The 57,671-nt window shown below is 39.8% G+C and carries 43 protein-coding genes and 1 other RNA gene (2 of these 44 only partly in view); 9 read left to right on the forward strand and 35 right to left on the reverse strand.

The window, feature by feature from the left end; genetic code table 11:
* The 3 genes from IPM34_09420 to IPM34_09430 form a co-directional block, all read right to left on the reverse strand.
* Positions 1-543 carry the beginning of an OmpA family protein gene (locus IPM34_09420; GenBank protein ID MBK8955764.1) on the reverse strand. The gene continues 1,410 nt to the left of window position 1, outside the view, so only the first 543 of its 1,953 coding nucleotides appear in the window; the start codon lies at positions 541-543; its stop codon lies beyond the left edge, outside the window.
* A gap of 141 nt (positions 544-684) precedes the next feature.
* Positions 685-3,765 carry a protein translocase subunit SecDF gene (secDF, locus tag IPM34_09425; GenBank protein MBK8955765.1) on the reverse strand — a complete coding sequence of 1,027 codons (3,081 nt, stop codon included), beginning with the start codon at positions 3,763-3,765 and terminating at the stop codon, positions 685-687.
* 142 nt (positions 3,766-3,907) lie between these two features.
* The gene (locus IPM34_09430; protein MBK8955766.1) at positions 3,908-6,205 is read right to left on the reverse strand and encodes a TonB-dependent receptor; all 2,298 of its coding nucleotides are present in this window, start codon (positions 6,203-6,205) and stop codon (positions 3,908-3,910) included.
* Between the two features lie 36 nt (positions 6,206-6,241).
* Here IPM34_09430 and IPM34_09435 point away from each other — a divergent pair, with 36 nt between their 5' ends.
* Complete coding sequence (locus IPM34_09435) at positions 6,242-7,021, forward strand: T9SS type A sorting domain-containing protein (protein ID MBK8955767.1); 780 nt, start codon at positions 6,242-6,244, stop codon at positions 7,019-7,021.
* A 201-nt stretch (positions 7,022-7,222) separates the two neighbouring features.
* Here IPM34_09435 and IPM34_09440 read toward each other — a convergent pair whose 3' ends face one another.
* Entirely contained in the window at positions 7,223-7,711 is a 489-nt protein-coding gene (locus IPM34_09440; GenBank protein ID MBK8955768.1) for a hypothetical protein, read from the reverse strand.
* Positions 7,712-7,825: 114 nt separating this feature from the next.
* On the opposite strand from IPM34_09440, the gene mutS reads away from it, so the two are divergent.
* Positions 7,826-10,444 (forward strand): DNA mismatch repair protein MutS, encoded by a 2,619-nt coding sequence (gene mutS, locus IPM34_09445; protein ID MBK8955769.1) that lies wholly within the window; start codon positions 7,826-7,828, stop codon positions 10,442-10,444.
* An 84-nt stretch (positions 10,445-10,528) separates the two neighbouring features.
* Here mutS and IPM34_09450 read toward each other — a convergent pair whose 3' ends face one another.
* The 3 genes from IPM34_09450 to IPM34_09460 form a co-directional block, all read right to left on the reverse strand.
* Entirely contained in the window at positions 10,529-13,435 is a 2,907-nt protein-coding gene (locus IPM34_09450) for a T9SS type A sorting domain-containing protein (GenBank protein ID MBK8955770.1), read from the reverse strand.
* Between the two features lie 67 nt (positions 13,436-13,502).
* Positions 13,503-14,840 carry a signal recognition particle protein gene (gene ffh, locus IPM34_09455; protein ID MBK8955771.1) on the reverse strand — a complete coding sequence of 446 codons (1,338 nt, stop codon included), beginning with the start codon at positions 14,838-14,840 and terminating at the stop codon, positions 13,503-13,505.
* A gap of 64 nt (positions 14,841-14,904) precedes the next feature.
* Positions 14,905-15,579, reverse strand: a complete 675-nt coding sequence (locus IPM34_09460) for an ATP-binding cassette domain-containing protein (GenBank protein MBK8955772.1) — start codon at positions 15,577-15,579, stop codon at positions 14,905-14,907.
* 121 nt (positions 15,580-15,700) lie between these two features.
* On the opposite strand from IPM34_09460, the gene IPM34_09465 reads away from it, so the two are divergent.
* From IPM34_09465 to IPM34_09480, 4 genes are read left to right on the forward strand one after another with little or no spacing between them, the layout of a single operon-like run.
* Positions 15,701-16,099, forward strand: coding sequence for a cytochrome c maturation protein CcmE (locus IPM34_09465; protein ID MBK8955773.1), 399 nt, complete (start codon positions 15,701-15,703; stop codon positions 16,097-16,099).
* On the forward strand, positions 16,096-18,924 hold the full coding sequence (gene ccsA / locus IPM34_09470) for a cytochrome c biogenesis protein CcsA (protein ID MBK8955774.1): 2,829 nt from the start codon (positions 16,096-16,098) through the stop codon (positions 18,922-18,924). Before IPM34_09465 ends, ccsA begins: the two co-directional genes overlap by 4 nt.
* Positions 18,914-19,744 (forward strand): DUF2520 domain-containing protein, encoded by an 831-nt coding sequence (locus IPM34_09475; GenBank protein ID MBK8955775.1) that lies wholly within the window; start codon positions 18,914-18,916, stop codon positions 19,742-19,744. The genes ccsA and IPM34_09475 overlap by 11 nt, the downstream gene beginning before the upstream one ends.
* The gene (locus tag IPM34_09480) at positions 19,692-19,931 is read left to right on the forward strand and encodes a hypothetical protein (protein ID MBK8955776.1); all 240 of its coding nucleotides are present in this window, start codon (positions 19,692-19,694) and stop codon (positions 19,929-19,931) included. The genes IPM34_09475 and IPM34_09480 overlap by 53 nt, the downstream gene beginning before the upstream one ends.
* A 1,159-nt stretch (positions 19,932-21,090) precedes the next feature.
* Here the strand turns inward: IPM34_09480 and ssrA are convergent.
* From ssrA to IPM34_09535, 11 genes are all read right to left on the reverse strand, one after another.
* Positions 21,091-21,457, reverse strand: a transfer-messenger RNA (tmRNA) gene (ssrA, locus tag IPM34_09485).
* A 118-nt stretch (positions 21,458-21,575) separates the two neighbouring features.
* Positions 21,576-22,535, reverse strand: coding sequence for a phosphoribosylaminoimidazolesuccinocarboxamide synthase (locus IPM34_09490; GenBank protein MBK8955777.1), 960 nt, complete (start codon positions 22,533-22,535; stop codon positions 21,576-21,578).
* A gap of 28 nt (positions 22,536-22,563) precedes the next feature.
* Positions 22,564-22,989, reverse strand: a complete 426-nt coding sequence (locus IPM34_09495; protein MBK8955778.1) for a hypothetical protein — start codon at positions 22,987-22,989, stop codon at positions 22,564-22,566.
* Between the two features lie 69 nt (positions 22,990-23,058).
* The gene (locus IPM34_09500) at positions 23,059-23,925 is read right to left on the reverse strand and encodes a sigma-70 family RNA polymerase sigma factor (GenBank protein ID MBK8955779.1); all 867 of its coding nucleotides are present in this window, start codon (positions 23,923-23,925) and stop codon (positions 23,059-23,061) included.
* Positions 23,926-24,016: 91 nt separating this feature from the next.
* Positions 24,017-26,164 carry a polyribonucleotide nucleotidyltransferase gene (pnp, locus tag IPM34_09505; GenBank protein ID MBK8955780.1) on the reverse strand — a complete coding sequence of 716 codons (2,148 nt, stop codon included), beginning with the start codon at positions 26,162-26,164 and terminating at the stop codon, positions 24,017-24,019.
* A 94-nt stretch (positions 26,165-26,258) separates the two neighbouring features.
* On the reverse strand, positions 26,259-26,534 hold the full coding sequence (gene rpsO / locus IPM34_09510; GenBank protein ID MBK8955781.1) for a 30S ribosomal protein S15: 276 nt from the start codon (positions 26,532-26,534) through the stop codon (positions 26,259-26,261).
* Between the two features lie 163 nt (positions 26,535-26,697).
* A complete protein-coding gene (gene mazG, locus IPM34_09515; protein MBK8955782.1) occupies positions 26,698-27,471 on the reverse strand; it encodes a nucleoside triphosphate pyrophosphohydrolase in 774 nt (257 codons plus the stop codon).
* Positions 27,472-28,071, reverse strand: a complete 600-nt coding sequence (gene ribA / locus IPM34_09520; protein MBK8955783.1) for a GTP cyclohydrolase II — start codon at positions 28,069-28,071, stop codon at positions 27,472-27,474.
* Positions 28,072-28,404: 333 nt separating this feature from the next.
* On the reverse strand, positions 28,405-31,959 hold the full coding sequence (gene smc / locus IPM34_09525; GenBank protein ID MBK8955784.1) for a chromosome segregation protein SMC: 3,555 nt from the start codon (positions 31,957-31,959) through the stop codon (positions 28,405-28,407).
* Positions 31,960-32,117: 158 nt separating this feature from the next.
* Complete coding sequence (locus tag IPM34_09530; GenBank protein ID MBK8955785.1) at positions 32,118-33,458, reverse strand: MATE family efflux transporter; 1,341 nt, start codon at positions 33,456-33,458, stop codon at positions 32,118-32,120.
* A 77-nt stretch (positions 33,459-33,535) separates the two neighbouring features.
* Positions 33,536-34,687, reverse strand: a complete 1,152-nt coding sequence (locus tag IPM34_09535) for a metallophosphoesterase (protein ID MBK8955786.1) — start codon at positions 34,685-34,687, stop codon at positions 33,536-33,538.
* Between the two features lie 202 nt (positions 34,688-34,889).
* Here IPM34_09535 and IPM34_09540 point away from each other — a divergent pair, with 202 nt between their 5' ends.
* Positions 34,890-35,351, forward strand: a complete 462-nt coding sequence (locus tag IPM34_09540) for an acyl-CoA thioesterase (protein ID MBK8955787.1) — start codon at positions 34,890-34,892, stop codon at positions 35,349-35,351.
* A 383-nt stretch (positions 35,352-35,734) separates the two neighbouring features.
* Here the strand turns inward: IPM34_09540 and IPM34_09545 are convergent, their stop codons facing one another.
* The 5 genes from IPM34_09545 to IPM34_09565 all read right to left on the reverse strand — a co-directional run bounded on the left by IPM34_09545 (position 35,735) and on the right by IPM34_09565 (position 41,233).
* On the reverse strand, positions 35,735-36,079 hold the full coding sequence (locus IPM34_09545; protein ID MBK8955788.1) for a GIY-YIG nuclease family protein: 345 nt from the start codon (positions 36,077-36,079) through the stop codon (positions 35,735-35,737).
* Positions 36,080-36,381: 302 nt separating this feature from the next.
* Entirely contained in the window at positions 36,382-39,708 is a 3,327-nt protein-coding gene (locus IPM34_09550; GenBank protein ID MBK8955789.1) for a T9SS type A sorting domain-containing protein, read from the reverse strand.
* Positions 39,709-39,997: 289 nt separating this feature from the next.
* The gene (locus IPM34_09555; GenBank protein MBK8955790.1) at positions 39,998-40,414 is read right to left on the reverse strand and encodes a hypothetical protein; all 417 of its coding nucleotides are present in this window, start codon (positions 40,412-40,414) and stop codon (positions 39,998-40,000) included.
* Positions 40,415-40,539: 125 nt separating this feature from the next.
* Positions 40,540-40,749: a hypothetical protein gene (locus tag IPM34_09560; protein MBK8955791.1), complete on the reverse strand. Its 210-nt coding sequence runs from the start codon at positions 40,747-40,749 to the stop codon at positions 40,540-40,542.
* Positions 40,750-40,951: 202 nt separating this feature from the next.
* Positions 40,952-41,233: a hypothetical protein gene (locus IPM34_09565; GenBank protein MBK8955792.1), complete on the reverse strand. Its 282-nt coding sequence runs from the start codon at positions 41,231-41,233 to the stop codon at positions 40,952-40,954.
* Positions 41,234-41,760: 527 nt separating this feature from the next.
* On the opposite strand from IPM34_09565, the gene IPM34_09570 reads away from it, so the two are divergent.
* Entirely contained in the window at positions 41,761-41,928 is a 168-nt protein-coding gene (locus IPM34_09570) for a hypothetical protein (protein ID MBK8955793.1), read from the forward strand.
* A 133-nt stretch (positions 41,929-42,061) separates the two neighbouring features.
* Here the strand turns inward: IPM34_09570 and IPM34_09575 are convergent, their stop codons facing one another.
* From IPM34_09575 to erm, 12 genes are all read right to left on the reverse strand, one after another.
* On the reverse strand, positions 42,062-43,435 hold the full coding sequence (locus IPM34_09575; protein ID MBK8955794.1) for a hypothetical protein: 1,374 nt from the start codon (positions 43,433-43,435) through the stop codon (positions 42,062-42,064).
* A 62-nt stretch (positions 43,436-43,497) separates the two neighbouring features.
* Complete coding sequence (locus IPM34_09580) at positions 43,498-44,832, reverse strand: TIR domain-containing protein (protein ID MBK8955795.1); 1,335 nt, start codon at positions 44,830-44,832, stop codon at positions 43,498-43,500.
* 31 nt (positions 44,833-44,863) lie between these two features.
* Entirely contained in the window at positions 44,864-45,679 is an 816-nt protein-coding gene (locus IPM34_09585; GenBank protein MBK8955796.1) for a glycosyltransferase family 2 protein, read from the reverse strand.
* 5 nt (positions 45,680-45,684) lie between these two features.
* On the reverse strand, positions 45,685-46,377 hold the full coding sequence (locus IPM34_09590) for a hypothetical protein (GenBank protein MBK8955797.1): 693 nt from the start codon (positions 46,375-46,377) through the stop codon (positions 45,685-45,687).
* 14 nt (positions 46,378-46,391) lie between these two features.
* The gene (locus IPM34_09595; GenBank protein ID MBK8955798.1) at positions 46,392-47,105 is read right to left on the reverse strand and encodes an HAD-IA family hydrolase; all 714 of its coding nucleotides are present in this window, start codon (positions 47,103-47,105) and stop codon (positions 46,392-46,394) included.
* A 42-nt stretch (positions 47,106-47,147) separates the two neighbouring features.
* The gene (locus tag IPM34_09600; protein MBK8955799.1) at positions 47,148-48,056 is read right to left on the reverse strand and encodes a phytanoyl-CoA dioxygenase family protein; all 909 of its coding nucleotides are present in this window, start codon (positions 48,054-48,056) and stop codon (positions 47,148-47,150) included.
* Between the two features lie 35 nt (positions 48,057-48,091).
* Positions 48,092-48,856, reverse strand: coding sequence for a hypothetical protein (locus tag IPM34_09605; protein ID MBK8955800.1), 765 nt, complete (start codon positions 48,854-48,856; stop codon positions 48,092-48,094).
* A 16-nt stretch (positions 48,857-48,872) separates the two neighbouring features.
* Positions 48,873-50,102, reverse strand: a complete 1,230-nt coding sequence (locus tag IPM34_09610; GenBank protein MBK8955801.1) for an aminotransferase class III-fold pyridoxal phosphate-dependent enzyme — start codon at positions 50,100-50,102, stop codon at positions 48,873-48,875.
* 36 nt (positions 50,103-50,138) lie between these two features.
* Entirely contained in the window at positions 50,139-51,212 is a 1,074-nt protein-coding gene (locus IPM34_09615; protein ID MBK8955802.1) for an inositol-3-phosphate synthase, read from the reverse strand.
* 35 nt (positions 51,213-51,247) lie between these two features.
* Positions 51,248-52,288: a Gfo/Idh/MocA family oxidoreductase gene (locus IPM34_09620; GenBank protein MBK8955803.1), complete on the reverse strand. Its 1,041-nt coding sequence runs from the start codon at positions 52,286-52,288 to the stop codon at positions 51,248-51,250.
* Complete coding sequence (locus IPM34_09625; GenBank protein MBK8955804.1) at positions 52,285-53,205, reverse strand: hypothetical protein; 921 nt, start codon at positions 53,203-53,205, stop codon at positions 52,285-52,287. Before IPM34_09625 ends, IPM34_09620 begins: the two co-directional genes overlap by 4 nt.
* Positions 53,206-53,210: 5 nt before the next feature.
* On the reverse strand, positions 53,211-54,134 hold the full coding sequence (gene erm / locus IPM34_09630) for a 23S ribosomal RNA methyltransferase Erm (protein ID MBK8955805.1): 924 nt from the start codon (positions 54,132-54,134) through the stop codon (positions 53,211-53,213).
* An 835-nt stretch (positions 54,135-54,969) separates the two neighbouring features.
* On the opposite strand from erm, the gene IPM34_09635 reads away from it, so the two are divergent.
* Positions 54,970-57,671: the 5' portion of a leucine--tRNA ligase gene (locus IPM34_09635; GenBank protein ID MBK8955806.1), read on the forward strand. 145 nt of this gene lie beyond the right edge of the window; 2,702 of the gene's 2,847 nt are visible here — the first part of the coding sequence; it begins with the start codon at positions 54,970-54,972; its stop codon lies beyond the right edge, outside the window.

The raw sequence follows: 57,671 nt of genomic DNA on the forward strand, positions 1-57,671 counted from the left end.
TTCTTTCCATTTTTCAGCAACAAACAACCATTCATCACCTGAAAATTTTTGATAACCGTAAGCGCTTCCATCAAAATTTAAACCACGAACTTCAGAAACCTGGTAGCTGTAATTGGTGGGAGTTTGAGACCATTGCTGCATGAGCTTGCAAATCTGAATGTCTTTTCTAACTTCAGAGGGTCTCTTAATTTCATCGCCGTACAGTCCAAAAGCATTAGCCGCAGCTTCATACTCTCCATTAAATTTGAGCGCAACGGCATATTCCCTCAAGGCATCCGGTCCGAAATTCAGATCATACGCCGTCCTGAACCAATACAAAGCCTGGGTATAATCGGAAGCGAATTTGGCACATAAACCCAATTTATATGCTTTCTCAGCTTTTTCAGCTTCGCTAGGGGACTGTGTATACTCTGATTTATAAAACGATGCTGCTTTGGCATACTGTTTTACACTAAATGCCTGATCACCAGTTCGGATCTTGTATTGATAACTACAAGAGTACAAACAAACTATAAAAAACACTATGAATATCCTTGAATTCATCAGATCCATTCGACATTATTCAAACAAGGATAACGAAAATTCGTTCGAAGATTTTATGATTGTATATAAAATACTGAGTCCGGTAAAACAATTTAACAAATAAGCCCCTTGAAATTCAAGAGGCTTTCGTGTATTGCGTTTTTATACTTTTGACAACTGCCGGGTTGTTTTTGCCTTAATTTTTTTGGCCGTGTATTTCAGATTCGTTTTCAAGTCAACGATAATTGGCGTTGCTACAAAGATGGAAGAATAAGTTCCAACGATGATACCAACAACCAATGCAAAACAAAAGCCTTTGGTACTTGCTCCTCCGAATAAGAACAATATAATAATGGTCAATAATGTGGCTAAAGATGTATTAATTGTTCTTGACAAGGTTAAAGATACCGCCTCATTAATCAATTCCCTATCCGTTTTTTGCGATTCAAATCCAAGATGTTCTTTGATCCGGTCGAACACGATAACGGTATCATTTATAGAATACCCTATAACAGTCAAAATTGCAGCTATCAAAGCCTGATCTACTTCCATAGAGAAATTTAAAATCCCATGCAGCAAAGAAAATGCACCCAAAGTTATGATCGTATCGTGTGCAAGCGCAATGATGGCTCCTGCACTATACTGCCATTTGTAGAACCTGAAAAGGATATAAATAAATATGACGATAAGAGCAATTATGATGGCTTTTATAGCAGAACTTTTAATATCGTCAGCAATGATGGGACCCACCTGACTGAATGAAACAATATGAGTACCTGAAGATTCATTATTGATAAAATCTTCGTATTTCATATTACCGCCACTCATTTCATTGATGCCTTCAAATAATTTCTGGTTAACGCGTTCTGCAACATCCGGAGCATTTTCGTTTATTAAATACGAAGTTGTAATGTTAAATGTATTTTTGGTATCCACACTTTTTACTACAGGATTAGTACCAAATGATTTTGTCAATGCCTGGCGTATGGTTTCTGCCTCAACATCAGATGAAAAAGTAACATTATAGGAATATCCTCCTTTAAACTCCACACCCAGCTCAAATCCTCTGGTGAAGAACGAAACAAAACTCACGATGATCAGCAGGCCGGAAAACATATATGCATATTTTCTGGAACCCACCCAGTCAAAATTCACATTCTTAAATGCTCTAGCTGTTAAATTACTTGCGAAAGAAATAGAATTTCCTTTTACGCCTACCCACCAATCCAGTACCAAACGGGAAACCAACACAGCTGTGAACAGGGAGAAAATAATACCAATGATCAGTACAATTCCAAACCCTTTAATCGGTCCAAGACCATAAACAAATAAAACAATGGATGTTAGTATTGTCGTTACGTTGGAGTCAATAATAGCCGAATAAGAATGTGCAAATCCTTCTTTAATCGCATCCAACATGGTCCTTCCCGAAGCAAGTTCTTCCTTGATCCTTTCGAAGATAACCACATTCGCATCGACAGCCATACCCATAGTTAATACCAAACCGGCAATACCTGGAAGGGTCAGAACGGTACCAAACGAAGCCAGGGTTCCCAATATAAAAAGGACGTTAAGCAACAAACAAAGAATTGCAACAAAACCACTCGTTGTATAATAGACAACCATAAACAGCATGACCAGCAAAAAGCCTCCGATAATTGACCAAAGGGATTTGCTGATATTTTCTTTACCAAGAGAAGGCCCAACCAAAGACTCCTGAACAATCAAAGCTTTGGCAGGAAGTTTACCAACCTGCAGAATATTGGCCAAATCTTTCGCCTCGTCGATGGTGAAATTTCCGGAAATTTGAGAGTTACCACCTAAAATTGGCTCGCGAACGCTTGGACATGATACCACTTCATCGTCCAGCACAATCGCGATTTCGCGTTTGTTGTCATTGGCCGCACGAGTAGTCATTTCTCCCCAGGTCTTTGCGCCTTTATTGTCCATGGTTAGGGAAACTACGACCTCCCCTGTAAGATTATCCGGATTTGCAGAAGCTCTTGCTATCCTTTCGCCATCCAATGGTGCCGCAGACAATCCTGGTTTCTTTTTAATGGCGTATACATTGTATTTATTAGACGGTTGTGTTTCTCCCTGAACTTTATAGGGTTTGGCTTCAATTCTGAATTCGAGATCCGAAGGAAAAATAGCCTGTATTTCGGGCATACTTACCAATTCTAAAAATCGCTTCCTGTTGGATTTTTCTACCGAACCAATGATGGCTGTATAACCCGCTGCCGGACTGGTTGGAGAAAGCACAGAAAGCAGAGGACCTTTATCTGCAAGCAAATCATTTTTTATGGTGTCCGTTCCAACCTTTACAGAATCAATTACATTCCCAAGAGAATCTCTGGTATAATCATAACGATCGACTAACTTGAAATCATCCTCAACGGAAGACGTATCTCCTTTATCAAGAGCTGATAATTTCTTATCTGCATTGACTATGCCGTCAAATACACCTGGATCTGTATTTCGGTAAACATCCCAAAACTCGAGTTTAGCACTGGCCTGCAAGTATTTTCTGGCTCTTTCGGGATTATCAATACCCGGGAGTTCGACAACGATCATGTCCCTGGTTTTATCGAGGGATACGTTGGGCTGAGTTACACCCAGTTTATCGATCCTGTCTTTCAAACGTTTAAAAGTGAGGTCTACCGTTTCATTGGCTACTTCTCTTAATATTCTTGCGACATCGAGATCGGATGTTTCAAAATTGATGCGATCTTTCAGGGAAGCACCTCTTGAAAAAACAGAGGCCAAACTTCTCCCGTTAGATTCTTTCTTAAATTCTTCTACGAACAAAGTGATAAAGTCCTGCTGACTGCTTCGCATCCGTTCATTTGCATTCGAGATTGCTTTTCGGAAAGCCGGATCCTGCGAATTCCCTGCCAATGATATGATCAAATCAGTCAGATCAATCTGGAGAATGGTGCTCATTCCTCCTTTTAGATCCAGACCCAAAGCCAACTGTTGTTTCTTAAGATCGTGGTATGTGAATTCCTTAATAAGAGGAATACTGAAGATTTTTTCACTGGAAATGGAATCCAGGTATTTCACTCTGGCAACCTTCTGAGCCGCCTGACGACTTGTTTCATCTTCAATCCCTTGAACAGCATTCAATGCATACTCATTTGCCTTGCGCTCCACTTTATTGGTTGGCAAATAATAGACGAACTGCAATAAACAAACGAGAACGATTGCAATGAGCAGCCATTTAACTATACCTTTTTCGAACATATCGTTATTTACTTTACTTTTCTGAAAAACTCCGCAAATATAGTGCTACAAATGGAGAATTAGAGGATAATGTAAAATAATAACTAGGCTGTTAATCTAATGTAAACGGTATAACTATATGTTTATAAACAAATTACATATATTATAAAGTATAAACTATTTTAAGGCTCATATTTCTGGGTGCTTCCATCAAGCCTGGTCTGGTTGTATAAATTTCATTTGTCAGATTGTTGACATTCAGCTGCAAATTCCATGGCCCCCAATTTGTTCCCACTCTAAAGTCGTGAATTCGGTAACCGTGATCGTGAATTTGCCGGAAATCATTTATTCCCTTTATGAAAAGTGTGACCTGAAAAAGCCAATCGATCGCCTCTACATGCGACACATATTGAAATGCATAGCCCATATAAAATCCCGAAAAATCCAGTTGAAAATCCATTCGGAGTAAATCTTTCGAACGGTATTTCAGGATATTTTCAAATGAACTTGAATTGGCGGCATTTTGCTGTCCAATGGTGCCAAATTCTCTTTCATTAATGGCCAATTGCTTTCCGGAAAGGTCAAATTCGCGATATTTCGGATCAATCCGGGTGTAACCACCACTGAGTGTCCAATTGAAATTTAAAAGAGACTGATTTATGTAAAATTCCACTTCGAATCCGCTAATTTGGGTGTTGCCAATATTCCTGGATTGAAATTGTAGTTGATTATTTAAAACAAATTCCATCATATCGTAATAACGCGAATCGAAATAAGCCAGATCGATCATGCCTTTGATATTTCCTATAAGCCATCCCTGACGGAGACCCAGTTCGTAATTCCAGCCGTGTTCTGATTCCAATTTAGTATTGGGGACGATGCGCAATCCTCCGGCGGTGGTTTCGATATATTTTTCCGCAAGTGAAGGAAACCGGAATCCCTCTCCTACTGACATTCGGAGATATCCTGCATTCCAGATATTATAGTTCAGTCCTGCCCTGTATATAAATCGATCATCATCCGTTTTTCGGGCAACTTCCTCGCCACCCAACAAGCCAGGACCATTCGATTCATATCTTTCATAACGAATGCCGGCATTTAAAATAAATCGCTTGCCAAATCGTCTTTCCAATTGTAAAAACAAAGATTGGTTTCCCAGGCTAAAACTGGTATCGCTGTATAATTGAGCCTTTGTCCACGTAGCATTCCATACAGCACCGGCTTGTAAATCTATTTTTAAAACTTTCAGGTTTTTTCTCAATTGGTATTCCAAATAAGCATGATGACTTTTATTTTCCTGGTTGTTGTCAGCTCCATTAAATATGTTGTAATACCTTCCAAGCAACTTATGATGAAATCCTTTTCGATCGTGATAACTAAGCTTTGGGTCAATCGTGAAGCGCAGTTTATCGCTTCGGGTAGCAGCAGATTCTGCACCCTGATACAATCCATTATCAAGCCAGTAAAAAAAATCACTGCTGGAGCCTCCATTGGCATTGAGCCCGAGAGACAACAACAAACTATCCGTTAAACGGTACCTAAAAATGCCATTCAGTCTGAAATTTTCCGAGTTGTTGTCCTTGTTAAATCCTTTCTTGTGATCAAAACTCGAATTAAGGGAATAGTCCCAACGGGCTTTTTTTCTCCTATGAACAATGGCATAGTAGTTTTCAAAAGGAAGTGACAGCTCTCCATTTTTTCCCCACCATTCTTTTCCATTGCCAGGCTTCAGATAAATACCTGATGTCGCTGTAATCGAAGTATAGGGTTCGAGTCCGGGAGTAACAGAACGGAAATGCACCACCCCATTCATTGCAGAGCTTCCATACAATGCAGAAGCTGCTCCCTTAATGACTTCAATTTGACCGATAGATTCAAATGGCAGGTCATTCCAATAGGGATTTGCTGCATCCTGTTGCATCATCGGCAGGTCATCCATGAGCAACATCACTCTGCTTCCTGCACCATAACTGTATCCAGACCCCCCTCTGATGTTGGCTTGTCCGTCGATAATCTGTACCCCACTGATCCTGTCCAATGCTTTTTCACCACTCAGCGAATTTAACCGGTTGGGCAGTTCTTTTCCTACAACACTCATGGAAACCGTGGATTCAGCTATAGGTCTTTCGTATTTAGAGGCACTCACCACAGTGGTTGATAACAATAAAAACTTTTCAGTGAGCAGCACCGGGCCTTTCGAAATTTCAGAAAGATTTATAGCATATTCTTCATAGCCCACTAAATTAAACCTGATGATGGAGTCTTGTAATCTTTCAATCAAATGAAACATGCCTTCCTGATTGGTATGGGTTAGGAATGCTCCGCAACTGACGAGCACATCGGAAACTGGCTTCTTACTCCGCGAATCCAGAACGACTCCCTGAAGCACCCCTGGCTGCACCTGTGCAGCTAAAATCGAAAACTGCAATAAAAAAAATACAAGATTGAGTCTTTGATTCATCTAAATCAGTACTTTAGAGTCGCAAAATAATTCGCTATGATGAAACAATATACAATTTCTATCCTATTAAGCTTATTTACTATTTCCATAGATGCTCAGGCATGCCTGCCAGACAGCACTTTAAAAGATTCTTCTGCTGGTGTTTTTCCCAGGCCGATCACCCCAGAAAATCCCAATGGCGGAATCACGAAAAAAGCTTGTATCAATAAACCCTACGAATTCACACTAACCGTAGTCGTTCCGGATACCGTTCAAATACCTATTTTACCCGCTCCTCTCCCCCTGGAAAAAGTGGCGATAGATACAGCAAATGCCATTTCCAATTTACCGGTTGGAATTTCCTACAGTTGCAATCCTCCCAATTGCATTTTCAAAAAGAATGAACTGGGATGTTTAATCCTCAATGGAACGCCCACGGATGTTAATACACCGGGAGATTACAAACCCATAATCAAGTTAAAACTCACAGTCAACGTCGGGGTACCATTTGACTACACCACCGAATATCCGGGTCCTGCATTTCCGGGTGAATACATTCTTCAATTGCAAGCCGAAAATGATTGTGCATCTGCTGCTAAAAATTTTAGCCAATTTAAAAATTCATGGTATCCAAACCCGCTGACGGGAAATATTTTATACTCCGATTCACATGCTGAGTCTGTTAAAGTCTACAACAGTCAGATGCAGCTCCTTAAAAATACAAGTTCGTTAAAATCAAATTTAATCGAGTTAGACCAGGATTTAGAGTCTGGAATTTATTTTATTTTCTGGTCAGAAAAAGAGAGATATTACTATCAGAAGATCATTGTGCTTTGATGGCAATTCATCTGTTTTGATATCTGCTTTTAGCCAAATTAATTAGGGGGACCTCTAAAAAACCTCTCAGACGAGGCGTGTGAATTTTTTAACTCTGGGTTTACTGCTGTAAATAAGGAGTTTAAAAATTTGCACAACGAAGTATCAGGGATTTTTATAATTGCCCTTAAGCAGTTGCTAATAGTTTAGTTAATATCCTTTTTATTCTTCTTCATCTTCGAATTCATCGTAAAAGATCGGGTCGATCATTGGCAAGCCTATCCATACAGTTTCTTCTTTGCTAACTGACATCATTCTGAGTACACCGCCACTAGACCTTGCAATTTGTTCGGCATATGCTAAAAAAGAAGAATACAATTGACTGGCAGTCCGCATAGGCAGTTTGCGCAAAATCGGATTGATTGCCGACAATCTCTTACTGATTTCTGAACAACGTGCATCAACCTCAGCTGGCAATACGGCCAACCAATTTTCAAACTGTGCACTAAAGTGCGCATCGACATCCTTGTAATAAGGTTTGAGATCATAGTGGTTGTGGTAGCTCCGGATTTTGACAATCTTTTCGGCCCAGGTCTTTTCTTTTAGGTCGATTTCATCATCAGCACCGGCAATTAAAATTGCTATCAGCGGCACAGCATCTACGAGCAGCTGGTAATCTTCTCTTGAAATGTCTTTAAACTGCATGTTCATAAACCAGTTCTTTTGGAATGAAAAACAATCAAATTTACTATGTTTTAAATACCAAACAAATATATCAATAGTTTCTGCTTATAATTCGCATCTTGCTTCTTTATATTTGTCGCTATGAAAGGCCAGCAGCTGCTCTTTGAAGTAAATACCATGACTCCCTTGATGGAGCAATATTATGCCATGAAGGCCAAGCACCCCGATGCGCTATTGCTCTATCGCGTTGGTGATTTTTACGAGACCTTTGGAGAAGATGCCATTACGAGCTCAAAAGTATTGGGTATTGTGCTGACCAAAAGAAATAACGGGGGTTCTGATATTGAGCTTGCCGGCTTCCCGCATCACTCTCTGGATGTTTACCTGCCGAAACTTGTTCGTGCCGGGTTCCGGGTAGCTCTTTGCGAGCAATTGGAGAAACCTTCTAAAGGTAAAAAGGTGGTCAAACGAGGGATAACGGATGTGATCACTCCGGGAGTTACGACAGACGACAAATTGCTCGACACGCGAAAAAATAATTTTCTTGCATCTCTGAATATTTCCTCAGCAATTATTGGCATCGCACTTGCCGATGTTTCTACCGGCGAATTCTTTTTATCCGAAGGTGACGTTCCCTACATTAAAAAATTACTGGAAAGCTTTAATCCGTCTGAAATCATTATTTCCAAATACAGAATTGCCGAATTTGAAAAAATATTTGGAGATCAATTCTACACTTACGGTTTAGAGGATTGGATCTTCCAGGGTGATTTTGGAAAAAATAAATTACTGGACCATTTTAAAGTTGGTAGTCTCAAAGGATTTGGTATTGAAGGTTACAACAGTGGTCAGATAGCAGCTGGTGTTATTTTACATTATCTGGATTCCACCGAAACTAAAAATCCATCGCATCTGTCAAGCATCAGCAGATTATCGAATGATGAGTTCGTATGGATGGATCGTTTTACGATCCGCAACCTGGAATTGGTTGAACCCATTCACCCGGAAGGCAATACTTTATTGTCTATCATCGATCGCACACAAACCCCCATGGGATCGAGGATGCTGAGAAAATGGATCGTATTACCACTGATCGATGCCGGAAAGATCCAATCCAGACTCGACATGGTCGAAAGCGTTTTAGTTGATGCGAAACTCATGGAGGAATTATCGTCGCTGCTTCATCAATTTGGCGATCTGGAAAGATTGGTCTCGAAAATTCCGTTGCGTAGAATTTCGCCCAGGGAAATCAACCATATTAAAAAATGCCTGCTTATTTTAAAACCATTAAAATCCTTATTGGAAAAACAGGAAAACCCTGGTCTCCGATCGCTTGGACTTCATTTTCAGAATTGCGATGAGTTATGTGAAGTCATTCAAAAGCAATTATCAGAAAATGCGCCAAACACCAGCAACAAAGGAGGAATTTTTACTTCTGGTTTTTCTCCGGAGTTGGATGAACTAAAATATGTACTCACCAATTCAAAAGATCTACTGGTAGAAATACAGGTTAAAGAAGCTGTATCTACGGGGATCAATAATTTGAAAGTTGGTTACAATTCTGTCTTTGGTTACTATCTGGAGGTGACCAATAAATTTAAGAATCAGGGGCTCGTTCCGGATCATTGGATTCGCAAACAAACCATGTCGACGGGTGAAAGATATGTGACTGAAGAACTCAAAACTTTGGAAGTAAAAATTCTTGGTGCAGAAGAGCGCATCATTCAAATCGAGGAAGAGTTGTTTGAAAAACTCCTGGATTTGATCCAGGAATATGTCTTACCACTCCAGCAAAATGCAAAAAACATTGCAAGCATTGATGTTATCCATTCCTTTGCAAAAACTGCGCAGGAATTGAATTTTACCAAACCCTTTATGGACGACAGTAAAATTATCGACATCCGCGAAGGAAGGCATCCCGTTATTGAAAATCAATTGGCCGATGGAGAACATTACATCCCCAACGATATCTATTTAGATTCGGATGACCAGCAAATACTCATGATCACCGGACCAAACATGTCCGGAAAATCTGCATTATTGCGTCAAACCGCACTCATTTGTCTGCTTGCACAAATTGGATCTTATGTTCCTGCAAAAGAAGCCAGATTGGGTGTGATCGACAGAATTTTTACAAGAGTTGGAGCCAGCGACAACATCTCATCGGGCGAGTCGACATTTATGGTAGAGATGAATGAAACATCATCCATACTCAACAATTTGTCTGATCGATCCCTTATTTTACTCGATGAAATCGGACGTGGGACCAGCACTTACGATGGCATTTCCATTGCCTGGTCCATCGCCGAATTTCTTCACAACCTAACTGATAAAAGACCCAAGACTTTGTTTGCTACACATTATCACGAGCTCAACGAACTGGCGGAATACCTTCCGCGTATTCATAACTTCCATGTAGCGACCCAAGAGTTAAATAATAAAGTCATCTTCTTAAGAAAACTTATTCAAGGAGGGAGCGAACACTCTTTTGGAATTCACGTTGCTCAGATGGCCGGTATGCCTCGCGTTGTGGTTAACCGGGCAAACCAAATTTTGGAAAGTCTGGAAGAAAAAAGATCAACCGGACCCAATATTTCAAATATTCAAAAAAATCATGAAATCATTCCAACAGATGATTCATCTGCAGAAAAACAAAAACTCATCCAAGAAATTTTCAATCTAGATCTCAACACTTTGTCACCAATTGAATGCATGATGAAACTGGCGGAGATACAAAAACAACTGTCCTCAATAACATAATTTCAGTTATTGCAACTTCCAACTTATTTAAATCCAAACTTATGAATTTATAAGCCGGCTTGAATTAAATTTCATCAATACCCTTTACTTTACACGGATCCAACGAATCATTTGCTGTTTAGAACCCTGTTGCAATCTGATAAAATAAATTCCGGATTCAATCTCCTCCGAACCCAACTCAAATTCACGGTCCGAAACTTTTTTCAACAATTTATAATCTTGGATACTTCGGCCATAAATATCTGAAACCGACAGCGCATAAGGCAAATTGTTTTTTAATTCTATAAACAGCCTTGATTGGTTACCAGGATTGGGTTGAATATAAAATTTCTTTATCCAATCCACATCAGAAGCGGCAACAAGTTCCTTAACTTCATAAGGACCAAAAACGATTTCGCAGTTATTCGCATCGGTAACCGTGCACATATAAGTGCCTGCAGATAAATTGATCGCGGGATTATCCAAGTTTCCATTGCTCCATTGATAGCGATAAGGCAATATACCCCCAAATAATTCAAGTTCAATACGCCCATTGTTCGCACCGGCATTGGAATGCGTTATTTTAACATCCTGAGTTTTAATCTGAAGTGGTTCTTTAATCACAAAGCTTTTCAATATTTTAGTACCCTGATTATCCGCAATTTCAACTTCATACTGACCAGCTTTCAAATTCTTGACATTTTGACTGGTTTCAGATGTACTCCAAACAAATGTATATGGTGGCACACCCCCCTGAACATTTAAATTTATATATCCATCATTTCCATCAAAGCAACTTACATTTCCTTGTTCGTAATTCACCAGCGTCAAGGCCGATGCAATTTCAATCAGTATTTTTTTACAAAGCTGATGAGTTCCGCAATCATTTTCAGTCGTTAAACAAACCTCGTATTCGCCATCTGCACTGTAGTCATGAACAGGATTTTGCAACAGACTGGTTTTACCATCTCCAAAATCCCAAGCCCATTTCACAGGGAGTCCATTTGTTAAGTCTTGAAAAGACACAAGGCGTTTGTCGATGGTTTGATTAAATTCGGATGTCAATTGGGTTTGTTCAAATACTTCGGTTGTAGCCGAACTGAAACAGAAATTTCTGGAATTGCTTACAAGAAGCTCATAAGTTCCTTTTTTATCGACATTCGGATAAAGCGTATTTGCTCCACTTTTTATATTTCCATCAAGAGTGCTCCATGCATAAGAAAATTCAGGACCCGACGATGAAGCACTTCCATCCAAACCAACTTCTGAATAAATGCAACTTAAATCGCGCTCTGTTTGTGCGGTGGCCACTGGCACTTCCAAATCTTTAGAAACTTGAACAGTATCCTTACTCACACAAAGATTAACAGTATCCTTTACATGTAAAATATAATCTCCTGTTTCGGTTGATTTTAATTCTTGAGATTTTTCAATAAACAGTGAATCGTCCTTTTTTGTCCAGAAGAATACAACTTGCGGGTCTTTACTGGAGCCCGTCAATTTGACTTCTGAAATTTTACAATTGATGACTGAATCCCCAACCATGCTGATATCCGGATATTCCCGCACGTCGATGATTTCCATAGAATCGTATGCAACGCAACTGTTTACAACATTTCTTACTTTTATGTAATATTTTCCAGGTAAATCCGCTTCGGCTATTTTTTCATCAGCTCCTTTAATTATTCTACCATTCGTAGTAGTCCATTCGTATAATATTTCAGGACCATCATCAGATAAAGATCCATCTATCAATACAAATTCGCTTTTACATTCCAGATCTTTGTCACTGCCGGCACTTGCCTCTGGTTTAATGGTAACACCTACATAGACACTCGACACTTCGTCGCAGCCCTTGGTATCGGTTATCGTTACATAGTAGTCTTTACCGCCAATCAAGCCTTCGAAATAGGGACTGCCTTGTATTCCTTCTCCTATGTCATAATTATAGGGTGGCACACCTCCTGTTCCTTTGGCAAGAATACTGCCATTCATTCCGCTGCATACTTCCATTTTGGAACTCGTTGTGAGTTTCAATAAAGATGGTTGTGTTAAGGTAAAGGCTTTTGTAGTTGTACAATTATTATCATCCGTAACCGTCACAGCATAATTACCGGCGATGACATCTTCGATATCTTTTGTATTTTTTCCATTCGACCAATTGTACCTATACGGTGGCGTACCAAAATCAGACTCAACTTCAATTTTACCGGTTGCATCTCCAAAGCAATTGATATGCGTTAAATTGGATTGAGTCAATTCAACCCGTTTAGATGGACCATTCACGGTCCAGGGCCCGAACTCTTTAAAATAACCATTCAGATCCGTTACGGTTACTCCATAAGTACCTCCGGGCATGTTGTTTAAATCTTTGGTGGTGGCTCCATTGCTCCATTTGTATTTCAGCACACTGTGACCACCTGTTGTTGCAAGCGTGACCTTACCATTATCGCCACAAGTCGAATGTGTCACTGAAGCTGTAGCATTTAATTTAAAGCTTTTTTGTATCCAATTGACATATTCCTGATAGGTTCTGCTCTTGTTCATCCAGGCTCTTTTATCCGGAGATATAATATAAAGCGTCGGATAAAAAGCAATCTGGTAATCACTCATCACCGAAGGACCGTTGGTCGACGATAAATCAGTTATGGGATAAGGTGTACCTGCTACCCAATTGCCTTGCGTGGAATTGTTGCAACCGGATGGACCATACAAACAATTGGTGTTCGTATTCCAGTCCCCTTCAATCATGATCACCGTAGTTTCTGAACCTAAATTATTGTAAACCTGTTCCAATACCCCACTGGATTTGAAAGTCCAGCAAGGTCCGCACCAGGTAGCCATAAAGTCCAGACAAGCAGCCTTGTTGGGTTCCATCATGTCGTACAGACTGTAACTATTTCCATTGATATCCTGCACAGAAAAATCAGGAGCGGTTGCTCCTTCTGCAAGTTGTCCATTGGATCTTAAACTAAAAACCATTAAAATCAGGAACAGGTAAAATCCTTTCATAGCTATGAATTTTCAGTAAAAATAGAGAAGAAATTGGAGATTAACCAAATAAAATAATGCCATGCGTTTACCTGCGCATATTTCTCATTTGTTGCATCATATTTCCCATACCCTGCCCTTTAGACATCATAAACATCATTTTTCGCATTTCTTCGAATTGTTTGATGAATGCATTCACTTCGTGAAGATTCCTTCCACAACCCTTTGAAATTCGCGTTTTACGGGACATGTTGAGCAATTCGGGATTTGCTCTTTCTTGTGGCGTCATGGACTGTATGATGGCCTCCACTTTGGAGAAGGCATTGTTGTCAATCTGCACATCTTTGGTCATTTTGCCCATGCCGGGAATCATGCCGAGTAATTGATTGACGTCTCCCATTTTCTTGATTTGTTGTACCTGACCCAGAAAATCGTTAAAATCAAATTTATTTTGCCGGATCTTTTTTTCCATTTTCTTGGCCTCCGCCTCATCAAATTGCTCCTGGGCCTTTTCTACAAGGCTCACGATATCACCCATGCCGAGTATGCGTTGAGCCATACGATCCGGGTAGAATACATCCAGCGCATCGAGTTTCTCGCCAGTGGATACAAACTTGATCGGCTTACCAACGGTATATTTAACCGATAAGGCAGCCCCACCTCTCGTGTCGCCATCCAGTTTGGTTAGCACAACTCCATCGAACTGGATCCTGTGATGAAAAGCCAAAGCTGTATTGACGGCATCCTGACCGGTCATGGAATCCACAACAAAAAGGGTTTCAGCAGGCTGCAAAGCGAGTTTCAATCCCTCAATTTCGTCCATCATTTCCTCATCAACCGAGGTCCGGCCTGCAGTATCGACGATCACCACATCAATTCCCTGTTCTTTGGCATACTGGACAGCCTGGTTTGCAATCGCAATCGGATCTTTAATTTCCGGGTTTTTGAATACCTCAACCTCTATACTTTCTCCAAGGACAGTCAATTGATCGATCGCAGCCGGCCTGTAAACATCACAGGCGGTTAGCAATACTTTTTTAGTCTTTTTTGACTTCAGAAACAAAGCCAGTTTCCCGGAAAAAGTCGTTTTACCGGAACCCTGTAAACCTGCGATAAGGATGACGCAAGGCTTTCCCGTCAAATTCAATCCTTCGGCCTGGCTTCCCATCAACTCGACGAGCTCATCGAGTACGATCTTCACCATCAATTCCCCGGGTTTGACGGATTTCAAAATATTCTCAGTCCCTAAAGCTTTGTCTTTAACCTTATCTGTGAATTCTTTAGCTATTTTATAGTTTACATCAGCTTCTACCAATGCGCGGCGGATGTCTTTTACCGATTCAGCGATGTTCAGCTCCGTCAGCCTCGCACTTCCCTTCAGCACCTTAAAGGCCTGCTCCAGGCGTTCATTTAGATTTTCAAACATGGATCAATTTTCCTGCAAATATAAACTGGCTCAAATGGATCTGCACCCTACCCGGAAGCTATTGTTACTTTATGGAAAGCAATTTGCCCGATTCCAATTTAAATTTAATGGTATCAAAGGGAAGGTCTGGTAATGCATTATAGGAAGTGCTCAACACACAGATCTTATCTTTATTCATGGCGTCATGTATCATGGCCACTATTTTCGACCTGTAATCTGATGCCAAATACTCCAGTACCTGGTCAATAATTAACAATTTTGGCTTTATCATCAGGCTTCTTAGCACATTAATGATCGTTATTTCAGTAAATGATAAATCCTGAATTGGAGTTATTAATTTCTCCGCGAGGCCTACTTCTTTCAACATTTGAATAATGATCTGATCATCGGGCTCGCTGCTAACCCGCTCTGCAGCCTGTAAAGCCATGTTGAGATTAACGCGAATGGTCTTGTCCATCAGCAACATGGGCAATTGGTGAACAAAACCTATCTTTCTTCGTAAAATCCTGGCATCCTCGCGATTTAAAGGAAACAGGGAATAACCCAAAACTTTCAAATGACCTGTACATTGATAGTACTGGCCCATAAAAGATTTCAAAATGGTCGATTTACCTGCGTTGGGTTTGCCTGTAATTTCGTGCCACTGTCCTTCATGCAATTTAAATTCAGCATCTTCCAAAACAGCCACATCATTCAATAACAAACCGAAATTAGATGCCTCAACAACAGGGAAAACCATAGTGCCTAGAATTTTGCTCAAAAATATAATGAGCCGGTTTTAGTTTTCATGATTTGTCAATATATTTTAAATAGAAGGGTTACTGAAAATCCTGTAAGAATCTTTCGTTAAATTTGTCCCAATGAAAAGAGTCTACATTCTTTCTTTTGCTCTCATTGCAATAGCAATCGTAATACTTATAGCCGCATCTAAAGATTTTTCTACCTATTCGGGATTTGATGAAGCAGCCAGATCCGGCGAATTAGTTAAGATTGTCGGACAGTTGGCCAAAGAACAGGAGATTTATTACGACCCGGAAAAGGATGCCAATTTTTTCAGCTTTTACATGACCGACAAAAATGGCTTAACAAAAAAAGTCATCTTAAGAGCTCCCAAACCTCAGGATTTTGAATTATCAGAACAGATTGTTTTAACCGGAACGATGGATACTGATCATTTCGAAGCCAAAAACATGCTTCTGAAATGTCCATCTAAATATAAAGACGAAGAAATATTTATCAAGTCTACGGCTGAATTATGAGTCCGGTCAATTATCTAAATGAGCATCTCTGGATTCACTATACCGGACATTTTCTCGTTTTGCTCGCCTTTTTTAGTGCTGCTTATGTAGTCGCCATAGGATTGCTTAATAAGTTTGATCTCACTCCTTCGTGGATACGGGCTGTAAAAATTGCATTCCTCATTCATATCGCATCGGTATTTTCAGTCATCGGGCTGATCCTCTACATGATGCGCAACCATTACTATGAATTTGAATATGTGTGGGCGCATGTATCCGATGAATTGCCCATGAAATATATTCTCTCGGCATTTTGGGAAGGACAGGAGGGAAGTTTTTTATTATGGATGTTCTGGAATTGCATCCTGGGAATATATTTTTTCAGACAGGTCAAATCCATCCCGATCACGGTGCTGGTTATATTAATCGGCGTGAATGCCATACTCACTTCTATGTTACTTGGCATTCATATCGGCGAAACAAAAATTGGAAGCAGTCCATTTAATTTATTGAGATATACGATGGACATTCCGCTATTCGCCAATGCAGATTATGTAAGTCTGTTGAAAGGCAACGGACTTAATCCCTTACTTCAAAATTATTGGATGATTATTCATCCACCCACTTTGTTTTTAGGATTTGCTTCGACGGTGATTCCTTATGCTTATGCTTGCGCGGCATTGATACACAGAAATTCAGGATCCTGGCTAAGCGAAACGCTGCCCTGGAGTCTGATTTCGGGCTTTGTGTTAGGTACGGGGATTCTCATGGGTGGAGCCTGGGCATATGAAGCGCTGAGTTTTGGAGGATACTGGGCCTGGGATCCTGTTGAAAACATGTCATTGGTTCCCTGGCTGATTTTAGTTGCAGCAATTCATACAAATCTCATTGCTAAAGCAACAGGACATTCCATCAAGCCAACCCTGATTCTATACAGCCTTAGCTTTATTTTTGTATGCTATTCGTCATTCCTTACGCGAAGTGGAATTCTGGGCGACAGCTCTGCACATGCATTTACACAAATGGGCCTTGAATGGCAGTTGGTAGCACTTTGTGTTGCATGCACACTTTTTCCTTTCTACTTGTTTTTTAAAAATCATAAATTTATAGAAGTTCCTGCCAAGGAAGAGGAGATTCAATCCCGCGAATTTTGGATGTTCATTGGAAGTCTGGTATTGCTCTTTAGTGCACTCTTGATTTCATTTACAACATCGATCCCGGTGTATAACAAATTGCTGGATTTAGCAGCTTCTATTCTTGGCACCGATTTTACCAGTTTACACAGAAGTATCCCTTTGGATCCCGTTGCACATCACAATCAATTTCAATTGTGGTGCGCTGTATTTATTTCAATAATTTCCGGCATCGCTTTATTTCTGAGATACAATCCAAAAGATCAAAACGGCCGTTTGAAATTATTTTTTATTCGCATTTCAAAAGCACTTCTGTTGAGCGGGCTCATTGCATTTGCTGTTCAGCTGTTTTCTTTCCAAAAATTACACTGGAGCCATTACTTGTTTCTATTTGCTGCCTGGTTTTCGATCATTGCTTCGGCATGGTATTTTATTTCTTTAGCAAAAGGAAATTTCAGCTTAGCAGCTTCAGTCATTTCTCACGGTGGTTTTGGTCTCTTACTTCTGGGAATTCTGTTTACCGGAATAAATAAGCAAATTCTCTCAACCAACATATTTGCTCAGGAAGGACTTCTGGATAGCCCGGAAGCAGAGGAACTGTCTAAACATTTAACACTGATCCGCAATGAACCGATGTTCATGAACGGTTATTGGGTAGAATACAGTACTGATACATTCCTGCATAAGGTCAGAAAGTACACCCTTAAATTCTGGCACGAAGACAGTCTGGGCCATCGCAAAGATTCATTTTTGCTTTATCCGGAAATTCAGTACGACAATAAGCTTACAAAAGTTGCAGCATCGAATCCCAGCATTCTCAGGAATGTTCATGAAGATATTTTTTCATTGGTTGCACAAATTCCCCAATCCCAGGTGGATGTAGAATCTGCCAAACAAGCAGAAGACAGTCTCCGCTTCAGTCTGCATTTTCTTCAATTGAATGATTCCCTGGAAAGTGAAGATTATGTGTTTACATTGAAAAATCTGAAATCCCAATTCTATCCGGTGGATTTTGAATTAAAGCCCATGGACCAATTACTCCAAATGGAACTCGATGTCAAAAGGAAATCAGACGGTAAGATTGTGCAAAGTACTCCTGCCATTTTATTCAGAGAAAATCTCATTTACAAATTTCCATCAAAACTGGAATCGTTTGGAGTAAGAACAAACATACCAGATACCTTGTATTCTACACTTGTTCCTGCATACACTGATCTAAGAAAAAACAACATTCAGTTAAAGTCGGGAGGTGAAATAACGATTGAAAACGGCATAAGGATCAAACTTGTGAAACTGAACAGAAATGTTCCCGAAGAATTAATGAAAGCATCCGGAGCAGACGTTGGAGTATCAGCTTTACTGGAACTTCATTCTGTAAAAGACACGCAGCAAATTGAATGTTTCTTCTTTATTCGCGGCAACCAGATCATTTCATTGCCTGTTAGTAATTTATTTCCGGGGATCAGCTTAAGATTTATGAAAATAAATCCCCAAACCGAAGAAATGTCATTTGAATACGGACTACACCCGGATCCAGTTTCCGTAAAATTACCCTTGGAAATTTCAGAAAATGACGTGCGCACAGATTTTATTGTAATTCAAGTGATCAGATTTCCCTGGATCAATTTAGTTTGGCTGGGCAGTATATTTATGGTTCTTGGAATGTTGATTGGCGCTTATCAAAGAAGAAAGGTTTTGACACATGTCGTTTAAAATCGCGTTGATCGGTTCTGGAAATGTGGCCAGCCATTTGGCAAAGATATTGATAGCTAAAGGACACAACATTGTTCAGGTCTATTCAAGAGAATTAACACACGCACAAGCTCTCGCTTCGAAAATAAACTCGACAGCTGTTGATCAGATTGCACAACTGGACCCGCATGCAGATTTTTATCTGATCTGTATCAAAGATGATGCTATTGCAGGGATTAGCGAACAATGTTCTCGTGTATTGCCTCCAGAAAGCATCATTGCTCATACCAGCGGAGTCAACAGCCCCTTGCTTATCAACGATTATTTCGTCAATCGAGGATTATTTTATCCTTTGCAAAGCTTCAGCACCAACAGCCAACCAGATTGGGATGCCATCCCGGTTTTTGTCGAAGGGTCAGCATATTCAAGTTTAAAATTGAAAGAACTTGCTCATTGCATAAACAGCAATATATATTCAATGGACGATTCCATTCGCACCCATTTACATCTGGCTTCTGTATTTGCAAATAATTTTACCAATTTCAATTTGATCATTGCTAAACAGATTCTCGAAAAATGCGATGTGCCTTTCGAGGTTTTGTTACCCTTAATGACTGAAACGATCACTAAAGCATTTAAGCTTGGACCGATGCAGACTCAAACCGGACCAGCAAAGAGAATGGATACGGGCACCATTGAAAAACACATTCGATTATTGGTCAGCGAGTATCCCGAGTACCGCTCGATTTATAAAAAATATGCCCTCCTTATCATGCAAACTTTCAAACATGCGAATTCTAGGACAGATCCCACACCCGCAGATCCTGATCAGCGTATTTAAATCAAATAATAAATTTATTTTAAAATTTGAGGTCGGGCCGTTTGAGCAGGTCTATAAATTTTTGGAATCTCCGGAATTGACTTCTTTCGAGGATGTGGCGGCTTTGGTGTCGGAAGATTTTCTAAAGGATGTGTTTCACTTTTTTGATCAGATGAATGTCAGATACAGATCTTGTATTTCTGGCTGAAGGATTTTTGAAGTATACTATTGTTATTTTATGTTTCTTATTCGTCCGACCTTTCCAAGGTCGGTTTTTCCGTAGTTGTTCGCGTTAACGGGGTGTGATCCCTCCGGGATCATTTAAGATCTGTCTGTGATCATTTAAGATCTGTCTGGGATCATTCAAGATCCCTCTGGGAGCATTCAAGATTGCTCTGGGAGCAAACATGATTGATCTTGAGCCTATGCAATATTTGATTCGAAATTACTTGAAATTTTTAGCTATTAGGCTGATCGCCTTCTTTGTTCCCGATACGAATGTGGCGGGTTGAGCTGAAGAATGTAAATGGTGGAGTTGGCGGCTTTGGTTTCGGAAGATTTTCTAAAGGATGTGTTTCACTTTATTGATCAGATGAATGTCAGATACAGATCTTGTATTTCTGGCTGATGGATTTTTGAAGTATACTATTGTTATTTTATGTTTCGTATTCGTCCGACCTTTCCAAGGTCGGTTTTTCCGTAGTTGTTCGCGTTAACGGGGTGTGATCCCTCCGGGATCATGTAAGATCTATCTGGGATCATTCAAGATTGCTCTGGACGCATTCAAGATTGCTCTGGGATCATTTAAGATTGGTCTGGGAGCAAACATAAATGATCTTGAGCATAAGCAATATTTGATTCGAAATTACTTGAAATTTTTAGCTATTAGGCTGATCGCCTTCTTTGTTCCCGATACGAATGTGGCGGGTTGAGCTGAAAAATGTAAATGGTGGATGTGGCTGCTTTGGTGTCGGAAGATTTTCTAAAGGATGTGTTTCACTTTTTTGATCAGATGAATGTCAGATACAGATCTAGTATTTCTGGCTGATGGATTTTTGAAGTATACTATTGTTATTTTATGTTTCGTATTCGTCCGACCTTTCCAAGGTCGGTTTTTCCGTAGTTGTTCGCGTTAACGGGGTGTGATCCCTCCGGGATCATTTAAGATCTATCTGGGATCATTTAAGATTGGTCTGGGATCATTCAAGATTGCTCTGGGATCATTCAAGATTGCTCTGGGAGCAAACATGAATGATCTTGAGCATAAGCAATATTTGATTCGTAATTACTTGAAATTTTTAGCTATTAGGCTGATCGCCTTCTTTGTTCCCGATACGAATGTGGCGGGTTGAGCTGAAAAATGTAAATGGTGGAGTTGGCGGGAGTCGAACCCGCGTCCAGAGAAAGAAAAAACAAGTTTTCTACATGCTTAGTTTCTTATTTAGTTGTCAGAATTGAGTGAGCTTAAGAAACGAGCTAATCAACCCTTATTCCCTTAATCTCGTATTTCAACCGGGACATTTGAAATGACCAGCCTGAAGTTTTGATGTGCCGATGTAATTCTGTCAGGCTGAGAACTACGGGCACAGATGCATTCTAACTCTCTGAATTAGGCTGCAACAGCAAAAGAAGTATTGCCATTTAAAATCCGATAATCGTTTTTTACGTAGCGTACTATCATCCTACGGCATGCTTGCCGGCCTTTTACATTTCCTGTCGATTCCATACAACCCCATATAAAAGTTCCTTTTAACAAAGGTTAAAATCTAAAGTAGCAAAAGTGTAACAAGACAGATCTTCCTGCATTCAGGTCTGAGCAATAACAGTCACAGACTTAAAATCGTTCCGTTAACTATAAATATTTTTTGAGATTATTATGAAGCCGCTCCTCTATTTTCACAGAAGGGTCCATTTTGATAAAATCGCTACCGGTAATCCGCTCGTACAGTTCTATGTATCTGTCGGAGGTGTTCCAGACAAAGGCATCTGACATTTCGGGCATCAGTTGCCCTTCCATTCCCTGAAATCCGTGAGCAATCAACCACTCGCGTACAAACTCTTTTGACAACTGTCGTTGAGGCTTTCCTTTTTGAAGTAGTTCATCGTAGGCATCTTTTTCAAAATAACGCGAACTATCGGGAGTATGGATTTCATCCATGAGGTAAAGTTGGTTATCCTTTAATCCAAATTCGTATTTGGTATCGACGAGAATTAAACCTCGCTGTGCTGCCATCTGTGTGCCCCTCTCAAAAAGTTTCAGGGCGACATCGCACATGTTGTCGAGCAGATCGCCGGAGATCAGTCCGGCAGCTTTCAAATCCGCAAGAGAAATATCCTGATCATGTCCTTCTGAAACTTTAGTTGTTGGTGTTATGATAAAGTTTTCAAAAGCCTGATTCTGAACCATGCCACCTGGCAAATTCACACCACAGATCGATCGTTCACCCTTTTCGTAAAGCCTCCAGGCATGGCCTGCGAGGTAGCCTCTGACGACCATTTCAATTTTTACAGGCGTGCATTTCCAACCCACGGTAACATTTGGATCGGGTGTTTCTATAAGCCAAGTGGGAACAATATCGTTTACCTGCCTCAAAAAATATGCGGCGATCTGGTTAAGCACCTGACCTTTATATGGAATTGGCCGTGGCAATATGTGATCAAAAGCTGAAATGCGATCTGTTGTAACGACTAACAGTTGTTCGCCCAGATCGTAAACATCCCGAACTTTACCGGTATATTTTCTGGTTTGATTTCTAAACTGAAAATCTGTATAATGCAGGCTCAGGTTTTCGGGTAGTAAATCTATGTTCATACCTGTCGGCAAGCTAATAATTCCGGCTTCAAATATTTTCTACAGAATTCCGATCTAAAATGACCTCCTTCAATTCTTTGATCCATTCGTATTCCTGGGGCATCATTTTTTTTATGGCTTCTTTGAAGACCACATAAGCAGAATTTTCAAGGTCCGGTATTTTAGAAGCAATGGCTACGGTAACAAAACTCAGATCACTGAGCAGCAGGTTCCTGACTTTAGGTAAATCGTGCCAGTCGGCCTCAATGGCCAGTGCTCTTGTCCCGGATTCGTGTGCAGAGTCCAGTTCGATAAATGCATGTTTTTCAATCGGATCCGTGGTCAGCTGATCTGAAGCCTGGGCATTGTATAAAGCCCAGAATCCCTCCCGGTCGGAAGGCTTGGTCAATAAAATCTCCAGTCCCTTTTCGTGAATTCTATAAACGATCAACCGAATCTGATTTCGTACAGTCATAATGCTAAGGTAAGTACTTTATTGGATAATACGCGGTCAAGGGAAAAAACAGGCAATCAAAATTATTGTTCACAGCACTCCAGGCTGAATTCCAAATTTGAGAAAATACCTCCGCAATCTTCTAACCGCCAGTTCTCTGATCTGCCTGAGGCGCTCAACCGAAATATCCATTTCTTCAGCCAGTTCCTCGTACGACATAACGGATGAACCATCAAGGCCATAGATCCTGGATAGCACCTCCCGTTCTCTGGGGGACAAATGTTTCATCCCTGCTCTCAGCTCTATCTGAATCGAGTCTTTGAGCAAGGCCAAATCAGGAGCATGGATGCTCTCATCTCCCAGCAAACTCAACATGCTGAGTTCACCATCATCTCCCCCTACCGGCGCATCCAGCGAAACATGTTTATTATTGGATTGGATCAGCAGGTAAACATCTTCAGGTTTGAGTCCAAAAATTTCAGAAATTTCTTCAGGGCTGGGTTCTCTTTCGTTTTGCTGTAAAAATGACTGATACAGATCAACAATTTGTTTTTGGGAGTGAAATTTATTGTAGGGCAGCCTGATCATTCTGGAATTTTCGATGATCGCCGAAAGTATGGACTGACGAATCCACCACACCGCAAAAGTGATGAACTTAAACCCACGGGTCTCGTCAAAACGCCTTGCTGCCTTAAGCAATCCGACATTTCCTTCATTGATCAAATCGTTTAAGGAGAGTCCGTTGTTGACGTATTGCTTGGCAACAGAAACAACAAATCTAAGGTTTGCACGAACCAATTCATCCAAAGCCTCGTCATCACCTGCTTTAATTCGTTTCGCAAGTTCCACTTCTTTATCAGGACTTATGGTATCGATTTTGGCAATGTCAGCGAGGTATTTTTCGAGTGCCTGACTTTCCCTGTTGGTAATTTTTTGAGTGATCTTAAGTTGACGCATTCAGCTAGCTACTGCCATATTTAATGGCAATACCTGCAAAAAAGTTTCATGGAAATCTATAAAATTAAAAAAAAATGCGAATAATGAAAGCTTATCCCCTTTCAGCGGGTGCATCCTTTTTGGGCATGATGGCTTTTCTCGAAAGCCTCAATTTTCCTGTTTTGGGATCAACTCCGATCAATTTTATTTTAACCGGATCGCCAACTTGAAATACATCTTCGACCTTATCAATACGGGAGTGAGACATTTCACTGACGTGCAACAACCCGGATTTATTTTTAAAATCGACAAAAACACCGAAGGGGAAAATCGAAACTACTTTGCCATCGTAAACATCGCCTACCTGAGGAACAAAAGTAATGGCCTCGATCATTTTTACGGCTTCATCAAGTCCATCTTTATTAGGACCAAAAATATTGATGACTCCTTTATCTCCGACTTCTTCGATATTGATCTTGGTTCCGGTCTTGGCTTGCATTTCCTGTATGATTTTTCCTCCAGGTCCAATCACTGCTCCGATAAAACTCTTTTCAATGATGATCTCTACAATTCTTGGAGCGTGAGGTTTGAGATCCGGATTTGGAACTTCAATGGTTTCTGCCATTTTATCCAGAATGTGCAACCTTCCTTCTTTTGCCTGCATCAACGCTTCTTCGAGTAGCTCGAAAGATAGTCCGTCGATTTTCATATCCATTTGTGTACCGCAAATTCCTCTACGCGTACCTGTTACTTTAAAATCCATGTCTCCCAATGCATCTTCGTCGCCGAGTATATCGGATAAGATCACTGTTTTACCGCCTTCAGATATCAAACCCATGGCGATACCTGCCACTGCAGATTTAATTTGTACTCCTGCATCCATCAAAGCCAATGAAGCAGCGCAAACTGTGGCCATCGATGAGGATCCGTTGGATTCCAGAATATCGGAAACAATTCTCGTCGTATAAGGAAATTCCTGGGGCATAACTTTGCGAATCGAACGAGCTGCCAGGTTTGCATGCCCTACTTCCCGACGTCCGGGACCTCTCTGTGGTTTTGCTTCCCCAACAGAAAACCCGGGAAAATTGTAGTGCAGGATAAACTTATCGTTGTATAGTTCGAACGCATTGTCGATGAGCATTTCATCGTCTTTGGTACCTAGTGTAACAGAAGTAAGTGATTGGGTTTCGCCTCTGTTGAATATTGCAGATCCATGTGCAGAAGGTAAGTATTCAATTTCTGTCCAAATGGGTCGAACTTCTTTACTACCTCTTCCATCCAATCTGTTATTGGTGTCGAGCATAAATTTGCGAACCAGTTTTTTCTTATGCTTGTCAAAATACGTTTTGATCTTTTGCTTATTCTCATCGCAATATTCCTCTCCTTTTTCTGCCAAGACCATTTCTTTGAAATTATCAAAGACCTGATCAAAACCATCTTTTCTTTCGGATTTAGGCAAAGCTGATCCGGATATCTCGAGAATACGGGCTGTAGTATGTTTTTCAAGCAATACCTGTATATCCTCGTCAGTATCTGCTTCCGGCAAAGCGCGTTTGATGGCTACTGCATCGCCTAGTTTGGCTGCCAGTTCCAATTGCGCCCGGCACTGCACCTTGATGGCTTCATGACCCACTTTTATAGCTTGCACGAGATCCGACTCATCGCATTCTCTGGCCTCTCCTTCAACCATCATCAGATTCTTTTCAGTAGCCGCAACAATGATATCGAGTTCCGCTTCTTTGAGTGCTGTCCTGTTGGGGTTGATCACAAATTCTCCGTTTATTTTAGCAACTCTCACTTCAGAAATCGGACCCTGCCAATTGATGTTTGAGCAGCTCAGCGCTGTGGAAGCCGCAAGACCTGCCAATGCATCGGGAAGTGTTTCCGGATCCCCAGAAATCAGATTGATGATGATTTGTGTTTCACAGAAATAATTATCAACGAATAAAGGGCGGATCGCCCTATCGACCAAACGCGAAATCAATACTTCGTAATCCGATAATTTTGCTTCTCTCCTAAAAAAGTTGCCGGGAATACGACCAGTGGAAGCAAAACGTTCCTGGTAGTCGACGGACAATGGAAAAAATTCCTGTCCTTCACGGGCTTCTTTATTGGAAACAACACTTGCAAAGAGCATGGTTTTGCCAAGTTTTACTACGGCAGAACCATGGGCTTGTGTACCTAATTTGCCCGTTTCGAGAATAACTTCGCGACCATCGGGAAGGTTAAAGGAAACTGAAAATGGAGTTTTTAAACCCATAATATTTTTTCTTAATATGTGATTGCATCAAAACCGATCCACTGTGCCATCATTTCTGAGCCAGCCATCTGAAAGAATAAATTTGCAGGGAAACTTATTTTCTCAAACCTAACTGTTCCAAAATTGCCTTATAGCGAGTCAGATCTTTGCGGTGTAAATAATTCAAAAGCTGTTTGCGCTTTCCAACCAATTGAAGCAAGGTTCTGCGGCAAGAATGGTCTTTTCTGTTGGTTTGCAGGTGGTCCGACAATAATTTAATACGCGTGGTAAACAAGGCTATTTGGGATTCCGTGTTACCTGAATTTGATTCAGCGCCACCAAACTTTTTGAAAATCTCTTCTTTTTTGTCTTTTGTCAATAAAACGCTCATAATATAAATTAGAAATTGTTACCAAATAAAATCGCGAAGATTTTTTATTAGCGCGGCAAAGATACTCAGATTATTAGAAATAAGTTTTGAATTTTAATAGAGAAATATATAATTCTCAGGATTTAACGAATTATTAATAGTTATATTTGTATATAATTGAATATCAATACTTTATTTTTCTTTCCATTTGTTTCGCCTGTTCCCAGAGCTGGTCCATTTGTTCGAGGCTGAGCGCACTCAGATGTTGCCCGGCATGAGTTTCCATGTATTCAAACCGGGATTTGAATTTAGAATTGACTTTCTCCAAGGCCAGATCGGGATCTATCCCATGATGTCTCGCATAATTAACCAGTGAAAACAGCACATCGCCAAACTCTTCTTCTTTGTCTTCCTGGCTGCCCGAATCCGCAGCTATCCTGAATTCTCTCATTTCTTCTTCTACTTTATGCCAGACCTGTTCTTTATCGGGCCATTCAAATCCGACCTGCCTGGCTTTGTCCTGCATCCTGAAGGCTTTCACCAGAGATGGAAGCGATGCCGGAAGCCCTTCCAGCAATCCTTTTTTCCCTTCTTTCAATTTGAGTTTTTCCCAATTCCGTTTGACTTCTTCTTCATCGTTGAGTTTGATTTCGCCATATACATGGGGATGCCTTGAAATCAGTTTTTCGCAGAGATTTTCGGTCACCTCGTAAATTCCAAAATCTTCCGTTTCTTGCATGATTCTTGCATAAAAAACGATGTGAAGCAACAGATCCCCTAATTCTTCCCGGATACCGGCCGGATTCCCTTTGAGTATCTCTTCGGACAACTCGTAAGATTCTTCCAGGGTTAAAGATCTCAGGCTCTCTATGGTTTGTTTTTTATCCCACGGGCATCGCTCCCGCAAATCATTTATAATTTCCAGCAACCTTAAAAAAGAAACTGCTTCTTTCTGCATTCAGTCTTTAGTTTTAGGAATCAGGTGACCCATTTTCTCTCTTTTCGTTTTCAGGTACTTGTCGTTAAATGGATTACTGGGAAATACCAAAGGAATTCTTTCGAGAATACAAACGCCTCCTTCTTCCAATGCAGCAATTTTTTTCGGGTTGTTGGTAAGAAGATTGACTTTATCGATTCCGAAAAACCGAAGCATTTTCAAAGCACTTTCGTAATTGCGCTCGTCGGGTTTGAAACCCAATTCAGTATTGGCCTGAACCGTATCCATGCCCCCTTCCTGTTTTTTATAGGCTTCAATCTTGGCATGCAAACCGATACCTCTGCCCTCCTGTCTGAGATAAATGAGCATTCCGCCTTTATTTCCAATAAAATGAAGAGCTGCCTGCAGTTGCTGTCCACAATCGCAGCGCTGTGAACCAAAGACGTCGCCTGTCAGACATTCTGAATGAATTCTCAGTAAAACGGGATTCGAAGGATCTAAATCCCCTTTCACCAATGCAATATCGGGTAATTCCGGATCCTGCTCTCCAGGAAAGCTAAAAATCTGGAAATCACCATAATTAGTGGGCAAAAATGCAGATACCGTTGAGTTCATCAACATGATTATTTATTAACCTGAACCCAAAACAACGGTTCTTGGGCGAATGTTGAGATGAGTTTTGGTTAAAAGGCAAAAATCAGATTCTTCTGAAAGAGGAACCTTTATTTTGCCAGAACATTATGGCTGCACTAAAACTCAGTACAACCGTGACCACACAAAGGATAATCATGGATTGGTTTGGTTTTCGTAAAGCTTGATTTCGACCACAATATCCAAAATCCTCAGGGATTCCTTCGCGAAAAGAAAATTAAATTAATATTTTTTTTTTAAATATGTGTTACGCCGCAAAACAACGTCAGTTGTAAATTAACCGAATGAAATATACGATTCTGGTCAGTTGGCCATTTCTTCCAATTCGATTTCGTGCTTGTATTTCCGGAAGTCCACTGCGGTGACAGAAGATATCCCCGGTTCCTCCATATATACTCCATACAAGACATCCACATCGGCCATGGTGAGTTTGTTATGGGTAATCAATATGAACTGCGAGTCGGCTGAAAATTTCCGGATGATGGAGTTGAATTTCTCAATATTGATGTCATCCAAAGGTGCATCTACCTCATCGAAAATACAAAATGGAGCCGGTTTCAAAAGATAAAGAGAAAACAACAGTGCTATGGCCGTGAGTGTTTTTTCTCCTCCCGACAACTGCGATATGGATTTGGGTCTTTTGCCTTTAGGCTTGGCGATAATGTCGATGTCGCATTCCAGAGGATCCAATTCATCTTCGAGTATCAGATCGCAATCATCGTCGTCTGTGAATAAACTTCTGAACACCGCCTGAAAATGAACCCTGACCTGGTTGAATGCCTGCATAAATCCAGCTGTGGCTGTAGATTCGATTTCCTGAATCGTTTCCAATAGGCTGTCCTGCGCTTTAAGAATATCTTCCTTCTGGATCTGGATCTTGTCCATACGGGATTTCATTTCTTCGTAGGCTTCGAGGGCCAATGGATTCACTTCACCGTAATTATCGATCCTTGTTTTGTAGTAATTGGCTTTGTCTTGCAGTTGTTCCAGATCTGCAGGCTCTTCGCTTTCTTCGGGAATGTAATTGTCCAGTTCCGCATGAAATTCAATCCGGGCTTTCTCCACTGCAGATTGAAGTCTGAATCTCCATTCCGCCTTTTGATCCCTGATCGAATTGACCTGCGATTGCAATTCGTGCAGATTTTTTTGATGCAATCTCGCTTTGGTTTCCAATTCCGAGATTTGATTCCGCGTTTCGTAATAATTTCTTTCGAGATCCGAAAGATCGCTGTCCATCGTTTTCCGAAATTCCAATTTCTCTGCCAAAATTGCCATTTCGGTCTGCTGCTGTTCTTTTAATTCTTCGAGAGATTTTTTTAGTTCAAGTACTTTTTGTTGTTCGCTGCTGATATACCGCTCAGCTTCCAGACGTTGCTCCTCTTTAGCTTGTCCGTCTTTCAAAACATTGTTGTAACGGTTTTCCCATTTCAGCAATTCGATCTTCGCCTGATTGAACTGATTTGATACCTCCGAAAGTTCGAGGGATATTCTGTTAAATTCATCATCGGAACTGGATAGATTTCCGGAAAGTTGCAACAATTGATTTTTTGCCGATTCCACATCCAGCAAACCGGCTTTCATGCGATCAGTAAACTCGACGATCTTTTCGCTGTTGCTCTGAATTCTGGCATTAAGTTCATTCTCAATGTCGAGCAGGTGCTGCATCCGGGTCTGTGATTGCGCAGATTGCTGGAGAAGTTCTGTTTGTCTGCTGCGCAGAATTTGCAACTGACCCGACTGGTCCTGCAGTTCGTATGCTTTGAGACTGTCCTTGAGTTCTGCGAGATTCCTGCTTAAGGAAATCGATTCTTCATCGAGTTTGTTGATTTCAAGCTCAAGTTTTTCGAGATTCTTTTTTCGACCCAGTTTTTTTCCTTCAAACAATCCGACAGAACCTCCACTCAACATCTTGTTTGCCTTCAATACCGAACCTGTCAGACTGATGACTGAAATTTCATCCGGAAATCTATTGATGTCTTCGAGATGTTGTTCTTCTTCCAGAACATAAACATTGCGCAACAACTCGTCAAATAAAGGAGTATATTTATCTGAAACTTCAATCAGAGAAAGTGCAGGAGTACATCCTGCGACCTTTTTTATTTCTGCGGAGTTGTTTCTGAATTTATCGAGGATGAAAAAATTTGCTTTTCCTTTAGAGTGGTTGAATAACAAACGAATGGCTTTGATTGCGTCGTCTTCCGTGTGTACTACATAAAAGTTGAGGTAGTTTTCCAGATAAAGCTCGATCGCTGCACGGTATTTTTCATCCGTATAGATCAAATCAGAAAGGATGGGAATATCTTTTCTCCAGTTTTCGTGAAGAAATTTTATCGATTCCGGAAATCCTTCCATTTTATCGATCATGCTCTTCAGCAATTCGTATTCGTTGCTTCGGGCATCTTTCAACCTGTTCACCGCAACAGATTTCTCGGTATACGATTCAATCTCCAGTTGTATTTGCTTACTGGCGTTAATGCGTTTTGTTTCTTCTTCCTGAACACCCTGAATTTCCGTTTCGAGAGATTGAAGTCTACCCGACAATTCTTCACTCTGCAACTTTACCAGGGTAAGTTCATCACCTCTGGATTTGATTTCATCCTTGCATCGGAGCGTATCTGAATTCAGGTTTTCGATTTGATTTTCATATATGGCCTGCGCTTTTTCCAAATCGAAAATTCCGGCCTCCATTCTGTGTTTTTCCTGCTGAAACTGATCGACTCCTGATTTAATATGATTGAATTCTTCCTGCTTGGCCAAAAAAACTTCTTCAGCTTGTTTCAACTGTTGGCCGGCCGATTCAAAATCGGATTTGCTGGTTTCAATTTCCCTCTGGAGTTTATCCAGATCCGCAGTTAATTCTGTAAGCTTCATCGACGTTTGTCCGATACTCTGATCGAGCATCTCCAACTGATGCAGCTGCATATTCTGTTTTTGTTCGGCGATCTGGATGGTACTTTCCAAACTACGGATAGCATCCAGGACTTCGTTTACTTTTTTCTGAAAATCCGACAAGTGTTTTTCCTGATCCAAATGCGATTTTTTCAGCCCCTCAATTTGCGCCTCAGTCAAATGTATGGCAGATTCCTCTTCTGTAATTCTGATCAATTCTCCCTGGATGGAAGATTCAATTTCTTCCAATTTCTGCTTAAGGCTTTTTGCCGTGAGATACTGGACATACAATCCAAACGATTTATATTTCTCTTTCAGTTCATTAAACCTTTTGGTTCGTTTTGCCTGTTTTTCGAGTTCCAGCAAATTGTTATTGATCTCAAATAACAGGTCTTCAATCCTGGCCAGATCTTCTCTGGTCGCTTTTAACTTGTTTAGAGATTCCCGCTTGCGCGCTTTATACTTACTGATTCCGGCTGCCTGCTCAAACATTTTTCTGCGGGCACTCTCCTTGTTTGAAAGCAAATCCTCAACCATGTTGAGGGCAATGATCGCATACGAATCTGAACCCACCCCGGTATCCAGAAACAAGCCCGTGATGTCTTTCAACCGGCAAGTCACCCCGTTAAGCCGGTATTCGCTGTCGCCGCTTCTGTACAACAACCTTGCGATTTCGATATTTTGGTAATCGGTAGGCAGTAGATTTTTAGTGTTTTCAAAATTGAGCACCACCTGGGCCATGGGCGCTTCTTTTCTGCGCTTGGTCCCGTTGAAAATAACATCAGACATTTGCTCCAAACGGAGCTCTCTTCCTTTCTGCTCGCCGAGTACCCAACGAATGGCATCGACAATGTTGGATTTACCCGAACCATTAGGCCCCACAATACCAGTGATCGATTCATTGAAATGAATAACAGTTTCATCGGCAAAACTCTTAAAGCCTTTTATGGTCAGGTTCTTTAATCTCATGCCGCAAAATTAGATTTTTCTTTAATATAAAAAATCTCTATATATTCGAAATGGAAAGGTATAATTACTTGATATACAATCATATATAAATATTTATACTATCTTTTAATAGCATAATCAAGCTATTACACCATGCGAAAAAAGACAATAGATTTTTTCTAAAGCTTGAGAAAGTTCCAGTTTCCCGAAACGAGGACCCGGTAGGACAGCACACCCTGGATCAACCAGTAGAGAATTTCGGAAGCCCAGGCCAGAGCAAGTCCGTTATCTGAATATTTTATGGCTAAAAAAGCAGCCATCAGATAAACCACACTTCCGATAATCTGGATTTGCAGTCCTTTAAAGGTCTCTCCTGCACCGCTTACTCCATTGAAATACATGGTGGTCACGGAATACACCAGCAAAATGCAAAGCAGGATCCTGAAATAGGGAATACTTTCTTCGATCAGACCCGTTTCGTGATGTCCCAACAGCGGAGATAGAAAAACCGTTGGGAAGAGTAGAAACGGAATAGAAATTACTGCTGTAGTCACAAATGCAATCAATGCAGAATGCTCTACCAGCTTCAGGACTCTTTTGTTTTTTCCCTTTCCTATGGTGCTGCTCACCAGGGTATTGATGGCTGTAGAATAACCCCAGCAGGGAATGGCCAGGACAAGGTAGGTGATCCGCAATAGATTAGAGACGGCCAGGGATCGCTCTCCCATTTTTTCGATGAAAGAAAAAAACAAAAACCAGGCAAGTATGGCCAGCAAAGACTGAAAAAGTATCGTAAATGAAATTCCATTGATCGTTTTGATCCATGAAAATTCAATATGAGGAATTTTAAATAATTTAAAGGGTTTGAGCTCCTTATCGAGGATCATGTAAACCACAAAAACAACAAATGCAACGATCTCTGAGATCCCGCTGGCGAGCCCTGCTCCTGCGATTCCCATTTCCGGTAAACCGAATTTGCCAAACACCAGTGCATACCCTAAAAAGATGTTTACTACACAAAGAATGATGGTATCGATTAAAATGAATTTTGGTCGTTTGATTCCGATGTACAAAGAAACCAGGGCAAGCCCGACGTAGGCAAAAACCAATCCGATAATCCTGTTGTCGAGAAATAAAAGGGATTTTTCTAAAATGATGTCAGACTGTACGAAAACCGACAGAATAGGCCTGGCCGCGAATTTGAGGATGAGGAAGACGATGCATCCAAGAATAAACTCATAAATCAGGATGGCATAAAAGTACTTGGTCACGAATTCGTAGTTGCGCTCTCCGTATTTTCGCGCAATCAGGATCTGCCCTCCTTTGCTGAATCCAAAAGCAATGGCTGCGACAATGAGATAAAACACAGAGATAAAGCCTGCAGCCGCAAAATCATTGACATCGTAATAGTAAAGGAAAAGGCTGTCGGTAAGGGCAATGATATTTTGAGCTGCGCTTCCGATCATCATGGGAAGCGAAAGCTTTATAACATTTCTAACATTGTACCAAAACTCGTGCAAAACGGCTTATTAAAAGCCAAACATAATGAATTATGCCGATCGCATGGTTCAGGAAGATTTAAAATTAAGTGAAGAAATTATACGGGTGAGTCCGTGGGCGTTTTTCTCAAAGTAATGTGAGTGATTTCAGGCCAGATCCCTACCCTTCCCCGGTAACCCAACACACCGAATCCGCGGTTGATGTATAGATACCTGTCGTTTTCGCGGTGCAGATCCGACCATTTAGCATAACGGTACTGGATCGGACTCCATTTAAATCCCGGTAGTTCGATCCCCATCTGCATGCCGTGCGTATGACCGCTTAAGGTCAGATGGACCAGATTGGGATGATTTTTGACGATAAATTCCCAATGTGTGGGATCGTGTGAAAGCAATACTTTAAAGTCGCCGGAAGCCACGTTTTCAAGAGCCTTATCCAGATCGCCAAGTTTACCAAAACCAACACCCCAGTTTTCGACGCCCAGCATGTGGATGTGTTGACCTTCTTTTTCAATTTTAGAGGATTCATCGCGAAGCAGGGTAAATCCCATATTCTTATGGTGATCTACTAATTTTTGGAAATTTTCATTTTTATCGGCGACATGAGTCCAACGATGGTAATGCCCGTAATCGTGATTACCCAGTACCGAATACTTTCCTGTTTTAGCGCGAATTTTTGAAAAAGCTTCAGCCCAGGGATCAAATTCAGAAGCAAAGGTATTGACCAGATCTCCGGTAAAGACCACGACATCGCTTTCGAGCTGATTGACCATTTCAATGGCTTTGGCAATTTCTCCGGCATCGTCTAAGCTTCCTGCGTGAATGTCGGATAGCTGAGTGATGGTAAATCCGTCAAATGCCTCGGGAAGATCTTTGTAAAAGATTTCTTTCCTGTGAATTTTAAAATTATACCGGCCCTTGATCAGGCCATAGGTCAAAGACAGGAAAGGTAAGCTTGAAACGACAAGTGCCGTTTGGCCGACAAATTTTCTTCGCGAGGGAAGAAACGAGTCACCGGTATCTGAAGAAGAAAATAATTTTTGATTGAGCCCCGAAAAGAACCTAAACACATCCTCACCGATCAAACTCAGGATGAAGATCAGTTTAGATATAGCGATGATCATCCAGATATTGGCAAGAATCACATACCAATTTGATCCCATGGCAGGACGTCTGAAATCAATCGGATTCAATAAATATGCGATGGGAAGGCTCAAAGAAATGAGCCAATAACTAACCATAATTCCCATTCGGATTCCATTGGGCAGACTCACTAATAAATGTCTGAGTCCCAGGAATGCATAGAGGTCAAGTCCAATTAAAACGAGAAAAGCAATGATAAATCCCACAATTATAATTTTAGCAGGGATATTCTGGATAGCCCTGTAATGACCAGGAACATGTACCTTAACACCCTTAAAAATAGTTTAGTTCAGTGCCAATTGTTAAATCATGGTAAATAAACCCATCCAAAAAGCAAGAGTCCGGTTTAAGGATTGCGATCCCATGGGCCACTTGTACAATACCCGATTTATCGAATACATGCTGGAAGCCAGAGAAGATCTGCTTCTCAGCCATTATCAATTCGATTTGATGGAATATGCACATACTACAAAGTGTTCCTGGGTGATCACCAAACACGAGATCAGTTATTTGCGGGAAGCAAAAAGAAATGAAATCATTGTTCTGGACTCGCGTCTCATCTCCTTTGATGAAAAGCGCTTAAAGGTCGAATACCAGATCTGGAACGAAAATCAAACGCAGTTGAAATGTCTGTTGTGGACGGATTTTCTTCACGTGGATCTGATGACAAAAAAGCCGTGTAATCATTCAGAGGAAGTCATGGGTAAATTGGAAGAAATGCTTGAAGGGATTGGGGAGGAGACGATGGTGGAGAGGGTTATGGTATTATAATCCGCTCACTTCGGCTCACTTCGGCTCCGCTCAGTGAGCCGAAGTGAGCTACATTTCGTTATTCTTTTGGAGATTTCGGCTCCGCTCGCTGAGCGAAAGTGAGCTGCATTTCGAGTCAGATCAGTGAGCCGAAGTGAGCGGCATTGCGTTATTCTTTTGGAGATTTCGGCTCCGCTCGCTGAGCGAAAGTGAGTTGCATTTCGTTATTCTTTTGGAGATTTCGGCTCCGCTCGCTGAGCGAAAGTGAGCTGCATTTCGAGTCAGATCAGTGAGCGGAAGTGAGCTGCATTTCGTTATTCTTTTGGAGACTTCGGCTCCGCTCGCTGAGCGAAAGTGAGCTGCATTTCGAGTCAGATCAGTGAGCCGAAGTGAGCTGCATTTCGTTATTCTTTTGGAGATTTCGGCTCCGCTCGCTGAGCGTAGCCGAAGCGAGCGGAGTCGAAATCTAAATACGAACTCTCATTCATACACTTCGCCAATTCGTGGAGCCGCTCTGGCATCTCCATGATCAAGGCATTTTTCTTTTTTTTGCTCCATCCCTGAATTTGTTTTTCGCGATAAAAGGCATCCTGAACTCTTTTGTACTCCTCATAATAAACCAATTTCACAGGTAACCTGCTGGCTGTATGTTTTGCACCGATACCTTGCTGGTGCTGGGCAAGTCGAAGATAAAGATGTGTTGTGCTTCCGGTGTAATAGCTTCCGTCGGCACATAGCAATATGTACATATAGCCTTTCTTCATGGTTCTATCCGAGTTTAGAATAGATTTAAAGAAATGATTTTACGCTTTTAATATCTGTTTTCAGTTGCGAATTCGGTGATGGATTGCATCACTCCGTTTGCAACCAAGTGTTCTCGTGTTCTCCCAAACAAAGTTAATGAGATTGTGTGGAAAATTAATTTTTATTGCAGAGATATTTACAGATAATTAGCCTCACGAACTGCATTGCGATCTAACAGTGTAAGGGTTATATGCACTCGTCGTTTAGCAACAATTGTAATCACATTTCAGTGTTTGCATACCAATTGTTATTGTTTCAGAATTTTATGGATCTGATAGTGATGGTGGGATTTATTAATGGTTTTCACGAAATACAAACCTGGTGAAAATGTTGAAATGTCTATTGGTTTTGACAAATCATCTAAATCAATTGTTCTTAGCAATGTACCCAACGAATTGAAAATTTCTAATTGATACGATTGTAAGTTTCCTTTGATCGCAAACTGGTTTTGCACGGGCACCGGATAAATGTGAACCCAATTTTTCGATTTTTCATTATCGACCTGACTTACCAATGGATCGTAAAAGCCAAAATCAACCGTATTGTTGCCACTGGCATCGTAATCAAAATAACAATTGAAGGGATCTCCGTCATGGAGGGGTTCTTCTCCCGAAGAAAGCGTGACTATGCCGGACATAATATCCGTAAATGGATTGCCAAAACCGTTGTTGTCCATATCCACATCATTGTTGGCATTGGGTTCAAAACCGGTTGTTGAAACAAATCCATGGAGTGGCTCACCAACGCCCCAATTATTGACCTGCCAAACAAAAACGATATAATTTCCCGGCTTGAGACCTCCAAACCTGTAATATCCATCTTTGTCTGTCACTTGGACTCCCGAGAAGCCCTGCCAGTCCGGAATGCCGTCTCCATCAGAATCTGCCCAAAGCACTAAGGATACTCCTGGAATTCCCGGCTCTTCGGGATCGTTCATTCCATTTCGGTTGAGATCATTCCACACGCGATTGCCGACAGATACTATTCCCGGCGAAACAGGGTCGCTGCAATCCTGATAACAAAATGCCATCGCATGAATGGCTTTGATCATTTCATCACCCATGGATTTACCTACATTTAAAAATGTAAGAGCATTGTTGTTGAAATGATAAATGGCGTCTTCCGGTGATTCGGATGAAGAAAGATAAAACGGTTTGCTATTGACAAAACCCACTCCCCCTCCATAAAGAGAGTCGTTGCATCCCACATTTTCCTGCGCTACAGACACGATGTTTTGCATACTTTGCACCCAGCTATCGTTGGTGGGTTCATAGCCGCCTTGTCCGGAACTTGCAATCACGATGGGCAAATTGGGTTTATTCAGATCTTTTCTTACATCATTGACCAGGTGATCTAAATTGCTTTCGTATTCTTTCAAAAAGGAATCCGACTCCCCATCGTTCCAACCCTGAAACCAGGCGAATCCCGCGATTTCAAAATCTTTTATTTTTATTTCAGGAAATTCAGAACTCAGGTTTTGGGTAACATCCTTCACCTTTTGAATCATGTGGTTATAAAATTCACCGGTTGTGCCTCCGGCAGATGGAGGACGAAAATCTTTCGCAAGACTTTTCCCACCCCAGGCCGTTTTTATGATCAGCACCGGATCTTCGTAGAATTCATCCAATTGGTGCGCAAACATGAGTTCGGGTCCGATCAAACCATCATAAGCACCTTGTCCGACAGTAATGTTCGATTTGATCGTGTCTCCATTGCGTTCGAAGTATAAATATGCTTGGTCCAATTGTGTCCAATTGTCTTTCGTGCCGATTTTGGACCACGTTCCTAAGCTATCTTTTTGAATGAGGTCCACCAAAGTGCCTGGTAAATTTTGTGGATCACTGACTTCGCCAAAGCCCTGCATGTTCGATTGTCCGGCTAAAACAAACACCCTGACTTTAGGCCGTGATTTTTCTTGTCTGGTAACGATGGGAACATAACCGAATTCCATTCCTTGTGGAGGTTCAATGATGACCCCGGGATCTAAAGTTGCAATCCGGCCTACTGAAGGGGGTTCTAAATACGCATCGGTATGGCGCCAGTTTTTATGCAGCAATTCCACTCTTGCCTGAAGCTTTGTAAGCATCTCTTGTGGAAGTTTTGCGTGAACGATGGCAGGTTGATCTATAAACCGATACCAATAATAAGTAAGGCTTGAGCCATCCCCAAGATCGGCTGTAAATGGACCTGCTGCCGGGCCGGGATGATTCCAAGGTCCGTTCGGATCCTGCCAATGACAGTCCGATTCCTTTGGGGTCAGATAGGAAAGTTCAGGTCTTGCAGAAGCTGGAACCGGTGAAGTCAATAATTGGGTAGAGTTTGGTACATCACCTTTCTCCATTGCCAACCAACGATTGTTTTGATCGAGTTTAAAATATTCAGGCATGATGAAATTAGAACCAGACTTCCTGATCTTGTTTAAATCAAATTTAAAACCCATGGTGTTGACATTTTGCTGGACATTGTCGATGTAGTTCAGATCAATGTCGTGTTTAATTCCATTGCCCGATATTTCAGCAGCCATTGCACCGCCATTATTTACAAAGGGCACAGCTTTCATTCCGGAAACATTGAAACCCGGCATTACGGCAGGTCCGCCATTAAACCAATTTTCTACCTCATTCCAAATTGCATCGGGAGAGTATACTGTTATTTGATGAAGTAAGATGGCATTGTCTTCATCGCTCTCAGGATATTGCAAGCTATTAACTTTCGCATAAAGTTGACCGGTGGAATCCTGAGAAATCAAAGCAGGTGAACCGGCGTGTTCAATACCAAAACCAACATTGGGTTCCGAAGGCCTGGTATCCAGAAACAGACCTTCCAAAGAAGGATCTTGCAGAACGGGTTCGGTCCAGAAGGTAGGTAAAAAGAAAGTTGCGGGACCTTTAAAATTGGTCGTGTTTAAAAATAAAGTCCAGCATTGGTTACCTGTTTTAATGTTCGTACCGCCGGTATTCGGGATGGGATCTGTCAGGGGCAAAGGCAAATATCCATAACCCAATTTCTCCCCATTCAGGCATTGCGACATATTCAGTCCGTCGGGAGCCCAAAGCAGTTTGTTCGATAATTGGGCAACGCCGTATTTACCACCTGGGGTACTCCAGTCTCTATGACCATCGGGCAATTGATCACTTCTGCCAGCGCCGGGTCCGTTGGCCCAGGCATAAAAATTATACGATACGCCGCCCATGATAAACTTAGGAACCTTCGTACCAAAGCGCGTATCGTGCCACCAACCCAATCCTCCTTCAATGGTCGTGTAAAATTGTGTGGGTTCATTGCCTGTCCTTTGGGTGCTCATCCAGCTGCTGCTCAATCCCGTTTGAAAGCGATCGGGCCCCGGATACTTTTGAAATATCGGATAAGCTGCACTGTACATGGTATATCCCGAACCAAAGGATTTGTCTGTGATGTTTTCTGTTGAGATCCACGTAAATCCACTTTTGGTGGCGTTGACTACTTGTGCACAGCTATTGTTATTTATGGCTGCAATGATGTAAAAGAAGCAGATTGGCAAAAGTGTATTTCGACCGATTGTTAAACTTTCGATGTTAAGATATAACGATGACATAGTACAAGGCTTTACTTCATCGTAAAGATAGGTACTGGAATGATGGATGTGCTAACTAAAATTTTTTAAGGCATAAAAGAGTGATACTCCTTTATCCAATTTTCAAAATGCGTCCTGTAATTCCGTTATTGAGATAAAAAATCAAAGTTATTCAAGCTCGAAGACGAAAGAACAAGTGTTAGTTTAAAAGGGTAAGAATATGTTTGGAGGGGTTGTTCAACGGTTAGTACATGTGTCGTGCGACGTTAGGAGCATGATCGTCATGTACATATTTAACGAAAGTATCATATTAAAAATTGACGATTAACCTTGTTGACCAATGTAACAAAGTTTTATTGTGATAATAATCTTGGTCATCAATATCAATTTCATCAATACTACCAATTTTGTTGCCGTTCACAATTATGGGTTCACCTTCTACAAAAGAGTCATTTAAACTATTAAGAAATTTTAATTCTCTCGAGAAACTCCAATATATGTTCTTGTTCAGTCGAATTGAGTAGCCAATTCCACCTTCAACAATTTGATTGAAAGATTGCTGACTTGAGCCAGTTGCAATCTCAAGAAAATTAATGTTAACAGAAAAACCAGAATTTTCTAAGAGCCAAAGTCCAGCCTTCTTCCATTTTCGACATTTTGTGGTTGGCTTTATATTGCTTCGTGCTGTTGCTATCCAATCTGCATAGAGAAATGGAGTGATTGTCATAGTAGTAGATACTAAAATAAATCTCCCGTCCAATTGTTGGTAAACTAATGTTGAATCAACTGGGTTGATGGCCGGAAGTCTGTATCTAAAACGATCATCTTCCGATAATTCACCGTAAGCAAAACTTAACCCAAGTTGAACACGTTCTTTTTATCTCCGTCAAAATCCCTATTGAGCCTTTTATTTAAAGTGCTTATTGCATCTACAAGCTTGGTTGTATTTGCGATTGAATCCTTAAGGGCTTCATTTTCCTTCTTAAGTTCTTCGATAGTTTGTTGACCAAATAATAGGCCCATTGAAAAAATTAAGAAGGTCGTAAAAATTGCTGTTTTCATGACTTGTTTTTTTTTGTTTTGTTGTCGTTAACTTCAGTCCGTCTAAAAACTACTTACCCCAAACCCAAAGTTAAGAAATCATATCTAATAATTGCAACAGAGACGATTTACGGAACGATAATTTTTGATATTTGGGGTCAGGAAAATTCCGTATCCATAAAAATACTGCATCTTCCATGCTTAAATTTCATTGTCATAATCCTTAAATAATCGATTGGAGGTAAGCTTTGAGCTCATTTTTAACTATGATGTTGACTAATCTTCGCAGGTTAAAAGCTGTAAACATCAGTCCAACATAGCAACTTGCCCGTTTTATACCTTGTGTAGTAGTGCTGTGATGCGTTTCAAAATGAAAATCATCTATTTTAATGCTTTCCACAAACAGATCTATCAATCTGACTTCATTGTCAGCATCAACGATCTGATCCAGGTTTTCAGCAAATAAAAAGATTTGACACCGGTCCGTTCCTTGTATGTATCGCATGCCTTAAAGATACCTACTCGAAACGATTGTATCCTTATCCTATTCAAAAAGTATTCAACAATTTCGATTGAGTTTTTAGACAGTTTGACGGTTTTCGGCTTTGCGAAGGCGGGGCCTTTCAGCACTACCGTTCACTCGAAGAACCGCACTTCAATTATACGAAAAACTGTCAACCGAAGCACGTCACCCCCGCTTTTGCAAAACCGATGTTACCGGATGCCCTTTTGTCTGTCAGACAGCTGAGTATGGTTGAGTTACGCACAAACCTGTCAACGAAGCGATTTACATTAACAGCTGTCATTGTCGAGCTAACACTAAGTTAGTGCTGTGGCGGAAAAAAGCAAAAAAAAATAGGGTTGGGAAAAATTCTTCTTTGGGTCGGAGGAAAAAATACTCTCTTGCAAGCTTTGGTTCGTGGGTTGGCTTGTAGCGGCTTGTAAGAGTGTATTTTTTGTGTTTGGGGAGTTTATAGTATGACAAAGATTCTTATCTTTGTCATACTTATAACAAATTAAACATTAACAATCATGGCACAAAAAAGAAACACAGCAAAAACGGCAAAGGCTGATTTTACTCATTCAGAAGATCCAATTCCAACGGTTCTTAGTCAAATTGAAAACGAATTACTTTTTAGCAATGCTGAGAATATTATAAGTAGTGCTGAAGCACAACTTTTAGTGCTGAAGTTATTATGAGCAATTCTGAAAGCCAAATTGAACATTTGGTCGGTGTAATTAGTTCGGCTGAAGACGTGGTCTCAAGACTTTCAAGTCCATCTAAACCAAAAGATAGAGTTAGTAAAGGCAAATGAATGAGACAGGATGTTATCTAAACCTTCAAATGGGCTGTTAACTCCCCTAAATACTTTTGGAGTCGTTTAAGAACTGTTTTCTTTGAAATTCTCCGAGCCCTGAAATCCTTTACCAAACCGTAACAGAAAGAATCAATTTTAGTTCTGTCTTCTCCAAGATTATGTCCAAAAATTGATCCCGTACCACAAATAGGGTCGAACGGAATCTTTAGTTTTGGATCAGGCAAAACAAAATCTTCATGATTTGGCCAAATGGAGCCTCCCCAACGTAGTAAACAATCTGAAACTAACATGAGAATAGGATTATCAAAGTTTTCCATTACATGATAAGATTGAAAGTCCACTAGAGTTGCATATAATGGATTCAGGCTGTTTTCACGAGTTTGTTGAATGTTTATTCCTTCAAAGTAGAGGGGTGCCATATCATCAATAAAGTGACTGACTTTTTCTATTTCTTTTAATTGTTCTTCATTGAAGAAATCGATAGGTTGTGAACCATAAAGAATTTTCAATCTGCCGTTTTCTTTCCAAATTTTGATGGTAGTATTAGTATTAGAAGAAGTAACACCATATTTTCTGAGAAGTAATTCTATTTCCAATTGTACATGTTGGCCAGTTGACCCATAAGCATAAAGGCCGCCTGAGTCTTTTGGCCTTCTGTGAGCTCGCCTTGCAATTAGGCTTGCAGGTTTGTCACGAAAATCATTCTTTTCAGTGTTATGCCCTTTTTCATCAAAACCTAAGTCAAGTATCCCATAAATAGGTATTGTGCTGATACTGCTATTGCTATGGATAAATATTTTTTGAAGCAACTCTTGCATGATCAACTCAAAAATTGCGAACTCCAAAGAGTTTATTCCATTACCGTGGGAATCGTTAATAGGCTTTTTATTTGGTGCAACACCTATACCTTTTACATCAATCAATCTGTTTTCATACACTTGTTGTGAAGTGTTTTTTTTTAACACACTGTCATTTTCTTCTATTGAAAGTACCAAAGCCCTGCCATACCCTGGTGGTCGATAGGCATTTACTTTCGAATCACCAATTTGAATTTTGGTATTGACATTGGTTTGAAAGGCTTGTTGTGTTGAAATGAAAGAAGTATTGTGTATTAACCAATCATCCTGTATTTGTTCAATTGCTTTCCTTTTTGTCAACCCTTTTAGACTATTTAAGTATGGATATTCAATTTCTAATGCATTATCAGTTAATTGCGGGAAATCGTGCTGTAATAGTTTATAATTTATGTAGATAACTTTTGATCCTTCCACTCGTAAGACAGTTTCGGATATAATACCAGCTTGTTCCAATTCGTCTATCGACTTTAATAAAGGGCCAGAGGTAAAGTGATTTCCAAAACCGTCACCAATATTTATATTTCTATTCACACTCAAAATTGTTTTTGTCCAATTTGATTTACTGAACCGTTAATTGAATAAGTTTCATGCTTTCACTTACCAATTACATCAATGTCCCAAACTATCAATTCAGTATCATCAGAACCCGAAACTACTCTTTTGCCGTCCGCTGAAATAGCAACACCATAAACATCTCCTGTGTGCCCTTTAAGAGTTGTTATGCAATGCCCTTTCTCGAAATCCCATACTTTTACTGTTTGGTCGGCAGAACCCGAAACTGCTATTTTACCGTTCGCTGAAATAGCAATACATAATACTGAATTTGTATGACCGGCAAATTGAGTTATGCAGTTGCCTGTTTCTGCATCCCATACTTTCACTAATCTATCGCCATGGGCAGAAACTATTTTTTTTTCATCCTCTGATAATGTAATACCATATACGGCACCTCCATTTCCATTAAGAACATTTATACACTTTTCAGTTTCTAAATCCCAAATTCGGATAGTTTGATCACCCGAACCGGAAATAGCCATTTTCCCATTTTTAGTTAAACAGACGCTAACAACAAACTCTGTATGCCCAATTAAAGTTGACAAAACTTTTCCTCTATCAATGTCCCAAAATCTTACTTTACCGTCATGACTACCCGAAATCATTTTTTTACCGTCAGGGGTTACCGAAACACACCAGATTCCCGCTTTCTGCCCTTTGACTTTAAAAGTAGTCAAGCACTTTTCAGTAGTAGTATCCCACACCTTTACAGATTGGTCTCTCGAACCCGAAACAACAATCTTCCCATCTCCTGATAATGCAGCTGACCAAACACCGTCACTATGCCCATGTAGTATTGCAAGGCATTTCTCATTTTCAATATCCCAAACTTTAACTGTTTTATCACGAGAAGCCGAAACAACTTTATTACTATCAGGTGTCATTGAAATGCCAAGTATTGTTCTTGCATGAGCTTTTATTGTTTTGCCTCGGGGATTAGTTATTTCTTCATTTAAGATATTTTTTGAAGCACAAGTTCCACATGCGGCTAGTAACTTAAAATACTGCTCAGGTGTACCATTACGCCAATCAATGTATGCAAATTGCCTGATTGTAGTTTTAATTTCACTGTCATCTAATCGTAATGGAATGAATCTCCTTTGTTGGTTTGTCGGATCATTAAAAAGTATGGTTTGGCTTTCAAATGTTACCCAATCTGAATCCGAAGAATTACCGGACATAGCCAAAATAAGGACTCTTGATTGCTCTAAACCCTTGTTGATTTTCAGACCAATCATATCGCCTGGTTTTATTTCCCATTCATCAAACCATACTCTCAAACCATCAGATTTTAATAGTTCAGCTAATTTTCGAACAGTAGCCTTATCCTTCGAACTATGGCTAATAAATACATCGTATATGAAATTATTCATGGTAAAAAATCCACTTAGCAATTTAAATAGTTCAATTGGTTACTTCTTTCCATTCCACAGAATAGCTATTTACTTTTTTATTGTTATTAAGAAAATCAATATTTGAATATCCCCCTAAATAATATTTTACAGAGGGAACATTATTGCAGCAAATTTTCACTTTGGAACTTATCAAACTTATTAGCAGTTTATCGTCCTCGCAAACAATGTTCAACCAATCAGCATGTGTAAAATCTTGTGAAATTTTATTTTTTACGAGAACCTCTCTTTTAATAAGCCAAACATTTGTATCAACCATATTCACTCCTGAACCTGATTGACTTATTTGGTCATGAATAATGTTGCTCCCTTTCTCGATGATACCACACTCTGAAAGTAGCAAAAATTGCTCTTTAGCCTGTTGCGAATTTCTTGCCCAAGGATATTCTTCTTCCATAAAACAATAAGGTTTCCCATCTGAATAAAAGAGTTGTCTGTGACAATGAACTGCCTCCACACTATTTAACACTGCACACCGCACCAATTCTGCAAAGTGAAAAGATTCAAATTCGTTGTCATCATCTAAAAAAGCAATCCAAACTGTGTTAGCGTATTCAACCGCTGCATTTCGTAAATATGCTGAATGAGAAGGACCACTTATGTCTTCCGCCTTCCTTTTTATGTTTCTCCAAGAAATTGTATGGTCACCTGAATATTCATTCTCTAAAAAAATTATAGTTTCAGAACAATCATCAACAAATACTAAGGTTTTTATTGTACCTGAGAAACATTGGGATTTAATCGAATCAATTGCTCTTTTAAGCAACTCGCTTCTTTTCCTAGTAATTATAATAACTGTTAACTCCATTGTTTTTACTTTAAGTTTTTCTTTTTTAAAGCAGCTTCCATAAAAGGATTTGTACTTGGAACATTCAACCAATCAAGGATAAAGTTTGATGCACTTTCAACAGTATGCTTCGAAATATCTATTTCAAGAGTTTTTAATCGGGATTGCTTAATCAGTTCTCGCATTAATTCCTGCTCATCTATAAATTTTTGTAAATTATCATAATTGGCAGGGGATTCAGAATATGTAAGTCTTTCTTGTCTCGCTTCTTCAAAAGTTTCAACTGGTCGAGTGCAAAAAATTATTTGAAAATTTAATGCTGCAAGCCTTTCTTCTAACCAGTCAAACGAATAATCTTTATTAGCATTAGTCAATTGAAACGCACGAGTAGAAATATGGAAACGGTCTAAAACCCAAATCCAGTGCCTCTGCAACTCAATTAGTTTCATCCAAGTGCGATATGTTTCCATTGCATATTCTTCTTCATGTGGCTGAAATGTGATTATGCTGTTTCTCTGTGAAATCGGTTTTGATTCATGTGTGTCAAGTATTTCCCATTCAGCAGAAACTAATGGTAAGTGATACCTATGAATACGACCTTTCACAATTCGTGGACTTTCTGCAATCGCAAAAGATATATCAGTCTTATGCGTTAAATGGGTTCCTTCTAAAATAATTTTCGGTAAATATGCTTCCTCTGGAATATTAATTTCTTGCATTTTATTTTATCTGTTTATCTAAATATCAATTCTAATTCCTTTTCAAAATCTCTTAATGATTCAAATTCTAAAACATGGTTTGGCATTCCACAAGTTGGATTGTCAAATCTTATCCATACAGGAAATAATTCACACCTCATAGCACCGACAACATCGTTAACCCAATTATCACCAATGAAAATGGCTTTAGAAGGATTTACACTGAGCTTTGAACAAATATCATTAAATATTTTGGAGTTCGGTTTTCTTGCACCTACTTCTGCTGATACAGAAATGGCATCGAATAAAGGCAAACCAGTTTGTTCTAAATAAGGTTGAATTGGAAAATCCCAGTTAGAACACAGACCAATTTTTTTATTATGCTTTCGTAATAATTGAATTACAGAATTTGCACCGAAAACCGCTTTTTTTGTAGCCGTTTTTTCTACCTCAAGCAAACAGTTATATACTTCATCTATTCTATCGATGGGTACGCCACTCTGCTTGATTAATTGAATGATATTATTTTTTCTCCAATCTTGGTAAGAAGGAGTTGAATTATAACTTGGAGTGAGGCATCCGTCAAAGCCATCTGCTTCCCACATTTCCTGCATAGCAAGATAACAATCAAATCCAAGGTTTCTTAGTGTTTCCCACATTTGTGGGGGCTCATAATCAATTTCAACCAATGTACCATAAAAGTCAAAAATGTATGCTTCGGCTGAAAGGAGACGTTTTTTTATTTGCATAAAACTTAATTGACTCAAAAGTTAAAAATGGAGTTTCTGTAGTTATTCTATTGGTACGATTGGAAAATGTACCCCCTCAATTTTATCCCCCGGTTTTAGGCCTACTTCATCATATGGAAAACGTTCGTTGCCAAGCCATATAGTTCCCTCGGCTACATACCTAAGTACATATACACAACGAGGTTTTGAAGTTAAATTGGGTAATGAACCATGCCATAACATTGCATGATGTATTCCACACTCCCCAGGTTCAAGATTTCCATAGTCCACAACTTCAAGTCCTTCTAAAGTAGGATTCTGAGAAATTTCAACTGCGTTAGGTCTGTCTTTTTGCATTATTGATTTATCATCACCAAATCCAACTGGTAATGTTTCTTCATTTCTTTTATGTGAACCCGGTACTACCTGCATAGTTCCATTCTCTGTTGTTACAGCATCAAGAGCAATGAAGATTGTTGTTGCTGTTGGAGTTGCAAGTGGCCAATACGGAAAGTCCTGATGCCAAGGAATTGATTTGGCAAAGGGATTTTTTATTATCACATTATCTTCCATAAGGTGTACTTTCTTACCCTCAAGTAGCTGACTTGCTATTAAAGCAATAGACGGATTCTTAGCAACTGTCTCAAAACGTTTGTCTCGTTTCCATAGGTTAAAAAGAAAGGGAAATGTTTTTGGTTTGCTATCAGTTCCCTCTCCATACTCAAAGGTTGTCTTACCAGATGAATCAATATTTCTCTTTATACGAATTGGGTCGGTAAGTTCATACTTTGGTGTCTCATCATGATCAAAGAGATATTCATCAATAGCCAAACGAAGTTCATTTGCTTTTTCTTCAGTTAAAATTCTGATAGGAACTAGAAATCCAAAATCCGTATATCTCTGAACTTCTTCTTCGGTCAATTTGCTTATGCAATTGCTTTTATTTCCGTTACTTTTATTTGTATGCTCCATTTGAAATTTATTTATATTAATGATTGTCTATGAATTTAATTTAACGTTCGTTTTGTAGCAATGAAACTATTTGTCCAAGGGCCTGTTCTTTGATACTCAATAAAAAACCAATCAGGTGTTTCCTTCTGCCATTCAAAAAAGGCTCTTTGTTCACCCAAATTTGGGTTACCTCTAAAACAGAACCAATCATCAAAAATGATTATTGTGCCATCGGTAAGTAATGGCGTAATGAAATTTAATGCTGTCTTAGTTGATAGATATAAATCGCAATCAATATGGACTACCGCAGCTTTCTTAATAGAATATCGTTCTATCGTTTCACTCACGCAAGTTTTTTCAAACAAACCCGCTACTACATTAACTTTTTCTATTTCTACTCCTGCCTTTTCTAAATTTTTTAGAAAATCTTTTTCGGAACAATAGTATTTTCCTTTAGTAAAATCTTTTCCATGCTTATCTATTCCTTCAAGGTTAGGAAGTCCTTCAAAAGAATCAAAAGCAAAAAATCTCATGTTACTCCACAATCTATTAAGTTCCTTTACATCTTCTTTTGTTCTCTCTCCATGAATTTTTTGAAACGGGCCAAAAGCATGTTTTAATGTATTAAAAGCTTCAATAAAGGAACCTCCTGAATAAACACCAAACTCAAGGTAGTCGCCTTCTACTTTTTCAGCAGCGATTAGATTGGCAGTCTTAAACATTATCCCGTGCTCTAAAGAAAGAAAGTTAATTAACTTAAACCTTATTGCGGATTTTACGTTTTTGAGAAGGCTCGTGATTTTATCAAAATACCTATTCATAGGATGCTTTGTGATTCTATATGTTTAGTAGTATAAATCCGTTATTACAAAGTTCAATCGTTTTCATAATATCATTCTTCGAATGAGCACCACATATATACCAGTGATGGTTAGGATGAAAATAAACGCCACTTTTAGCCATGAAAGAATAGAATTTTATTTTTGAGCTTTCTCGTTTTTGCAAATCTTCTTCTGTAAACTGGATAAATGGAAATGGTGCATATCCTAAAACATTTGCTTTGATGTGGTGTTCTTTTATTGATTTTTCGAGTTCGTTTAGAAATAACTGACCTACTGACCAAATGTGTTTTATGGTTGGTGTTTTTTGCAATGTTTTTATTGTTGTGATTGCCGCTTCCATTTCTGCACTGCTACAAAAATAAGTTGCTGTCATTTTAGTCTGTGATATATTCTTCAAGATGTCGGCACGACCTACAATAGTCGAAATTGAAAATCCATTTGACATAGCCTTGCTATATGTTGCTAAGTCTGCTGTTATATTGAAGTACTCTTGTGCACCACCTAATGCCATTCTAAAACCGGAACGCATTTCATCAAGTATAAAAAGTGCTCCATGCTTATGAGCCATTTCTTTAACCTCTTGAAGAAAACCATCTTTAGGTTTTTCTAATTCAAATGGCATCATAAATACACATGCAATATCATTTCCGTGCACCTTGAAAAGATAATGTAAAGAATCTAAATCATTGTAGGTAAATTCAAAAATGTCTTTTCTTACAGCAATAGGAACTCCAGTTGGTCTTGGCGTTGCCCAATCGTGCCAACCGTTATAACCCCATCTTACAATCTTATCTCTACCAGTGAATATTCTTGCTAATCTTATTGCACCACTTGCAGCATCTGAACCTGTTTTCATTAAATAAGCCATTTCAGCATTCGGAATTACTGAAATTAGCAACTCGATTAACTCTTTCTGTTGTGGTTTCCATAATGGAGAAACCATGTGTCCGGATTGAATTTCTTTACAAACAGCATTTACTACTTGTTCATCTGCATGCCCAAGTACAATTGTGCCATAACCTAACATATAGTCAATGTATCTATTTCCGTCAACATCCCACAAATAAGCACCTTTTGCATGACTAGCATAAAAAGGATAAGACCCTTTGATTGCACTGTAATTATTTCTTTTTGCATCATTTAATTCTGACCAAATCCAAGCATCAATGGATTCAGCATTTTGCAATAGAGCTTCAGTTTGAATAAGATTTTTGTTTTTTATCATTTGAAGAATTATGTCAATTAAAAATTGTTGTTTGTATTAAGAAAGTCTTTTAATAAAATCTTCTACTTTATCATGAGCTTCATTATCTGTAAATTGTTCCGGTGGTGATTTCATAAAATAAGACGATGGTTCAATTAAAGAGCCTCCAGTTTTTTTATTCATTGCCAGTTTCATACATCTAATGGCATCGATTACAATCCCTGCAGAATTCGGACTATCCCAAACCTCCAATTTTAACTCTACTTTCATCGGCACATTTCCAAATGCTTTTCCTTCAATGTAAATGTTACACCATTTACGGTCTGTTAGCCAAGGGATATAATCACTTGGGCCAACATGAATTTCATGTGCTGGAAGTTCATAGTTTAATTGACTTGTAACAGATTGGGTTTTTGACTTTTTCTTGGAAATTAATCTTTCTCTATCCAACATGTTGAAGAAATCCATATTACCGCCAAAGTTTAGTTGATATGTACGGTCTATGTGAATACCCCTTTCCATAAAAAGTCTTGTCAAGGTTCTATGTATTATGGTTGAGCCTAATTGACTTTTGATATCATCACCGATAATTGGAAGTCCTGCTTTTTCAAATTTTTGTAGCCACTGTTTATCAGACGCAATGAAAACAGGAATGCAATTAATAAAACCACAATTAGCATCAATTGCTTGTTGAGCATACCATAGTGTTGCTTTTTCAGAACCAACAGGTAAATAATTTATCAGAATGTCAGTTTTTGATTCTATCAATATTTTTGATACGTCAACTGGCTTCTCTTTGCTTTCTGTGATGACCTTATTTAATGAACTTCCAAGCCCATCCAAAGTTGGACCTCGAAGTACCTTAACTCCAAGATTAGGAACATCTGCAATTTTGATAGTGTCGTTTGGATATTCCCATATTGCTTGACTAAGGTCTTTACCAATCTTGGTAGCATTGACATCAAAAGCTGCGGAAAATTCAATATCACTAACTAGGTAATCTCCAATTCTATTATGCATTAAGCCAGTTATCTTCTCATTATCTTGAACACTTTTATAATATTCAATTCCTTGAACCAAAGAGTTTGAGCAGTTTCCTACCCCTATAATTGCAACACGTATTTTTGACATAGCGAACTTGTATAATTTTGTTTGTAAATATTTGACTAGGTTTTTATTTTCTTGGAAACATCGGACTTAACAGGAATAATCTCTCCTTGTTTTGCAGCAGATTCGTAAGCCATTTGAATTATCATTGTGGTATTAAAAGCTTCCTGAAAAAGATAATCTTGTCGCTCAGGATTTTCGATAAGGTCAAGAAAATCAACAAACATTTCACGAAACCAATTTTTGTGAGTGGGGTCGTCAAAGTCGGAATTAATGTCTATTGATTCAAAATCTCCATTTTTGCTAATACTTATTTTATCATTTTCAACAAAAAGATTTTGTTTGGAACCCATTATGGAATAATGAGTGTTACGAAAACTGCCTGCCCATGATAGTTCAATAAAAAATTTTACATCATTATTAAAATAGAGAGTTAGCATAGTAGTATCTTCTGTGCTTAAATAATTTTCTCCTTTGCATAGGTTTCCAGCAATACAAGAGACCGCAATAGGATTCTGTTCTATAAGAATACTTGACAGATAAATATTATGTGGGCCATGGTCAAGTAAAATTCCACCAGCGGCAATTTTAAGGTTTCGCCTCCAATCTTTATCCCATTCTGTAACACCTTGGGCATGTCCATTTCTAATCGTCCGAAAGTAACCATGCTTAATCTCGCCAAACTCTTCTGATTTCACTTGTTGTTTCATCCACTTTACAACAGGAGCAAATTTGTAATTATGTAAGGGATAGATATGTTTCCTTGAGGAATCAATTAGTGATAAAATTTCGGAGTAATTTTCTGTGTCTGTCAAAAATGGTTTCTCACATAACACATGGCATTTTTCTAAGAGCCCTGCTTTTATATAGAAAAAATGTGTGCTTGGGGGTGTGCATATATCAATGAAATCAATTTTTTGCTCTTTAAACATTTCTTCAATTGAAAAGTAACATTTAATATCAGGGTGCAGTTGCCTTGCATATTTAAAACGAGTTTCAGACGTATCCACAATAGCTTTAATTTGCAATTCGCTTACTGATTTGTATGCAAGCAGATGTGCTTGTGCAATGTTTCCAAATCCTATAATAGCTCCATTCATATTTTTGGTGAGAATTTAGAAATTAGTTTATCATGGAATTTTCCATTGGAAAGTAATGCTCCTTTGTTATTACATAATATGTTGCCCTTTGAAAAGTCTAAACTAGTCCCATCTACATCTGAAATTATTCCACCAGCATTTTGTAATAGTCTAACACCACCAACATGATCCCAAACTTTTAATGAAGTGTTTGCAAAATTCATACTGATAAGTACATCGGATTCACCTGTGGCTATAGAAATATAGCCTTTAAGAGTGCTGAATACATCATCTTCAACAAAATCCATTTTATAAATCTTTGATAACTCCGAATTGTTACAATATGGTTGGGCATTTGAAATCCACCTATTAGATACTTGCAATTCAGTTTCAATGTCTTTTAAGGAATCATAGCTATAAGATTTACCTTTTTGTGTGTAATAGTGAATTGCTCTATTAAGTGCGGGTGAGTAACTACTTAAAAAAGAAAAAACAGGAATCGAGTTTTCAAGTTCTCCAATTCCAATGACATATTGGTTTGACTTGACAAATTCTAAAGTCCCATCAATAGGGTCAATTACCCAAACCTTATTAGAGATGTTGTCTTGACCATAATCCAACCAACTAATAAATTCCTCCTGAGTAAGATGCTCATTTAATACCTGACTGACCTTAATAACTATTTGTGCTCTTTGTTCAGGAGTTGTAACTTTTAAAAATTCCTCACTAGTTTCTTCCGAAATAATTCTTTGTTTTGGTGAAATGCTACAAAGAGCTTTATTAATTATTACTTGTGTGCCGAAATCTGCTAGTGTAACAAATTCATAGGATTTATCAAGATACTCTAAATTCTCCATACGAAGAGTTTGACAAAGTTGATGTGCTTTATCCACTGCCTTTTTAAATGGCATGAGTGCAAAAGGAAAAGTGCCCTGCATATTTATCAAACTTTTCTTTTTTTTTGAGATTGAAGCTTTGCCTTGTCTTGATTTAACTTATCAAATGCCCCACGAACAATAAGCTTTGATTTAGCGGGGCTATGTTCAGAGAACGTTTTGTACACTTTGACCCAATCAAAGAATATTACTTTCTTTTTAAGGATATTTTCAGAAACGCCAAGTTGCTGAATAATAATTTTTGATTGAAGATTACTGAAAACACTTTTTAACGCCTCTTTAAGAGTTGCACCAGTTCTAGAAAAAATATATGTGATGAAATCCTTGAACTGTATTTCTTCTTGCTTGTTGAAAACAGGTTTCCTTCTTTTAGAAATTGAAATATAACCAATATCAACCCTAGGCTCAGGAGAAAAGTGTTTTCTGTCTATTTCTAATAGAAATCTTACTTCATAATGAATCTGTAAATAATGCGAAAGTAGTGGAGATTCAGCATAAGGTGCACCAACAAATTTATATGCAGCTTCTTTTTCTGTTATTATGTAGGCTGCTTGAAGTGATGAGTTTTCATCGGTAATTTTTCTAATTATATCAGCAGTGATGTTAAACGGAATATTCGCAACTATAGAATACTCTTCTTTTGGCAATGGGTATTTCAAGAAATCTGCGTTAACTAGTGAAATATTTTCAATGCCACTGTAATGTCTTTGCAAATCAGAATAGAGGTCTTTGTCAATTTCTACAGCAATTACCTTGTTGTATGGTTTAATGATAGCATCAGTTATTATTCCTTTGCCCGGCCCTATTTCAATAAGTAAATCAGTTCGTGAAAAGTCAACATGGCTAATTATTGTAGAAATCACACCTCTATTATTGATAAAGTTTTGAGACAAAGCGATGCTACGCCTTGGCTTCATTGCTTTGTCAGTTCTATTAAACTTAGAGTTATTTATGTTTTTTGGCTTGTCCATGTATTACAAAATTGCAAAATCAAAGTGGTATTTTAACGAATATTTCGATTTTAATCCGATTCCCTTTTTCAAAGCGTTGGCGATTGCACTCTTTTGACTTTGCCTTTGGGTTGGCTTTGTGCGGTGGCAGGCAAAGGCAAATGTGAGCAATGTGCGTTGGCAATAGAATTTTTTGTGCATGGGCATTTTTTAGTTTTTTTTCTGTGCGTCTGCCGTTAGAACGGTGTCAGTTGTTGTCCTAAATTGTCTGAAATGGTTGTTCAAAAGTCGTCCGTTTGAGGTTGCACGGTCGCCAATAGGGTTTCCGGTAACATCCAAATATCCGCAATATTGCATTAAACATCCTATCCACGCAATAAAAGCGAATATCCGCCCGACCTTCCTTACTCATTAACTCTCCTCCCCACCCCAAATGAAACGGAAAATATCTCCACAACTACCTAAGCTCTAAAAATGGCTTCGCCGTACCCAGTCCCATTTTGAATTGTGGCGGGTCAATCTGATGATCGCTATAACTTACCCATTTTGCTTTGCAGTTTGTGATCTGCCATCCAATAATCACGGTTGCAGACTTTAAATTAATCCGCAACCTGGCCTCAGGGCAAGTTTGGTTAAAACAAAAATAAAACAATTCACGAGGATAACAAAATGGGGTTTGAATATATTTTGATAGTTTGTCAGGCTGAACCGCTAAACTCTTTCATCCTGAGGTATTGATTGGGGTCCTTCCAAAACCAACAAAACCGGAAAACTGAAGCAGCCCCGGGTTAGTCCATCAACCAGGGCCCCACCCATTCCTCCCCAAATAATTCCTATTTTTGCGCAAATTTTAGAAATGGAATACCGTCCGTCGGAAGTGGAACATAAGTGGAAGGAAATTTGGAAGGCCAATGGACTTTACCAGATAAATATCTACCAACAAAAACCCAAGTACTATGTGCTCGATATGTTTCCCTACCCTTCCGGTGCCGGGCTGCACGTGGGTCACCCGCTTGGATATATTGCTTCCGATATTTTTGCCCGGAAAAAACGCATGGACGGATACCAGGTTTTGCATCCCATGGGCTTTGATGCATTCGGACTGCCTGCCGAACAATATGCCATACAAACCGGAGTGCATCCTGCCGTTTCAACCTACCAGAATATAGAACGTTATCGCCAACAGCTGTTTAATATCGGACTGTCCTTCGACTGGTCGAGGGAGGTCATCACCTGCGATCCGAAGTATTACAAATGGACGCAGTGGATCTTTCTCCAACTATTCAATCATTACTACGACAACAGGCTTCAAAAGGCCAAACCCATCAGCGATTTGATGGCCCGATTTGAAAGCGAGGGAAGCACAACTATCCAGGCGGCTTGCTCCGAAAATCCGGACTTCAGCGCCGAAGAATGGAAAAAGATGTCTGCAGCCAGAAAGGATGCCATTCTGATGAACTATCGATTGGCTTATCGCAAAATTGCCTACGTAAACTGGTGCGAGGCCCTGGGCACAGTCCTCGCCAATGACGAAATTAAAGATGGAGTCTCAGAGCGTGGCGGTCATCCCGTAGAAAAGAAACCCATGATGCAATGGGCTCTTCGCATCAGCGCTTATGCCGAGCGCTTGCTGCAGGATCTCGATACATTGGAATGGTCGGATGCCCTGAAAACCATGCAAAAAAACTGGATCGGCAAATCGAAGGGTTGTTCCATATTTTTTCAACTGGAAAACAACCACGCACGCATTGAGGTTTTCTCCACCCGGCCGGATACGATCTTCGGTGCAAGCTTCATTGCTCTGGCTCCTGAACATCCAATGGCTCAGGCACTCAGCTCGCCGGAAAAGCAACAAGAAGTATTGAGTTATATCAAAGCCAGCGCGGCCAAATCCGATCGCGAGCGTTCGTCAGAAACGAAAACAGTCAGCGGGGTATTTACAGGGAGTTTTGCTATTCACCCTTTTAACCAAAAGCCATTGCCAGTCTATATCACAGATTACGTCCTGGTCGATTACGGAACCGGTGCCATCATGGGTGTGCCGGCTCACGACAAACGGGACCAGTTGTTTGCGCAGAAATTTGAATTGCCCATCGTTCAGGTTGTCGATTTCGGCGACCGGGCTGATGCCGATATCGAAGACAAATCAGGAACTCTTGTGAATTCCGATTTCTTAAATGGACTCGATGTCCCTCAAGCCATCGAATCGGCTATTTCAAAACTCGAATCCCTTCACGCGGGCAGCGGTAAAGTTTTGTATAAAATGCGCGATGCCAACTTCAGCCGTCAGCGTTATTGGGGCGAACCCATTCCGGTTTCCTACGACCAGGATGGTTGCAGCTTCGCTGCTAAATCCGAAGACCTGCCTTTGATGTTGCCTTCGATGGAATCCATCGAACCAGGCATCGGAGGAAAGTCCCCTCTATCGCGCGCGCACGACTGGATCAAAAACGGCGAATTTGAAAGGGAAACCGATACCATGCCGGGATATGCGGGTTCTTCCTGGTATTTTCTCAGGTACATGGATCCAAACAACGACTCGGCTTTTGCATCCAAAGAAGCGCTCGACTATTGGAAAGATGTGGATCTCTACATTGGCGGCACAGAACATGCGGTTGGGCATTTGATGTACTCCCGTTTCTGGCATAAGTTTTTATACGACCTGAACTATGTGCCCACCACAGAACCGTTCAAAAAACTGGTAAACCAGGGGATGATCCAGGGTGTCATCGAATCGGTTTATTTGCTTAAATCCAAAAATCAGGATCAGCCGGCAAAATTTATTTCCGCAAATCTGGCAGATGGTTTTCCCATTGAGGAATTGGCAAAAATTCCCGTACACATCGATTTCATCAGCCAATACAATACTGCCAATTCGCATCTCGATAAAAACGGTATCCTGCAATTTGTAAAATGGCGACCGGAGTTCCAATCCGCTGTATTTAAAAATGAAACGGAAAGCGGTACGGCCCAATCACTCAGCGAAAATTTTAAATTAAAAACGGTATCCGAAACGGGTAAAATGTCAAAGCGCTATCACAATGTCGTGAACCCCGATGATGTGATCCGCGAATACGGCGCCGACTGTTTCAGAATGTACGAAATGTTTCTCGGCCCTATCGAACAATCCAAACCCTGGGATACCAAAGGGATTGATGGCGTTTCGAAATTTTTACGAAAATATCATTCGATGTTTTACAACCCGGAAGGTGCCGTAGTACTGGATGCAGCTCCTCCATCAAAAGAAGCACTGTCCATTTTACACAGCTGCATTAAAAAAGTAAATACCGATATCGAACAGCTCAGTCTGAATACCTGCATCAGTGCCTTTATGATTTGCGTCAACGAACTTCGCAGAATCAATTGTACGAATAAAGATTTGCTTTTGCAGTTGACACAACTCATGGCTCCCTTCGCACCTTTCATCACCGAAGAGATTTGGTCTCAATTCAACGGCTCCGGTTCGATCCACGAGAGTCCGTACCCAAAGCACAACGAAGATTATCTCCAAAAAGATACCGTAAATTATCCGGTCAGCATCAATGGTAAAAAAAGAAT

It is taken from the genome of Saprospiraceae bacterium, assembly GCA_016716185.1.
GTDB lineage: Bacteria > Bacteroidota > Bacteroidia > Chitinophagales > Saprospiraceae > Vicinibacter.

Excerpts from the sequence above, each read along its gene's own strand:
- secDF (MBK8955765.1), bottom strand. The coding sequence starts at position 3,765 with ATGTTCGAAAAAGGTATAGTTAAATGGCTGCTCATTGCAATCGTTCTC.
- IPM34_09430 (MBK8955766.1), bottom strand. The coding sequence starts at position 6,205 with ATGAATCAAAGACTCAATCTTGTATTTTTTTTATTGCAGTTTTCGATT.
- IPM34_09435 (MBK8955767.1), top strand. The coding sequence starts at position 6,242 with ATGATGAAACAATATACAATTTCTATCCTATTAAGCTTATTTACTATT.
- IPM34_09440 (MBK8955768.1), bottom strand. The coding sequence starts at position 7,711 with ATGAACATGCAGTTTAAAGACATTTCAAGAGAAGATTACCAGCTGCTC.
- mutS (MBK8955769.1), top strand. The coding sequence starts at position 7,826 with ATGAAAGGCCAGCAGCTGCTCTTTGAAGTAAATACCATGACTCCCTTG.
- IPM34_09450 (MBK8955770.1), bottom strand. The coding sequence starts at position 13,435 with ATGAAAGGATTTTACCTGTTCCTGATTTTAATGGTTTTTAGTTTAAGA.
- ffh (MBK8955771.1), bottom strand. The coding sequence starts at position 14,840 with ATGTTTGAAAATCTAAATGAACGCCTGGAGCAGGCCTTTAAGGTGCTG.
- IPM34_09460 (MBK8955772.1), bottom strand. The coding sequence starts at position 15,579 with ATGGTTTTCCCTGTTGTTGAGGCATCTAATTTCGGTTTGTTATTGAAT.
- IPM34_09465 (MBK8955773.1), top strand. The coding sequence starts at position 15,701 with ATGAAAAGAGTCTACATTCTTTCTTTTGCTCTCATTGCAATAGCAATC.
- ccsA (MBK8955774.1), top strand. The coding sequence starts at position 16,096 with ATGAGTCCGGTCAATTATCTAAATGAGCATCTCTGGATTCACTATACC.
- IPM34_09475 (MBK8955775.1), top strand. The coding sequence starts at position 18,914 with ATGTCGTTTAAAATCGCGTTGATCGGTTCTGGAAATGTGGCCAGCCAT.
- IPM34_09480 (MBK8955776.1), top strand. The coding sequence starts at position 19,692 with ATGCGAATTCTAGGACAGATCCCACACCCGCAGATCCTGATCAGCGTA.
- IPM34_09490 (MBK8955777.1), bottom strand. The coding sequence starts at position 22,535 with ATGAACATAGATTTACTACCCGAAAACCTGAGCCTGCATTATACAGAT.
- IPM34_09495 (MBK8955778.1), bottom strand. The coding sequence starts at position 22,989 with ATGACTGTACGAAATCAGATTCGGTTGATCGTTTATAGAATTCACGAA.
- IPM34_09500 (MBK8955779.1), bottom strand. The coding sequence starts at position 23,925 with ATGCGTCAACTTAAGATCACTCAAAAAATTACCAACAGGGAAAGTCAG.
- pnp (MBK8955780.1), bottom strand. The coding sequence starts at position 26,164 with ATGGGTTTAAAAACTCCATTTTCAGTTTCCTTTAACCTTCCCGATGGT.
- rpsO (MBK8955781.1), bottom strand. The coding sequence starts at position 26,534 with ATGAGCGTTTTATTGACAAAAGACAAAAAAGAAGAGATTTTCAAAAAG.
- mazG (MBK8955782.1), bottom strand. The coding sequence starts at position 27,471 with ATGCAGAAAGAAGCAGTTTCTTTTTTAAGGTTGCTGGAAATTATAAAT.
- ribA (MBK8955783.1), bottom strand. The coding sequence starts at position 28,071 with ATGTTGATGAACTCAACGGTATCTGCATTTTTGCCCACTAATTATGGT.
- smc (MBK8955784.1), bottom strand. The coding sequence starts at position 31,959 with ATGAGATTAAAGAACCTGACCATAAAAGGCTTTAAGAGTTTTGCCGAT.
- IPM34_09535 (MBK8955786.1), bottom strand. The coding sequence starts at position 34,687 with ATGGGAATTATGGTTAGTTATTGGCTCATTTCTTTGAGCCTTCCCATC.
- IPM34_09540 (MBK8955787.1), top strand. The coding sequence starts at position 34,890 with ATGGTAAATAAACCCATCCAAAAAGCAAGAGTCCGGTTTAAGGATTGC.
- IPM34_09545 (MBK8955788.1), bottom strand. The coding sequence starts at position 36,079 with ATGTACATATTGCTATGTGCCGACGGAAGCTATTACACCGGAAGCACA.
- IPM34_09550 (MBK8955789.1), bottom strand. The coding sequence starts at position 39,708 with ATGTCATCGTTATATCTTAACATCGAAAGTTTAACAATCGGTCGAAAT.
- IPM34_09555 (MBK8955790.1), bottom strand. The coding sequence starts at position 40,414 with ATGACAATCACTCCATTTCTCTATGCAGATTGGATAGCAACAGCACGA.
- IPM34_09560 (MBK8955791.1), bottom strand. The coding sequence starts at position 40,749 with ATGAAAACAGCAATTTTTACGACCTTCTTAATTTTTTCAATGGGCCTA.
- IPM34_09565 (MBK8955792.1), bottom strand. The coding sequence starts at position 41,233 with ATGCGATACATACAAGGAACGGACCGGTGTCAAATCTTTTTATTTGCT.
- IPM34_09570 (MBK8955793.1), top strand. The coding sequence starts at position 41,761 with ATGGCACAAAAAAGAAACACAGCAAAAACGGCAAAGGCTGATTTTACT.
- IPM34_09580 (MBK8955795.1), bottom strand. The coding sequence starts at position 44,832 with ATGAATAATTTCATATACGATGTATTTATTAGCCATAGTTCGAAGGAT.
- IPM34_09585 (MBK8955796.1), bottom strand. The coding sequence starts at position 45,679 with ATGGAGTTAACAGTTATTATAATTACTAGGAAAAGAAGCGAGTTGCTT.
- IPM34_09590 (MBK8955797.1), bottom strand. The coding sequence starts at position 46,377 with ATGCAAGAAATTAATATTCCAGAGGAAGCATATTTACCGAAAATTATT.
- IPM34_09595 (MBK8955798.1), bottom strand. The coding sequence starts at position 47,105 with ATGCAAATAAAAAAACGTCTCCTTTCAGCCGAAGCATACATTTTTGAC.
- IPM34_09600 (MBK8955799.1), bottom strand. The coding sequence starts at position 48,056 with ATGGAGCATACAAATAAAAGTAACGGAAATAAAAGCAATTGCATAAGC.
- IPM34_09605 (MBK8955800.1), bottom strand. The coding sequence starts at position 48,856 with ATGAATAGGTATTTTGATAAAATCACGAGCCTTCTCAAAAACGTAAAA.
- IPM34_09610 (MBK8955801.1), bottom strand. The coding sequence starts at position 50,102 with ATGATAAAAAACAAAAATCTTATTCAAACTGAAGCTCTATTGCAAAAT.
- IPM34_09615 (MBK8955802.1), bottom strand. The coding sequence starts at position 51,212 with ATGTCAAAAATACGTGTTGCAATTATAGGGGTAGGAAACTGCTCAAAC.
- IPM34_09620 (MBK8955803.1), bottom strand. The coding sequence starts at position 52,288 with ATGAATGGAGCTATTATAGGATTTGGAAACATTGCACAAGCACATCTG.
- IPM34_09625 (MBK8955804.1), bottom strand. The coding sequence starts at position 53,205 with ATGCAGGGCACTTTTCCTTTTGCACTCATGCCATTTAAAAAGGCAGTG.
- erm (MBK8955805.1), bottom strand. The coding sequence starts at position 54,134 with ATGGACAAGCCAAAAAACATAAATAACTCTAAGTTTAATAGAACTGAC.